At 73.1% G+C, this 56253-nt stretch carries 50 protein-coding genes and 1 pseudogene (1 of these 51 only partly in view); 35 read left to right on the top strand and 16 right to left on the bottom strand.

Going from position 1 to position 56253, the window contains the following annotated elements; translation table 11 throughout:
- From ACZ5GT_RS16400 to ACZ5GT_RS16370, 7 genes are all read left to right on the top strand, one after another.
- Positions 1-1198: the 3' portion of an MFS transporter gene (locus tag ACZ5GT_RS16400; RefSeq protein ID WP_469022849.1), read on the top strand. Its footprint begins 65 nt before the window's first position; 1198 of the gene's 1263 nt are visible here — the last part of the coding sequence; the start codon falls outside the window, past its left edge; it ends in the stop codon at positions 1196-1198.
- Positions 1199-1227: 29 nt separating this feature from the next.
- Positions 1228-1704 (top strand): hemerythrin domain-containing protein, encoded by a 477-nt coding sequence (locus ACZ5GT_RS16395; protein WP_469022845.1) that lies wholly within the window; start codon positions 1228-1230, stop codon positions 1702-1704.
- Between the two features lie 311 nt (positions 1705-2015).
- Positions 2016-5696 (top strand): nitrate reductase subunit alpha, encoded by a 3681-nt coding sequence (locus ACZ5GT_RS16390; protein WP_469022841.1) that lies wholly within the window; start codon positions 2016-2018, stop codon positions 5694-5696.
- Entirely contained in the window at positions 5696-7411 is a 1716-nt protein-coding gene (gene narH / locus ACZ5GT_RS16385) for a nitrate reductase subunit beta (protein ID WP_469022838.1), read from the top strand. The genes ACZ5GT_RS16390 and narH overlap by 1 nt, the downstream gene beginning before the upstream one ends.
- Positions 7408-8055 carry a nitrate reductase molybdenum cofactor assembly chaperone gene (gene narJ / locus ACZ5GT_RS16380; protein ID WP_469022835.1) on the top strand — a complete coding sequence of 216 codons (648 nt, stop codon included), beginning with the start codon at positions 7408-7410 and terminating at the stop codon, positions 8053-8055. Before narH ends, narJ begins: the two co-directional genes overlap by 4 nt.
- A gap of 8 nt (positions 8056-8063) precedes the next feature.
- Positions 8064-8831, top strand: a complete 768-nt coding sequence (gene narI / locus ACZ5GT_RS16375) for a respiratory nitrate reductase subunit gamma (RefSeq protein ID WP_469023204.1) — start codon at positions 8064-8066, stop codon at positions 8829-8831.
- 252 nt (positions 8832-9083) lie between these two features.
- Positions 9084-9434 carry a hypothetical protein gene (locus tag ACZ5GT_RS16370; RefSeq protein ID WP_469022829.1) on the top strand — a complete coding sequence of 117 codons (351 nt, stop codon included), beginning with the start codon at positions 9084-9086 and terminating at the stop codon, positions 9432-9434.
- 13 nt (positions 9435-9447) lie between these two features.
- Here ACZ5GT_RS16370 and ACZ5GT_RS16365 read toward each other — a convergent pair whose 3' ends face one another.
- Positions 9448-10608, bottom strand: coding sequence for a magnesium and cobalt transport protein CorA (locus ACZ5GT_RS16365; RefSeq protein WP_469022824.1), 1161 nt, complete (start codon positions 10606-10608; stop codon positions 9448-9450).
- 176 nt (positions 10609-10784) lie between these two features.
- Between ACZ5GT_RS16365 and ACZ5GT_RS16360 the strand changes: the two genes are divergently transcribed.
- On the top strand, positions 10785-11891 hold the full coding sequence (locus ACZ5GT_RS16360; protein ID WP_469022821.1) for a winged helix DNA-binding domain-containing protein: 1107 nt from the start codon (positions 10785-10787) through the stop codon (positions 11889-11891).
- A gap of 131 nt (positions 11892-12022) precedes the next feature.
- On the opposite strand, the pseudogene ACZ5GT_RS16355 reads toward ACZ5GT_RS16360, so the two are convergent.
- From ACZ5GT_RS16355 to ACZ5GT_RS16345, 3 genes and pseudogenes are all read right to left on the bottom strand, one after another.
- Positions 12023-12250, bottom strand: a pseudogene (locus ACZ5GT_RS16355) (trypsin-like serine protease); the annotation flags it as partial.
- A gap of 235 nt (positions 12251-12485) precedes the next feature.
- Positions 12486-15335 (bottom strand): helix-turn-helix transcriptional regulator, encoded by a 2850-nt coding sequence (locus tag ACZ5GT_RS16350; protein WP_469022818.1) that lies wholly within the window; start codon positions 15333-15335, stop codon positions 12486-12488.
- 1535 nt (positions 15336-16870) lie between these two features.
- Positions 16871-17695 carry a helix-turn-helix transcriptional regulator gene (locus tag ACZ5GT_RS16345; protein ID WP_469022816.1) on the bottom strand — a complete coding sequence of 275 codons (825 nt, stop codon included), beginning with the start codon at positions 17693-17695 and terminating at the stop codon, positions 16871-16873.
- A 116-nt stretch (positions 17696-17811) separates the two neighbouring features.
- Between ACZ5GT_RS16345 and ACZ5GT_RS16340 the strand changes: the two genes are divergently transcribed.
- Entirely contained in the window at positions 17812-19482 is a 1671-nt protein-coding gene (locus tag ACZ5GT_RS16340) for an AMP-binding protein (protein WP_469022810.1), read from the top strand.
- Positions 19479-21125: an AMP-binding protein gene (locus ACZ5GT_RS16335; RefSeq protein WP_469022803.1), complete on the top strand. Its 1647-nt coding sequence runs from the start codon at positions 19479-19481 to the stop codon at positions 21123-21125. Before ACZ5GT_RS16340 ends, ACZ5GT_RS16335 begins: the two co-directional genes overlap by 4 nt.
- Positions 21126-21207: 82 nt before the next feature.
- Here the strand turns inward: ACZ5GT_RS16335 and ACZ5GT_RS16330 are convergent, their stop codons facing one another.
- Together ACZ5GT_RS16330 and ACZ5GT_RS16325 are read right to left on the bottom strand one after the other, a co-directional pair.
- Entirely contained in the window at positions 21208-21900 is a 693-nt protein-coding gene (locus ACZ5GT_RS16330; RefSeq protein ID WP_469022799.1) for a hypothetical protein, read from the bottom strand.
- A 215-nt stretch (positions 21901-22115) separates the two neighbouring features.
- The gene (locus ACZ5GT_RS16325) at positions 22116-22355 is read right to left on the bottom strand and encodes a hypothetical protein (protein ID WP_469022796.1); all 240 of its coding nucleotides are present in this window, start codon (positions 22353-22355) and stop codon (positions 22116-22118) included.
- Positions 22356-22675: 320 nt separating this feature from the next.
- On the opposite strand from ACZ5GT_RS16325, the gene ACZ5GT_RS16320 reads away from it, so the two are divergent.
- The 6 genes from ACZ5GT_RS16320 (at position 22676) to ACZ5GT_RS16295 (ending at position 26703) form a co-directional block, all read left to right on the top strand.
- Positions 22676-22927, top strand: a complete 252-nt coding sequence (locus tag ACZ5GT_RS16320) for a YkoF family thiamine-binding protein (RefSeq protein ID WP_469022793.1) — start codon at positions 22676-22678, stop codon at positions 22925-22927.
- The gene (locus tag ACZ5GT_RS16315) at positions 22924-23292 is read left to right on the top strand and encodes a helix-turn-helix domain-containing protein (protein WP_469022790.1); all 369 of its coding nucleotides are present in this window, start codon (positions 22924-22926) and stop codon (positions 23290-23292) included. Before ACZ5GT_RS16320 ends, ACZ5GT_RS16315 begins: the two co-directional genes overlap by 4 nt.
- Positions 23293-23407: 115 nt before the next feature.
- Positions 23408-23920 (top strand): 2-oxo-4-hydroxy-4-carboxy-5-ureidoimidazoline decarboxylase, encoded by a 513-nt coding sequence (gene uraD / locus ACZ5GT_RS16310; protein WP_469022785.1) that lies wholly within the window; start codon positions 23408-23410, stop codon positions 23918-23920.
- 2 nt (positions 23921-23922) lie between these two features.
- Positions 23923-24393 (top strand): hydroxyisourate hydrolase, encoded by a 471-nt coding sequence (locus ACZ5GT_RS16305; RefSeq protein WP_469022783.1) that lies wholly within the window; start codon positions 23923-23925, stop codon positions 24391-24393.
- A 4-nt stretch (positions 24394-24397) separates the two neighbouring features.
- Entirely contained in the window at positions 24398-25291 is an 894-nt protein-coding gene (gene pucL, locus ACZ5GT_RS16300; RefSeq protein WP_469022779.1) for a factor-independent urate hydroxylase, read from the top strand.
- Between the two features lie 41 nt (positions 25292-25332).
- On the top strand, positions 25333-26703 hold the full coding sequence (locus ACZ5GT_RS16295) for an 8-oxoguanine deaminase (RefSeq protein ID WP_469022777.1): 1371 nt from the start codon (positions 25333-25335) through the stop codon (positions 26701-26703).
- A gap of 14 nt (positions 26704-26717) precedes the next feature.
- Here ACZ5GT_RS16295 and ACZ5GT_RS16290 read toward each other — a convergent pair whose 3' ends face one another.
- Positions 26718-27332, bottom strand: coding sequence for a 3'-5' exonuclease (locus ACZ5GT_RS16290; protein WP_469022775.1), 615 nt, complete (start codon positions 27330-27332; stop codon positions 26718-26720).
- A gap of 79 nt (positions 27333-27411) precedes the next feature.
- Entirely contained in the window at positions 27412-28842 is a 1431-nt protein-coding gene (locus tag ACZ5GT_RS16285; RefSeq protein WP_469022772.1) for an MFS transporter, read from the bottom strand.
- Between the two features lie 101 nt (positions 28843-28943).
- On the opposite strand from ACZ5GT_RS16285, the gene ACZ5GT_RS16280 reads away from it, so the two are divergent.
- On the top strand, positions 28944-29345 hold the full coding sequence (locus ACZ5GT_RS16280; protein ID WP_469022769.1) for a winged helix-turn-helix transcriptional regulator: 402 nt from the start codon (positions 28944-28946) through the stop codon (positions 29343-29345).
- 27 nt (positions 29346-29372) lie between these two features.
- Here the strand turns inward: ACZ5GT_RS16280 and ACZ5GT_RS16275 are convergent, their stop codons facing one another.
- From ACZ5GT_RS16275 to ACZ5GT_RS16260, 4 genes are all read right to left on the bottom strand, one after another.
- On the bottom strand, positions 29373-29795 hold the full coding sequence (locus ACZ5GT_RS16275; RefSeq protein WP_469022766.1) for an acyl-CoA thioesterase: 423 nt from the start codon (positions 29793-29795) through the stop codon (positions 29373-29375).
- A 149-nt stretch (positions 29796-29944) separates the two neighbouring features.
- Positions 29945-30304 carry a hypothetical protein gene (locus tag ACZ5GT_RS16270; RefSeq protein WP_469022761.1) on the bottom strand — a complete coding sequence of 120 codons (360 nt, stop codon included), beginning with the start codon at positions 30302-30304 and terminating at the stop codon, positions 29945-29947.
- A 180-nt stretch (positions 30305-30484) separates the two neighbouring features.
- Complete coding sequence (locus ACZ5GT_RS16265) at positions 30485-31114, bottom strand: hypothetical protein (protein ID WP_469022758.1); 630 nt, start codon at positions 31112-31114, stop codon at positions 30485-30487.
- Between the two features lie 127 nt (positions 31115-31241).
- Entirely contained in the window at positions 31242-32450 is a 1209-nt protein-coding gene (locus tag ACZ5GT_RS16260; RefSeq protein WP_469022755.1) for a pyridoxal phosphate-dependent aminotransferase, read from the bottom strand.
- An 87-nt stretch (positions 32451-32537) separates the two neighbouring features.
- Between ACZ5GT_RS16260 and ACZ5GT_RS16255 the strand changes: the two genes are divergently transcribed.
- Positions 32538-33164, top strand: a complete 627-nt coding sequence (locus ACZ5GT_RS16255) for a winged helix-turn-helix transcriptional regulator (RefSeq protein WP_469022751.1) — start codon at positions 32538-32540, stop codon at positions 33162-33164.
- Between the two features lie 411 nt (positions 33165-33575).
- On the opposite strand, the gene ACZ5GT_RS16250 is transcribed toward ACZ5GT_RS16255, so the two are convergent.
- From ACZ5GT_RS16250 to ACZ5GT_RS16240, 3 genes are read right to left on the bottom strand one after another with little or no spacing between them, the layout of a single operon-like run.
- Positions 33576-34379 (bottom strand): hypothetical protein, encoded by an 804-nt coding sequence (locus ACZ5GT_RS16250; protein WP_469022749.1) that lies wholly within the window; start codon positions 34377-34379, stop codon positions 33576-33578.
- Entirely contained in the window at positions 34379-35644 is a 1266-nt protein-coding gene (locus ACZ5GT_RS16245) for a VWA domain-containing protein (RefSeq protein ID WP_469022745.1), read from the bottom strand. The genes ACZ5GT_RS16250 and ACZ5GT_RS16245 overlap by 1 nt, the downstream gene beginning before the upstream one ends.
- Before the next feature lie 9 nt (positions 35645-35653).
- Positions 35654-37219: an IucA/IucC family protein gene (locus tag ACZ5GT_RS16240; protein WP_469022742.1), complete on the bottom strand. Its 1566-nt coding sequence runs from the start codon at positions 37217-37219 to the stop codon at positions 35654-35656.
- 94 nt (positions 37220-37313) lie between these two features.
- Here ACZ5GT_RS16240 and ACZ5GT_RS16235 point away from each other — a divergent pair, with 94 nt between their 5' ends.
- The 5 genes from ACZ5GT_RS16235 (at position 37314) to ACZ5GT_RS16215 (ending at position 42365) form a co-directional block, all read left to right on the top strand.
- Positions 37314-38834, top strand: coding sequence for an IucA/IucC family protein (locus tag ACZ5GT_RS16235; protein ID WP_469022739.1), 1521 nt, complete (start codon positions 37314-37316; stop codon positions 38832-38834).
- A 155-nt stretch (positions 38835-38989) separates the two neighbouring features.
- Positions 38990-39298: a FeoA family protein gene (locus tag ACZ5GT_RS16230; RefSeq protein ID WP_469022736.1), complete on the top strand. Its 309-nt coding sequence runs from the start codon at positions 38990-38992 to the stop codon at positions 39296-39298.
- Positions 39295-41244 (top strand): ferrous iron transporter B, encoded by a 1950-nt coding sequence (feoB, locus tag ACZ5GT_RS16225; RefSeq protein WP_469022733.1) that lies wholly within the window; start codon positions 39295-39297, stop codon positions 41242-41244. The genes ACZ5GT_RS16230 and feoB overlap by 4 nt, the downstream gene beginning before the upstream one ends.
- An 18-nt stretch (positions 41245-41262) precedes the next feature.
- On the top strand, positions 41263-41979 hold the full coding sequence (locus ACZ5GT_RS16220) for a NifU family protein (RefSeq protein ID WP_469023201.1): 717 nt from the start codon (positions 41263-41265) through the stop codon (positions 41977-41979).
- A 53-nt stretch (positions 41980-42032) separates the two neighbouring features.
- Positions 42033-42365: a cupin domain-containing protein gene (locus ACZ5GT_RS16215; RefSeq protein ID WP_469022728.1), complete on the top strand. Its 333-nt coding sequence runs from the start codon at positions 42033-42035 to the stop codon at positions 42363-42365.
- A gap of 84 nt (positions 42366-42449) precedes the next feature.
- Here ACZ5GT_RS16215 and ACZ5GT_RS16210 read toward each other — a convergent pair whose 3' ends face one another.
- On the bottom strand, positions 42450-44033 hold the full coding sequence (locus tag ACZ5GT_RS16210; protein WP_469022725.1) for an aldehyde dehydrogenase (NADP(+)): 1584 nt from the start codon (positions 44031-44033) through the stop codon (positions 42450-42452).
- A gap of 140 nt (positions 44034-44173) precedes the next feature.
- On the opposite strand from ACZ5GT_RS16210, the gene ACZ5GT_RS16205 reads away from it, so the two are divergent.
- The 12 genes from ACZ5GT_RS16205 to ACZ5GT_RS16150 all read left to right on the top strand — a co-directional run bounded on the left by ACZ5GT_RS16205 (position 44174) and on the right by ACZ5GT_RS16150 (position 56143).
- Complete coding sequence (locus ACZ5GT_RS16205) at positions 44174-45340, top strand: NAD(P)/FAD-dependent oxidoreductase (RefSeq protein ID WP_469023198.1); 1167 nt, start codon at positions 44174-44176, stop codon at positions 45338-45340.
- Entirely contained in the window at positions 45337-45591 is a 255-nt protein-coding gene (locus tag ACZ5GT_RS16200) for a (2Fe-2S)-binding protein (RefSeq protein WP_469022721.1), read from the top strand. Before ACZ5GT_RS16205 ends, ACZ5GT_RS16200 begins: the two co-directional genes overlap by 4 nt.
- Positions 45584-47035, top strand: a complete 1452-nt coding sequence (locus tag ACZ5GT_RS16195; protein ID WP_469022719.1) for an FAD/NAD(P)-dependent oxidoreductase — start codon at positions 45584-45586, stop codon at positions 47033-47035. The genes ACZ5GT_RS16200 and ACZ5GT_RS16195 overlap by 8 nt, the downstream gene beginning before the upstream one ends.
- Complete coding sequence (locus ACZ5GT_RS16190; protein ID WP_469022716.1) at positions 47032-47928, top strand: dihydrodipicolinate synthase family protein; 897 nt, start codon at positions 47032-47034, stop codon at positions 47926-47928. The genes ACZ5GT_RS16195 and ACZ5GT_RS16190 overlap by 4 nt, the downstream gene beginning before the upstream one ends.
- Before the next feature lie 3 nt (positions 47929-47931).
- Positions 47932-48933 carry a proline racemase family protein gene (locus ACZ5GT_RS16185; protein ID WP_469022714.1) on the top strand — a complete coding sequence of 334 codons (1002 nt, stop codon included), beginning with the start codon at positions 47932-47934 and terminating at the stop codon, positions 48931-48933.
- 448 nt (positions 48934-49381) lie between these two features.
- Positions 49382-50530, top strand: coding sequence for a branched-chain amino acid ABC transporter substrate-binding protein (locus ACZ5GT_RS16180; protein WP_469022711.1), 1149 nt, complete (start codon positions 49382-49384; stop codon positions 50528-50530).
- Between the two features lie 76 nt (positions 50531-50606).
- Positions 50607-51506, top strand: a complete 900-nt coding sequence (locus tag ACZ5GT_RS16175) for a branched-chain amino acid ABC transporter permease (RefSeq protein WP_469022706.1) — start codon at positions 50607-50609, stop codon at positions 51504-51506.
- Complete coding sequence (locus tag ACZ5GT_RS16170; RefSeq protein ID WP_469022701.1) at positions 51506-52606, top strand: branched-chain amino acid ABC transporter permease; 1101 nt, start codon at positions 51506-51508, stop codon at positions 52604-52606. Before ACZ5GT_RS16175 ends, ACZ5GT_RS16170 begins: the two co-directional genes overlap by 1 nt.
- On the top strand, positions 52603-53442 hold the full coding sequence (locus ACZ5GT_RS16165; protein WP_469022696.1) for an ABC transporter ATP-binding protein: 840 nt from the start codon (positions 52603-52605) through the stop codon (positions 53440-53442). Before ACZ5GT_RS16170 ends, ACZ5GT_RS16165 begins: the two co-directional genes overlap by 4 nt.
- On the top strand, positions 53439-54152 hold the full coding sequence (locus ACZ5GT_RS16160; RefSeq protein WP_469022693.1) for an ABC transporter ATP-binding protein: 714 nt from the start codon (positions 53439-53441) through the stop codon (positions 54150-54152). The genes ACZ5GT_RS16165 and ACZ5GT_RS16160 overlap by 4 nt, the downstream gene beginning before the upstream one ends.
- Before the next feature lie 3 nt (positions 54153-54155).
- The gene (locus tag ACZ5GT_RS16155; protein WP_469022690.1) at positions 54156-55199 is read left to right on the top strand and encodes a proline racemase family protein; all 1044 of its coding nucleotides are present in this window, start codon (positions 54156-54158) and stop codon (positions 55197-55199) included.
- A complete protein-coding gene (locus tag ACZ5GT_RS16150; RefSeq protein WP_469022687.1) occupies positions 55196-56143 on the top strand; it encodes an ornithine cyclodeaminase family protein in 948 nt (315 codons plus the stop codon). The genes ACZ5GT_RS16155 and ACZ5GT_RS16150 overlap by 4 nt, the downstream gene beginning before the upstream one ends.
- Positions 56144-56253 lie beyond the last annotated feature (110 nt).

The raw sequence follows: 56253 nt of genomic DNA, 5'->3' as shown, positions 1-56253 counted from the left end.
GTGGCTGATGCTGGCCCTGGCCACGGTCGGATTCGCCGTGAACTTCTGGGCGTGGGCGCTGCTCAGCCCGCTCGGCCCCCGGTTCAAGGACAGCCTCGACCTGTCCTCGTTCGAGCAGTCGCTGCTGGTGGCGGTGCCGGTGGTGGTCGGCTCGCTGGGCCGCATCCCGGTGGGCGCGCTGACCGACCGGTTCGGCGGGCGGGTGATGTTCCCGCTGGTGTCGGCCGCCACCGTCGTCCCGGTGCTGTACCTGGGCCTGGCCGGGCACTCCTCGCTCGCCGCCCTCCTGGCCGGCGGATTCTTCCTCGGCATCGGCGGCACCGCCTTCGCCGTCGGCGTGCCGTTCGTCAGCGCCTGGTTCCCGCCCGAGCGGCGCGGCCTGGCCATCGGCATCTTCGGCATGGGCATGGGCGGCACCGCGATCAGCGCGCTGACCACGGTCAAGCTGGTGGACGGGCCCGGCATGGCCGCCCCCTTCGTGATCACCGCGATCGTGCTCACGGCCTACGCGGCGCTGGCCGCGCTGGTGATGCGGGACGCCCCGGCGCGTACCGTGCCCACCGAGCCGCTGACCCGCCGCCTGGCCGCCACCCTGCGCCTCGGCATCACCTGGCAGGCGTCCGCCCTGTACGCGGTCGCCTTCGGCGGCTACGTCGCCTTCTCCGTCTACCTGCCCACCTACCTCAAGACCGGCTACGGGCTCACCCAGGCCGACGCGGCCGACCGGATGGCCGGCTTCGTCCTGCTGGCGGTGGCGATGCGGCCGGTCGGGGGCTGGCTCTCGGACCGCCTCGGCCCGGTCCGGGTCCTCGCCGGCAGCATGGCCGTGGTGCTCGCCGCGGCGTTCGTGCAGTCGCTGACGCCCTCGCTCGCGCCGGTCGGCACCATCGCCTTCCTGGCGATGGCCGCCGCGCTGGGCGCCGGCAGCGGCGCCGTCTTCGCCCTGGTGGCGCTGCTGGCCCCGGCGAACATGGTCGGCTCGGTCACCGGCGTGGTGGGCGCCGCCGGCGGGCTGGGCGGGTTCGTGCCGCCGCTGGTGATGGGCTCGCTCTACGGCGCCTACGGCTCCTACGCCGTCGGCCTGGTGCTGCTGGGTCTGGTCGCCGCCGCGGCCCTGGCCTTCACCGGCACCGGCGTCCGCCACGCGGTCACCGGCCGCACCCGCCGCACGTCGGCGAAGCCCGCCACCTCCCACTGACCGCCCCACCCCCCGTCCGGAGCCCTGCGATGTGCGAGTACTGCGGCTGCCAGTCCCTGGCCGCCATCGACGAACTGACCCGCGAGCACGACGAGGTGGTGCGCCTGATCAGCCACCTGCGCACCGCCCACCGAAGCGGTGACACGACCGCCCTGGCGGCCGTCGCCCGGGACATCGCCACCGTGCTCGGCCCGCACACCGAGGTGGAGGAGCACGGCCTGTTCCCCGCCCTGGCCGGCGAGTTCCCCGAGCAGATCGGCGTCCTGGAGGCGGAGCACCGCCAGGTCGAGGCGGTCCTCGCCGAGGCCGCCGACGGCGTGACGCCCGCCGACCCGACCTGGCCGGACCGGCTGATGGACGCGATGGCGCTGCTGCGCGCCCACATCCTCAAGGAGCAGGACGGCGTCTTCCCGGCCGCGCTGGCCAACCTCGGCACCGAGGAATGGGAGGCCGTCGACGCCGCCCGAGCCAAGGCCGGCGGCGCCCTGCCCCGGCAGACCGTCTGACCCCCGCCCCCGCGGTCTGACCCCCACCCCCGGCCACCTCATACGCTCGTACGCTCGTACGACCACGAGGTGGCCGGTTCGCGTCCCCGCGCGCATGTCCCGCCCGAGCATGGGTAGCCGCCTGCTCGCAGGAAACGCCCCACGTGGCGGACGCGCATTTCCGCGGTGCGCCTGTTGACCTTCGGGGGTACCACGGCCGTAAGGTCGAGCGCGGCCGTTCGAATCGCGACACGCACGGGCCGGGTGCCCGGGATGCGGGGTGCAGGGTGAGCACGGAGACCGGTCCGCAGCGGACACCGACACCGCCGGGCATGGACAGCGCCCTCGCCGAGGCGCTCGTCCGCAGCCGCCGCTTCTTCAGCCGGGCGGAGGTCTCCCCGGACCTGCGCACCCTGCACAAGGCAGGCGGCCGGCAGGCGGACGCCTTCTACCGGGACCGCTGGTCGCACGACAAGGTGGTGCGCTCCACCCACGGCGTGAACTGCACCGGCTCCTGCTCGTGGAAGGTGTACGTCAAGGACGGCATCATCACCTGGGAGGCCCAGCAGACCGACTACCCCTCGGTCGGCCCGGACCGGCCCGAGTACGAGCCGCGCGGCTGCCCGCGCGGGGCCGCGTTCTCCTGGTACACCTACTCGCCGACCCGGGTCCGCTACCCGTATGTGCGGGGCGTGCTGCTGGGGATGTACCGGGCGGCGAAGGCGCGCCTGGGCGACCCGGTCGCGGCCTGGGCCGACATCGTCTCCGACCCGGAGCGCGCCCGCCGCTACAAGTCCGTCCGCGGCAAGGGCGGCCTGGTGCGGGCGAGCTGGGACGAGGCGGTGGAGATGGTGGCCGCCGCCCACGTGCACACGATCAAGGCATACGGCCCGGACCGGCTGGCCGGCTTCTCGCCCATCCCGGCGATGTCGATGGTCTCGCACGCCGCGGGCGCCCGCTTCTACTCCCTGCTCGGCGGGGTGATGCTGTCCTTCTACGACTGGTACGCCGACCTGCCGGTCGCCTCGCCGCAGGTGTTCGGCGACCAGACCGACGTACCGGAGTCGGGGGACTGGTGGGACGCCGGCTACCTGATCATGTGGGGGTCGAACCTGCCGGTGACGCGGACGCCGGACGCGCACTGGATGGCCGAGGCCCGCTACCGCGGCCAGAAGGTGGTGGCGGTCTCCCCGGACTACGCGGACAACGTGAAGTTCGCCGACGAGTGGCTGCCCGCCCGGCCCGGCACCGACGGCGCCCTGGCGATGGCCATGGGGCACGTCGTCCTCAAGGAGTTCTTCGTCGAGCGGCGCACGCCGTACTTCGACGGCTACGTCAAGCGCTTCACCGACCTGCCGTTCCTGGTGACCCTCGACGAACGCGCGCCGGGCAGCCACGCACCCGGCAAGTTCCTGACCGCCGCCGATCTCGGCGGCGAGCACGCCGAGGCCGAGCACGCCGAGTTCCGCACCGTGCTGCTGGACGCCGCGACCGGGGCGCCGGTGGTCCCGCCCGGCACCCTCGGCGACCGGTACGGCGAGTCGGGCATCGGCAAGTGGAACCTGGACCTCGGCGACCTCGACCCGCTGCTGTCGGCCGAGGGCGGCGACGAGGCGCCGGTGACGGTGGAACTGCCGCGGTTCGACGCGCCCGACGGCAGCCCGGGAAAGCTGCTGCGCGGCGTGCCCGTACGCCGGGTCGGCGGCCGCCTGGTCACCACCGTGTACGACCTGCTGCTGGCCCAGTACGGGGTGGCCCGCGACGGGCTGCCCGGCCGGTGGCCGACCTCCTACGAGGACGCCGAGGAGCCCTGCACCCCCGCCTGGCAGGCGGCGATCACCGGCGTGGACGCCGCGCGGGCGGCCCGCATCGCGCGCGAGTTCGCGGCCAACGCCGAGGAGTCCGGCGGCCGTTCGATGATCATCATGGGGGCGGGCACCAACCACTGGTTCCATTCCGACACCATCTACCGCGCCTTCCTCACCCTGACCACGCTCACCGGCTGCCAGGGCGTCAACGGCGGCGGCTGGGCGCACTACGTCGGCCAGGAGAAGGTCCGCCCGATCACCGGCTACTCGGCGCTCGCGACGGCCGCGGACTGGAACCGCCCGGCCCGCCAGATGATCCAGACCGCCTACTGGTACCTGCACGGCGACCAGTTCCGCTACGACCCCTTCTCCGCCGACGCCCTTGCGGCGGACGGCGCGGGCGCCGGCCCGTTCGCCGGGAAGGCCACCGCGGACGTCATCGCGCAGTCGGCCCGGCTCGGCTGGATGCCGTCGTACCCCACCTTCGACCGCAACCCGCTCGACCTGGCCGACGAGGCCGACGGCGCGGGCCGCCCGGTCGCCGAGCACGTGGTGCAGGAGCTGAAGGCAGGGCGGCTGCGGTTCGCCGGCGAGGACCCGGACGCGCCGGAGAACTTCCCGCGCGTGCTGACCGTGTGGCGGGCCAACCTGCTGGGCTCCTCCGCCAAGGGCAACGAGTACTTCCTCAAGCACCTGCTCGGCACCGACTCCTCGGTGCGCGCCGCCGAGGCCCCGCCGGACGCCCGCCCGAAGGACGTCGTGTGGCGGGAGCGGGCCCCGGAGGGCAAGCTCGACCTGCTGCTCACCCTCGACTTCCGGATGACCAGCACCACCGTCTTCTCCGACGTCGTGCTGCCCGCCGCCACCTGGTACGAGAAGTACGACCTGTCCAGCACGGACATGCACCCCTTCGTGCACGCCTTCAACCCGGCCATCGCCCCGCCCTGGCAGACCCGCACCGACTGGGACGCCTTCCACACCATCGCCCGCGAGTTCAGCCGCCAGGCCCGCGAGCACCTCGGCGTGCGCACCGACCTGGTCGCCGCGCCGCTGCTGCACGACACTCCCGACGAACTGGCCACCCCGCACGGCCGGGTCCGGGACTGGAAGACCGGCGAGTGCGAGCCGGTCCCCGGCCGCACCCTGCCCAAGCTGGTGACCGTCGAGCGGGACTACGGCGCCGTCGCCGACAAGATGGGCGCCCTCGGCCCGCTGCTGGACAGCCTCGGCGCCACCACCAAGGGCGTCACCTTCCACCTCGACAAGGAGATGCAGTACCTGCGGCACAAGAACGGCGTGGTGCGCGGCGGCGCCGCCGACGGCCGGCCCTCCATCGCCCGCGACAGCGACGCCTGCGAGGCGATCCTCGCCCTGTCCGGCACCACCAACGGCCACCTCGCCACCCAGGGCTTCCACGCCCTGGAGGCCCGCACCGGCACCCGGCTCGCCGACCTGGCCGCCGAGCACGAGGGCAAGCGGATCACCTTCGCCGACACCCGGGCCGCGCCCGTGCCGGTGATCACCTCACCGGAGTGGTCCGGCTCCGAGACGGGCGGGCGCCGCTACTCCCCGTTCACCGTCAACGTCGAACGCCTCAAGCCCTGGCACACCCTCACCGGCCGCCAGCACTTCTACCTCGACCACGACTGGATGGCCGCCCTCGGCGAACAACTCCCGGTCTATCGCCCCCCGTTGAACATGCACGCGCTGTTCGGCGAGCCGCGTCTCGGCGACACCGGAGAGCTCGGCGTGACCGTGCGCTACCTGACCCCGCACAACAAGTGGTCCATCCACTCCGAGTACCAGGACAACCTGTTCATGCTGTCGCTGTCGCGCGGCGGCCCGACCATCTGGATGAGCACCCAGGACGCGGCCAAGGTCGGCGTGCGCGACAACGACTGGGTGGAGGCCGTCAACCGCAACGGCGTCGTCGCCGCCCGCGCGGTCGTCTCGCACCGCATGCCGGAGGGCACCGTCTACATGCACCACGCCCAGGACCGGCTGATCGACGTGCCCCGCACCGAGACCACCGGCCGGCGCGGCGGCATCCACAACTCGCTGACCCGCCTGCTGATCAAGCCGAGCCATCTCATCGGCGGCTACGCCCAGCTCACGTACGCCTTCAACTACCTCGGCCCGACCGGCAACCAGCGCGACGAGGTGACGGTCATCCGCCGCCGCACCGATCAGGAGGTCGAGTACTGATGCCCCGCGGCGAAGCCCCCATCGGACGGGTCATGGCCCAGATGGCGATGGTCATGAACCTCGACAAGTGCATCGGCTGCCACACCTGCTCGGTCACCTGCAAACAGGCGTGGACCAACCGCACCGGCGTCGAGTACGTGTGGTTCAACAACGTCGAGACCCGCCCCGGCCAGGGCTACCCCCGCCGCTACGAGGACCAGGACACCTGGAAGGGCGGCTGGGAGCTCAACAAGCGCGGCCGGCTGGCGCTGAAGGCGGGCGGCCGGTTCAAGAAGCTGATCCAGATCTTCTCCAACCCCAAGCTGCCCACGCTCGACGACTACTACGAGCCGTGGACGTACGACTACGAGACCCTCACCAACGCCCCGCTCCAGGAGCACACCCCGGTCGCCCGCCCCAAGTCCCTCATCACCGGCAAGGACCACAAGATCTCCTGGTCGGCCAACTGGGACGACGACCTGGGCGGCAGCGCCGAGCACGGCGAGAAGGACGTGCTGCTGGGCCAGGTGTCGGAGAAGATCAAGCTCGAGTTCGAGCAGACCTTCATGTTCTACCTGCCGCGCATCTGCGAGCACTGCCTCAACCCGTCCTGCGCCGCCTCCTGCCCCTCCGGCGCGATCTACAAGCGCACCGAGGACGGCATCGTCCTCGTCGACCAGGACCGCTGCCGCGGCTGGCGGATGTGCGTCACGGGCTGCCCGTACAAGAAGGTCTACTTCAACCACCGCACCGGCAAGGCGGAGAAGTGCACCTTCTGCTTCCCCCGCGTCGAGGTCGGCCTGCCCACCGTCTGCTCCGAGACCTGCGTGGGCCGGCTGCGCTACATCGGCCTCGTCCTCTACGACGCCGACCGCGTCCTCGAGGCCGCCTCAACCCCCGACGAGACCGACCTGTACGAGGCCCAGCGGCAGGTCTTCCTCGACCCGGACGACCCGCGGGTGGTCGCCGCGGCGGAGCGGTCGGGCATCCCGCGGGACTGGATCGAGGCCGCCCGGCGCTCCCCGGTGCACGCCCTGATCAACACCTACCGGGTGGCGCTGCCGCTGCACCCGGAGTACCGCACCCTGCCGATGGTCTGGTACATCCCGCCGCTCTCCCCGGTCGTCGACGCGGTCCGCGAGACCGGCCGCGACGCAGAGGACCACCGCAACCTGTTCGCCGCCGTGGACGCGCTGCGCATCCCCGTCGACTACCTCGCCCAGCTGTTCACCGCGGGCGACCCGGCCCCCGTCGACGCGGTGCTGCGGCGCCTGGCGGCCATGCGCTCCTACATGCGCGACATCAACCTCGGCCGCGAGCCGGACGCCACGATTCCGGAGCGGGTCGGCATGGGCGAGGAGCAGATGTACGACATGTACCGGCTGCTGGCCCTCGCCAAGTACGACGAGCGGTACGTCATCCCGCCCGCCCACGCCGAACAGGCCCACAAGCTGGAGGAACTGGCCACCGAGTGCAGCCTCGACTACGAAGGCGGCCCCGGCATGGGCGGCTGGGGCCCCTTCGGCGAGACCTCCGGCGGCGCCGCCCCGATAGCGGTGGAGAACTACCGCGCCCTGCACGACCGCCAGACCGCCGACACCCCGGCCGCCCCCACCGACAAGGCCACCCGCGTCAACCTCCTCAACTGGGACGGCAAGGGACGCCCGCCCGGCCTGTTCCCGCCCGACGGGAACGACGGGCACGACGCGCACGGCGAGAAAGGACCCGCGTCATGAGGCCGGACCCCGGCGACGCCCGCAACTCCCTCGCCTGGCAGGCCCAGTCGCTGCTGCTGGCCTACCCCGACGAGGAATTCCGCGACCGCCTCGCCCTGGCCCGGCAGGTCGCCGCCCGCCAGCCCCAGCCGGTCGGCCGTCCCCTGACCGTCTTCGCCGACCACGCCGAGCGCACCCCGCAGCCCGACCTGGCCGCCGACTACGTCGCCACCTTCGACCAGCGCAAACGCTGCTGCCCGTACCTGACCTACTACGCGCACGGCGACACCCGCAAGCGCGGCCTCGCGCTGCTGCGGCTCAAGCAGACCTACGCCCGCGCCGGCTGGCGGCTGAGCGACGACGAACTGCCCGACCACCTCGCCGTCGTCCTGGAGTTCGCCGCCGCCGAGCCCGCCGCCGGGGCACGCCTGCTCACCGGCCACCGCGCCGGCCTGGAACTGCTGCGCCTGGCGCTGCACGACACCGGCTCCCCGTGGGCGGCCGTCCTGGACTCCGTATCCGCCACGCTCCCCGCCCTCGGCGGCGACGTCCGCGAGGCGGTGGCCAGGCTCGCCGCCCAGGGTCCGCCCGAGGAACAGGTCGGCCTGGACCCCTACGCGCCCCCGCAGTTCCTGCCCGACCCGGTGAGCGGAGGCCCCCGATGACACCCCCGATGACCCCGCCCGCACAGCCCGTCGGCCTGGCGGCCGAGGCCGGCACCGGAGCCATCCTGCTCTGGGTCGTCCTGCCGTACGTCTCCCTCGCGGTGTTCGTCCTCGGCCACATCTGGCGCTACCGCTACGACAAGTTCGGCTGGACCACCCGCTCCTCCCAGCTCTACGAGAACCGGCTGCTGCGCATCGGCAGCCCGCTGTTCCACTTCGGCATCCTCGTCGTGCTGCTCGGCCACATCGGCGGCCTGCTCGTCCCCAAGAGCTGGACCGAGGCCGTCGGCATCGGCGAGGACGCTTACCACGTCACCGCCGTGGTGCTCGGCACCGTCGCCGGCGTGTGCACCCTGGGCGGGCTGGCCATCCTCGTCTACCGTCGCCGCACCGTCGGCCCCGTCTTCTCCGCCACCACCCGCAACGACAAGGCGATGTACGTCTCGCTCACCGCGACCATCGTGCTCGGCCTGTCCGCGACCGTCGTCGCGAACATCGTCGGCGGCGGCTACGACTACCGCGAGACCATCTCCCCCTGGTTCCGCTCGATCTTCTGGTTCCAACCCGACCCGGACCTGATGTCCGGCGCCCCGATCCTGTTCCAGCTCCACGCCATCAGCGCCCTGCTGCTCTTCGCCGCGTGGCCCTTCACCCGCCTGGTCCACATGCTCACAGCCCCGCTCGGCTACCTGACCCGCCCCTACATCGTCTACCGCAGCCGCGACGCCCGCCTCGGCAACCGCCCGCCCCGCCGCGGCTGGGAACGCGTGGGCTGACCCGCCGGCGTACGGCGGAGCCGGCGGCGAGGGAATTCCTCGAGCATTCGGTGACCGTGCGCAGGCAGTCGACTGCTGGGCGCTCGCTTTACAGCTGTGCCGCGAGACCGGAGCCAAAGAGGCGGATTCGGGTCTTGGGGTGCAGCGATTGCTGAGCGTGCTCACGAAGCGTAACGTGATTGACGGCGCATCAGTGTGATTCCGGCACTTGACGCCGACGAAAGACCCGTTCGAGATCAGCAGGAGCATCTCATGAGCTTTCCCCTCGGCAAGCTTCTGGAGCTCGACGTAGACAAGACTCAATCGCCTGACGGGCAGGACCGGATAGTCGTGGCAAGGGACGGTAACCACCAGTTCTTCCCTTCTGCCGGCCTGATCACCGTGCATCAAGGTGATGAGTTGGACCTGGAAAACGAGGATGTCTTCGTGCCGTTCGGCGAGGGCGACGTTGAACTTACGCTGAAGGCGGTGAATCAGCCGGGGCACCCGATTTCCCTGGGGTCGATATTCATCAGGCGCGACGAAGTCAATCGTGGAGAACTGTCGAAGAAATTCGAAGGCGGCGGGGCTCTGTATGAGTTGAAGTACAAAGTCCTGCCCTGACGTCGCCGCCCGGCTAGAGCCAGCCCCGCCGTTTGAAGACGACGTACAGGCTGACGCAGACCGCGGCCATCAGGGCGACCGAAAGGGGGTATCCGAACGCCCAGTGCAATTCCGGCATGTGGCGGAAGTTCATCCCGTACACCGTGCCGACCAGCGTCGGGGCGAACAGGATCGCCGCCCAGGCGGAGATCTTCTTGATCTCCTCGTTCTGCTCGAAGCCCGCCTCCGCCAGTGCCCGCATCTCCGCGTTCTGCTGCTGGGTGACCAGCGTCGCGTTGACCGTGAGGATGTCGGCGAGGGCCTGGCGGAACGAATCGACGCGCTCGCTGATGTGGGTGACGTGGTCGGCGACGTCCCGCAGGTAGCGCTGCAGCTCCTCGTCGGTGCCGTACTTGGAGAATCCGGCGATCAGGCCGTGCAGCATGCCGACCAGGGGGCGGGTGGCGCGCTGGAACTCGACCATCTCGCGGGAGAGCTCGTAGATGCGGCGGGACACCTCGGGGGCGCCGCCGAAGACTTCCGTCTCGATCTCGTCGATGTCGTTCTGGACGCCCTCCACGACCGGCGCGTAGCCGTCGACCACCGCGTCGAGGATCGCGTACAGCACCGCCTCGGGGCCCAGCCTGAGCAGCTCCGGCGTCTCCTCCATGCGACGCCGGACCGCCGACAGGCCCGGGGCCGCGCCGTGGCGGACGGTGATCAGGAAGTCCGGCCCGACGAACACGTGCAGCTCGCCGAAGTCGACCTCCTCGGGCGCGTCCAGGTAACGGGCGGCGCGCAGCACGACGAACAGGGTGTCGCCGTAACGCTCCAGCTTCGGGCGCTGGTGGGCCTCCATCGCGTCCTCGACCGCCAGCGGATGCAGGCCGAACTCGGCCGCCAGGGACAGCAGTTCGTCCTCGGTCGGGCGGGCCAGCCCGATCCAGGCCATGCCGGACGGCTGCTCGCGCAGCTCCCGGTAGGTGTCGGCCAGGGTGGCGGGGGAGGACACCCGCACCCCGTCGCGGTACACGGCCGCCCGCACCACGCCGGCCGGCGCGGACGGCTCGGGGGAGACCGGGGCCGGCGGTACGGCGGGAGGCCGCGCCGAGGACGGCGGCGCGGAGGTGGCGGTCCGGCGCCAGACGGACTTCCTGGGGCGCTTCGCGGACGGGCGGGCGCGTCGCTCGGACATGGCGGCTGCCTCCCGGTCGGCGGACACTGCTGCGGTCCTGAGCAGGATATACGGGGCATACGGCCGCACAGCCATGCGCGACCCCGCACCGCCCACGGTGACCGTGCGCGGCGATCGCGGACCGGCCGTGGCCTCGCGGACAGAAGGTGTCCGCAATCGCAACTACCGTACCGGTCATGACGAAGACGACGGCCCCGACGGCGCCCGTGCTCGGCACCCGCGCCCTCAACCGCGCGACCCTCGCCCGCCAGCTGCTGCTGCGCCGCTCGCCGATGTCCGCCGAGGCCGCCGTCGAGCACCTGGTCGGCCTGCAGGCCCAGAACGTCAAGCCCCCGTACTACGCCCTCGCCGCCCGCCTCGACGGCTTCGCTCCCGAGCGGCTGTCCGCGCCGATGGCCGACCGCCGGGTCGTCCGCATCGTCACCGTGCGCTCGACCATTCACACCCACACCGCCGACGACTGCCTCACCCTGCGCCCGCTCGTCCAGCCCGCCCGGGACCGGGAACTCGGTGCCTTCCGCAAGGGGCTGGCCGGGGTCGACCTGGACCGGCTCGCCGCGCTCGCCCGCGACCTCGTCGAGAACGGGCCGCGCACCATGGGGCAACTGCGCGAGGCCCTGGCCGCCGAGTGGCCTGAAGCCGATCCGCAGGCCCTCGCCGTCGCCGCCCGCTGCCGTCTGCCGCTGGTCCAGGTCACCCCGCGCGGCCTGTGGGGCAGGAGCGGCCAGGTCGCCCTCACCACCGCCGAGCACTGGCTCGGCCGCCCCGCCGAGCCGGCCCCGGACCCCGGCACGGTCGTGCTGCGTTACCTGACCGCCTTCGGCCCCGCCTCCGTCAAGGACATGCAGACCTGGGCCGGCCTGACCCGGCTGCGCCCGGCCTTCGAACGTCTCCGCCCGCGGCTGGTCACCTTCCGCGACGAGACCGGCGTCGAACTGTTCGACCTCCCGGACGCGCCCCGGCCCGATCCGGACACCCCGGCGCCGCCCCGCTTCCTGCCCGAGTTCGACAACCTGCTGCTCTCGCACGCCGACCGGACCCGCGTCGTCCCGCCCGCCCACCGCGGCCGCACCTGGCGGGGCAACACCGCCCACCGCGCTCTGCTCATCGACGGTTTCCTGGCCGGCGTGTGGAAACCGGAGGGGGACGCCGTCGTCGTGCAGCCCTTCGGCCGGCTCACCGGCGCCCGCCGGCAGGAGGTGGCCGAGGAGGGGGAGCGGATGCTCGCGGCCCTGCACCCCGGCAGCTCGTACGACATCCGCTTCGGGCGCGTGCTGCCGTAGACCCGGCGGGTGCCGCGGCAGAGGCGGCGGACCGTCCCGGAGCATTGGACAGGGGGCGTTGCGGGCTGCTCGTGGAAGCTCGCAACGCCCCCTGGTTCTTCACCTGAGGGGTACTCAGGAAGCCTTCCGGGTCAAGCGGCGACCTGCGCGGTCACCGGGCCGGAGCGGGCGGTCGGCCGGGTGTGGACACCCGGCCGACCGGCCTCCGCTCGGCCCGTGCCCCGAGAAGTGATCCCTGCCAGGACGCCCCTGACGAGCAGGGGACCGCCGCTGTCGTCCTGGCAGGTGTCGACGTCGCCGGAGGTGTGTCCGGCGTAAACCGTGTCGGACCGGACGCAGTCCGAATCGTGGGAGTCGGCGGGGGCGGTCCAGATCTTCCTGACTCGGGTGAGCCCGAACATCCGTCTCCTAGGTGGGGGGATTGCCGGTGGGGCGCGCGGGTGTGGGGCGGACCGACCTGGTGTGCCCGGGTGAGCGGCACGCCCTCACGCTAGGACCCGGCCCGCCGGGCACCCAATGAGGGAACCCCCTAGTGGGGCCGGGCAGGGAAAACCCTCGGTCGACCCCTGACTCACACGGGCTTCACCGCGGACCTCACTTCGTGCGATGCCCCGCCGCCAGCCGGACGATGTCCACCCGGGAGCGGATCCCCAGCTTGCGGTACACCCGTGTGAGGGTCGCCTCGACCGTCTTGACGCTGATGAACAGGCGCGCGGCGATCTCCCGGTTGGTCGCCCCCTCCATGACGAGCGCGGCGACCTGGCGTTCCATCGAGGCGAGGCCCTCCAGGCCCTCCGACGCGGCGACGGGGGCGGCCGGTTCCACCGGATTCGCCACCGCCGCCGCCTCCACCTGACGCACCCAGGGCAGCGCACGGCAGCGCCGGAACAGCCGGGCCGCCTCGTCGTACGACGTCGGGCCGGGCGTGGCGGTCACCGCCGCGCGCACCGCGCCGGGAGCCCGGGGCGAGGTGCGCAGCGAGGCCAGCGCGAACGCGGCCCGGGCCTCCTCCAGGCCGTAGCCCAGCTTGGCGAGCCGGTCCTGGGCGGACGTGAGCTGGACGAGGGCGGCCTCGTACTCCCCGCGCGCCGCCCGCACCAGCGCTTCGGCCCGGTCCAGGACGCCCAGCACGCTCTCCCGGCCGAGCCGCAGGGCGTGCGTGCGCGCCTCGTCGAGGAGCCCCTGCGCCTCGTCGAGCGCGCCGATGCGCACCAGGGCCTCGGCGAGGTCGCCGTGCCAGCGGCCGCGCGCCGGGTCGGTGATGCCGAGGCTGTGCTCCAGCTCCCGTACCCGGCGCAGCGACCGGGCCGCTCCCGCGGCGTCCCCGGCGACCAGCTGCGCGTGGCCGAGGGCGGCCAGGCCCCGCGACACGTACATCTGGTCGCCGACCTCCTCGGCCTGGTCCGCCGCTTCCCGGCCCAGGGCCAGCGCCCGCTCCACGTCCCCGCCCGAGGCCTCCGCGAGGGAGGTCAGTACGGCAGAGGGGATCTCGCCGATGCCGGAGTCCCGGGCCAGCCGCATGCTCTCCCGGGCCAGGTCCAGGGCGCGGCCGCAGTGCCCGGAGCGCAGTTCGGTGTCGGCCAGCAGGCGCACGAAGTGCACCTCGCTCTCGACCATGCCGCGCCGCCGCACCTCGCGCAGCAGCGCCGTGACGGTCGCGCGGGCCTCGGGCAGCTGGTCACTCATGATCAGCCAGCGGTAGCGGGTGGCGCCCGCGCCGTTGTGGTGGCACGCCACCTGCGGGTCCTGCGGCTCCTGCAGCGCCCGCTTGATGGTCGCCGGCGCGTCCGGGTGGCCCATCAGCGTCTCGGTCTGCGCCTGGAACGCCAGGGCGAGCAGTTCGGTGCGCCGGTCGCCGGCCCGGGCGGCGAGCTCCGCCGCGTGCGCGGCCTCCTCCCGGCCGGTGGCGAAGTCGCCCTCCACGACGAGGCCGCGCCAGGCCAGTTGGTAGTGGACCTGGGCGAGCAGGCGCGGGTCGTCGCCCGCGTCGGCCAGCACCTGCGGGTAGACGGTGTCGACCTCGCCGAGGGCCTGCCCGGCCGACTCGATCACCACCATCCAGGCCCGCACCCGGTCCGCGGGCGCGGTGGCCCGGGTCAGCACCTCGCGGGCGATGTCCCGGGCGAGGTCGACCTCGCCGGCGGTGATCGCGTCCTCCGCGGCCTGCAGCCGGCGCTGGTCCGGGCCCGGGTCGCCGTCGGGCGGGGTGTGCCGGGCGGCGAGCAGGCCGAGCGACGCGGCGACCGAGGGCGCCCCGCGGTCCCGGGCCAGGGCGGCGGCCTCGGCGAGGCGGGCGGCCGCCTCCGGATCGGTGCCGGTGGTCGCCAGGGCGAGGTGGCGGGCCCGCTCGATCGGGTCGGAGGCCGCGGTGGACAGGGCGGCGTGCGCGGCGCGCCGCTCGTGCGCGGGCGCCTCCGCGTACAGGGCGGCCGAGATCAGCGGATGCGCGAACCGTACTGCGGGGCCCTCCGGCTCGGTCGCCAGCAGTCCGAGCGCGGCGGCCTGCGCGGTCTCGGCCTCGGCGTTCTCCCGGCCGGCGGCGTGCAGCAGGGCCAGCGTGGGACGGGCGCCGGCGCTGGCCACCAGCAGGGTGCGGCGGGCCTCGCCGGAGAGCATCTCCAGCCGGTTCAGCACCAGCGCGCGCAGCGAGGTGGGCACCGGGAGCGGCTCGCCCGGCCTGACCGGGTCGGAGCTCTCGGCCAGGGCGCGGCCCAGTTCGAGGGCGAACAGGGGGTTGCCGCCGCTGGTGCGGTGGATGTCGCGGACCGTGGAGCGGGGCAGGCCCGGGTAGCCGCGGTGGTCGAGGAGCGCGGACACCTGGGCCCGGGACAGCGGGCCCAGCCGGACGGCGAGGGTGTCCGGCGGGCACGAGCGCAGATGACGGTCGTACTCCTGGCCCTCGGTGCGCACCGCGCACAGCAGTTGCACCGGCGTGTCGCCCAGGCGGCGGGCGGCGAAGCCGAGCAGCTCCGCGCTGGCGGAGTCCAGCCACTGCAGGTCGTCGGCGACGACGAGGACCGGCCCCCGGGCGGCGAGGGCGCGCAGCGCCGACAGCACGGCGAGACGCAGCGCGAGCCCGTCCCTCTGGAGGGCGGACTCCTCACCCCGGCCGGTGAGCGCCGACTCCAGGGCGGTGCGCTGGGCGGCGGGCAGCCGGTCCGACACCTCGTCCACGACCAGGCCGAGGAGGTCGGCGAGGGCGAGGAAGGGCAGATGGGATTCGGACTCGGTGGCCGAGCAGCGCAACACGGTGCGGGCCGAGGAGCCGTATTGCGCCGCCAATGCCCGCAGCACGGTCGACTTTCCAATTCCGGCGGGACCGTGCAGCAGCACGCTGCCGCCGGAGGCGAGCTGCTCACGCGCCGCGGCGAACAGCCCCTCCCGGCCGATGAGCAGGTCGGGGCGGCATCTGGCAGGCTCCTGGAAGTCCCGTCGCACGGTCACCGCTCCCTCCGTGTGTCGTGTCCGGGCCAAATTCTAGGCAACGTCTCATTGAAATCCGGACGCCCGACGAGGTGAGAGATACGACAATCGTCGGACGCAAGGAAAATGCAAAGTCTCGCCGAATGCACACCGGCCACCCGCGGAAGCCCTGCCGGGCCTGCGCGGAGCCCCTGTGGGACGCCTGTGGGGCCACGCCGGCCGGCCCGCACCGCGGACCGCGGACACCCGGCCGCGACGGGCCCGGGCGCCCGTCCGGCGCCGGGGACAGCCCGCCGCGACGGGCCCGGGCGCCGATCCGCCCGGGACCGCGGGGCCACGGAGGCCGCCGTGCGGCGGGGGGTTGGCGCGGACGGCGCGCTGTGGTCCGGGCTGCGGCGGGTTCGCGTTGCGGGCAGCGGGGCTGTGTGTGGGCGCGGTACGCGGCGCGCCGGTGGTGGCTTCCGGATCGCGCGCCGTGGCCGCCGGGCTGCGGCGGCGGGCTCGCGCGGCGGGTCGTGGAGGCCGGATGGCGGTGCGGTTCGTTCGCGGCGGTGTGCGCACACGGCACACCGCACACCGGTGTGCGGTGGCGGCTCGCGGTCGGCGTGTCGGGCATGGGCGTGGTGCCGGTCCGGAGGGTGACACACGTGCCCCACCCCGCCGATCCATGGCCGGAAGGCCCGCGTGGTGGGTCGTGGTGGTGGGGCGGCGCCCAGCGCCGCCGAGCCATGGCCGACGCCTTCGCGTGAGGTGGGGTGGCCGTGTGCGGGGGCGGGTTCGTCGTGCGGCGGGGCGGTTTCCGGGTGGCGCCATGTGTTCGCCGGGCTGCCGTGACGGGCTCCATGGTGGTTTGCGGTGGCCGTGTGCGCCGGGTCCGGTTCGTTGGGGCTGCAGCGTGGCGGGTCCGCGGTGTGGGGGCGGCGTTCGGTCGGGAGTGTCGTGGGGCCGAGCGGTGTCTCCGGGGGCGGCCTGCGTTGGCCTGCGGCGGTCTCCGGGGCGGGCTGTCTCGCTCGCGGCGCGGGGCGGTGGCGCCCCGCGCCGGTCGACCGGGAGGCAGACGTGGGGCCCGCGCGGAGCCGCGCCGCAGGCCCGCGCCACGCAGTGTCCGGGCGCGGCCCGGGGGCTGGGGTCCGGGGGCCACGGCGCAGTGTCGCGGAGGCTCCCGGGCGGCGACGCCCGGTGGCGCCGGGGTGAGATGCGCCGGGCGCCTCCCGAGCCGTGCCCCGGCGCGGGGCCACGCCGCAGGCCCGCGCCACGCAGTGTTCGGGCGCGGCCCGGGGTCCGGGTCCTGAGGCCCGGGGTGCAGTGCCGCGAGGCTCCCGGGCGGGGCGGTGCCCGGTGGTGCCGGGGTGCGAGACGGTGGGCGCCTTCCGAGCGGTGCCCCGTGGTGCGGGGCTGTGTGGCGGTGGGCGGTGCCCCGTGGTGCGGGGCTGTGCGGCGGCGGGCGGTGCTCCATGGCGCCGGGGTGCGGGGCGGCGGGGGGCGCATCCCGGCGCGGGAGCAGCTGCCGGAGCAGGCGCAGGGCGCAGGCGCGGGCGGCGGGACGTGGTGGCCGGCTATGGGAGCAGGCCCGCGCGGCGGGCCGCGGAGACCGCCTCGCCGCGAGTGTGGGCGCCGAGCTTGCGCATCGCCGAGCGCAGGTAGCTCTTGACCGTCTCCGGGCGCAGCCCCAGCCGGTCCGCCGCCACCGCGTTGGTCGCGCCGTCCGCCAGGCAGGCGAGGACGTCGAGCTCGCGGGGCGCCAGGCTCGCTCCCCGCGGCTGCGGACCCGGCGTCAGCAGGGCGCACGCCGCGAGCAGCTCCGCCCGAAGCGTCGGGTCGGCGATCCGCGGCGCCAGCGAGCGCAGCGCCGCGTGCGCCTCCCGCACCTGCTCCCAGGTGGAGCCCCGCGCGGGGTCGCGGGCCGCCGCCACGGTCACCAGGTCCCGCGCCTCGTCCCGCAGCACCAGCGCCTGCTCGACGTCCCGGGCCGCCTCCATGGCCGCGCCCAGCGCCCGGTCGCCGAGCGGCTGGGCCGTGCGCAGGGCGCCGTAGAGCACCCCGCGCACCCGGCGCCGTACCACCACCGGCACCGCCAGCACCGAGCGCAGGCCCTCCGCGGCGACCGGGATGTCGTATTCGTGGCTGATCTGCCGGGAGGAGGAGTAGTCGGTCACCGCGCACGGGCGGCCCAGCGCGACCGCCTTGCCGCCCAGGCCGTTGCCCGAGGTCACCGCGAGCGCGCTGAGCGCGGGCGTCGCGTTGCCGCTCAGCTCGCTGATGCGCACCTGCTGCCGCCCGCCGTCGACGAGGCCGCCGAAGGCGACCGGGAGGCCGGTCGTGCGCCGCAGCCGTACCAGCGCGTTGCGTATCTCCACGACCCCGGCCGTTTCTGCTGCCACCTGCTCGCCCTCTCCTCCGCGGCGCACACCCCCGTACGGGGGTAGTGAGACCCGCATCACGGATTACACGATGACAGAGAGCCGCCCGGCAATGGTCCGGTAACGAAGGAGCACAGATGACGACGCCGACGGAGGTGTTCCGCGGGGCGCGGGACTTCCTGCTGGAACACCGTGAGGACTACGAACGAGCGTACGAGGGCTTCGCCTGGCCTCGCCCCGAGCGTTTCAACTGGGCGCTCGACTGGTTCGACGTCATCGCCGACGGCAACGACCGGACCGCCCTGCACATCGTCGAGGAGGACGGCACGGAGGTCCGGCTGTCCTTCGCCGAGATGTCCGAGCGCTCCGACCGGGTGGCCAACTGGCTGCGGGAGCGGGGCGTGCGCGCCGAGGACCGGGTCCTGGTCATGCTCGGCAACCAGGCCGAGCTGTGGGAGACCGCCCTGGCCGCGATGAAGCTGCGCGCGGTCGTCATCCCGGCCACCCCGCTGCTCGGCCCCGCCGACCTGCGTGACCGTGTCGAGCGCGGACGGGTCGGGCACGTGCTCGTACGGTCCGGGGACACCGGCAAGTTCGACGAGGTGCCCGGCGGCTACACCCGTATCGCGGTCGGCGGCGCCCCCGAGGGCTGGCAGGCGTACGAGGACGCGTACGCCGCCCCCGCCGACTTCACGCCGGACGGGCCGACCCTGCCGGACGACCCGCTGATGCTGTACTTCACCTCGGGCACCACCGCCCGCCCCAAGCTGGTCGAGCACACCCACACCTCGTACCCGATCGGGCACCTGGCCACCATGTACTGGATCGGGCTCAAGCCCGGCGACGTGCACCTGAACATCTCCTCACCCGGCTGGGCCAAGCACGCCTGGTCGAACCTGTTCGCCCCGTGGAACGCCGAGGCGACCGTCTTCATCCACAACTACACGCGCTTCGACGCCTCCCGCCTGATGGCCGAGATGGACCGGGCCGGCGTCACCACCTTCTGCGCCCCGCCGACCGTCTGGCGCATGCTCATCCAGGCCGACCTCACCCAGCTGCGCACCAAGCCGCGCGAGGTCGTGGCCGCCGGTGAGCCGCTCAACCCCGAGGTCATCGAGCAGGTCCGCCGGGCCTGGGGCGTCACCATCCGGGACGGCTTCGGGCAGACCGAGACCGCCGTGCAGGTCGCCAACAGCCCCGGCCAGCCGCTGAAGACCGGCTCCATGGGCCGGCCCAGCCCGGGCTACCACGTCGTACTCCTCGACCCGGTCACCGGCGCGCCCGGCGCCACCGAGGGCGAGATCTCCCTCGACCTGTCCGCCCGCCCGGTCGGCCTGATGACCGGCTACCACGGCGACCCGGACCGCACGGCGGAGGCGATGGCCGGCGGCTACTACCGCACCGGCGACGTCGCCTCCCGGGACGCGGACGGCTATCTGACCTACATCGGGCGCTCCGACGACGTCTTCAAGGCCTCTGACTACAAGATCAGCCCCTTCGAGCTGGAGAGCGCGCTGCTGGAGCACGAGGCGGTCGCCGAGGCGGCCGTCGTGCCCGCGCCGGACGAGCTGCGCCTGGCGGTGCCCAAGGCGTACGTCGTCCTCGCCGACGGCTGGGAGCCCGGCCCCGACACGGCCAAGGTGCTCTTCGAGCACTCCCGTGAGGTGCTGGCCCCCTACAAGCGCATCCGCCGCCTGGAGTTCGCCGCCCTGCCCAAGACCGTGTCCGGCAAGATCCGCCGGATCGAGCTGCGCGAGGCGACGGCCGCGGGCTCGTCCGACGAGTACCGCGAGGAGGACTTCCGGTGACCGGACCGACGAACACGCAAGTCCCGGACAACGCCCGGCTCTCGTACGCGCACGGGACCGGCGAGGTCCCGCTGCTCGGCGACACCATCGGCGCCAACCTCGACCGGGCGCTCGCCGCGTTCCCCGACCGCGAGGCCCTGGTCGACGTTCCCTCCGGACGGCGCTGGACCTACGCCGAGTTCGGCGAAGCGGTCGACGACGTGGCGCGCGGCCTGCTCGCGCACGGCGTCGCCAAGGGCGACCGGGTCGGTATCTGGGCGATCAACTGCCCGGAGTGGGTGCTGGTCCAGTACGCCACCGCCCGCATCGGCGCCATCATGGTCAACATCAACCCGGCGTACCGCGCGCACGAGTTGGAGTACGTGCTGAACCAGGCGGGGATCTCGGTGCTGATCTCCTCGCTCGCGCACAAGAGCAGCGACTACCGGGCCCTGGTGGACCAAGTGCGCGGCAGATGCGCCGAGTTGCGCGAGACGGTGTACATCGGCGACCCGTCCTGGGACGCGCTGGTCGCCGCGGGCGCCTCCGTGCCGCGGGAGCGAGTGGCCGAGCTGGGCGCCGAGCTGAGCTGCGACGACCCGGTCAACATCCAGTACACCTCGGGCACGACCGGCTTCCCGAAGGGCGCCACCCTCTCCCACCACAACATCCTCAACAACGGCTTCTGGGTGGGCCGTACGATCGGCTACAGCGAGCAGGACCGGGTCTGCCTGCCCGTGCCGTTCTACCACTGCTTCGGCATGGTCATGGGAAACCTGGCGGCCACCTCGCACGGCGCCTGCATGGTCATCCCGGCCCCGTCCTTCGACCCGAAGGCCACCCTGGAGGCCGTCCAGCGGGAGCGCTGCACCTCGCTGTACGGCGTCCCCACCATGTTCATCGCCGAGCTGAACCTGCCCGACTTCGCCGCCTACGACCTCTCCTCGCTGCGCACCGGCATCATGGCCGGCTCGCCCTGCCCGGTGGAGGTCATGAAGCGGGTGGTCGCCGAGATGCACATGGAGGAGGTCTCCATCTGCTACGGAATGACCGAGACGTCCCCGGTCTCCCTGCAGACGCGGATGGACGACGACCTGGAGCACCGCACCGGCACCGTCGGCCGCGTCCTGCCGTACCTCGAGGTGAAGATCGTCGACCCGGTGACGGGAGTGACCCAGCCGCGCGGCACCGCGGGAGAGCTGTGCACCCGCGGCTACAGCGTGATGCTCGGCTACTGGAACGAGCCCGAGAAGACGGCCGAGGCCATCGACCCCGCCCGCTTCATGCACACCGGCGACCTCGCCGTGATGCGCGAGGACGGCTACGTCGAGATCGTCGGCCGCATCAAGGACATGATCATCAGGGGCGGTGAGAACGTCTACCCGCGCGAGATCGAGGAGTTCCTCTACGGCCACCCGAAGGTCGCGGACGTCCAGGTCGTCGGCGTTCCGCACGAGCGGTACGGCGAGGAGGTCCTGGCCTGCGTCATCCCGCGCGACGCGGGCGACCCGCCCACCCTGGAGGACGTCCGGGCGTTCTGTGACGGACAGCTCGCGCACTACAAGATCCCGAGCCGCCTGCGGATCCTGGACGCCTTCCCGATGACGGTGTCCGGCAAGGTCCGCAAGGTGGAACTGCGCGAGCAGGCGGCCCGCGAGGCGTGACGGCGGCAGCCCCGGGGCTACGCCGGGTCAGCCCCGGGGCTGCGCCGGGTCAGCCCCGGGGCTGCGCCGGGTCAGCCCCGGGCTACGCCAGGTCATCCCGCTCCGGCGGCTCGGCGGGCGGGGACGCGGCCCCGCCCGCCTCGGCGTCCAGGGCTTCGGCCAGGGCGTTGGCCGGTCGCGGGGCCCCGGTGGCGGTGAGGACGAACAGCGGAACGCGCAGGGCGACGGCGCCTTCGAGGGCCTCGGCGGAGTATCCGGCGAGGGAGAAGTGGAGGCAGTCCGCCGACTCCGTCATCGCCGCCAGCCACAGGCACTCCACGTCCCGCAGCGAGGCGGGGTGCACGGACGGGTCGACGTGGGCCAGCAGACCCCGTGCGGCGAGCCCGATGCCGGACGGGGGCCGCTGGTCGGCGCGCCGGACGTTCTCGTGGCCGAGCCGGCGCAGATACACCACGGCGGCGGTGACCGCGCCGCGGGCCGTGCGGACCGGGCCCGCCCGTCCGGCCGGCCGCGTCACCGGGATGCGGAGCGTCGTCCCGCACGGGCAGCCCAGCTCCGGCTGCGGCCACTGACCCCGGTGGCCGCAGGCGGCGCAGCGCACCCCGACCCACTGCTCGTCCCAGCTGCGGTGCGTGACGGCCGTCGGTTCACCGTGCGGGTCCAGTGGCGGCGCGACCGGGGCGCCGCACACGCAGGGATACGACGGCGCGGTGTAACGGTGCTCGCGCCGACAGGCAGGGCAGCGCACCGGCACGCTCTCGGACATGACCCCCATCGTGCCCCAACTCACCCCGCCTGTCCGTCCCTTGATGAGTTTCGACCATCTGCCCGCATTGCTTCCGGATCGCGGAAATCAGATTCCTTCAGACGGAATCCGTGGAACGCGCGCTCGGGGCGGCCCGTCCGTCGACGTGCCGCCCCCTTCGTCCCCCGTGGTGGTCGGCTTCGGCAGGGGCCCGTCGCCCCCGTGCCGGGACGCGGCCGCGCGGCTCACGCCTCGTGGTGCTCCGACAGGCCGGGCCAGTCCTCCGGGCCGCCGCCCTGCCACTCGATGAAGTCCGTCTCCTCCACGTCGGTGACGTACAGGTCGGCCTGCCGCAGGATCTCGCTGACGTCGTCGACGTGCGTGGCGATGCCCAGTGTCTCCGGGCCCGCGGTGACCCGCCGGGATCCGTCCAGGGCCGGAGCGTGGACCACGATGTGCGGATGCTCAGTCGGATGTGCTGTCATGCCTTCAGGCTCCTGCGTCCCACGGGAGAACGCACGCGGACGCCGTCGGCCCACAGGCCGAGGACCTGCCCGGCGGACCCGGCAGGACCCGGAGGCCGGCCCCTCCCGGTCGGCTAAGGTCGGGGTCCGGACACATGGCCGTACGGACGGACGCACGGGCGTGCCGACGCACGGCCGTACGGACCTGGACGCACGGAAAGCCGGAGGCCCCGCTGCCGCCGCACGCTGCATGTCGCCCGCGCCCGTCGCCCGCCGTGCCGTCCGGGTCGCCCTCCCCGCGAGGGCCGTCAGACGCGCAGGTCAGAGAGGTGTGGGGCGCGATGCGACTGAGGGTTGAGTTCACCACCGAGCCCTTCGATCTCGACGAGCCGCCCGGCCACGCGCTGGTCGCCCGCGAGGTCATCGAGGCCGCCGACCTGGACTCCGTGGACGTGGGACCGTTCGGCAACACCGCCGAAGGGGGCGCCGACGCGGTCCTGACGGCCCTGGACGCCGTACTGCGCAAGACCCTGGAGGCCGGCGCCGCCCGGATCTCGCTCCAGGTCAACGTGATCGGGGAGGCCGGGGAGTGACCGGCGCCGGGGGCGAGTCCTTCATCACCGCCGTGAAGCCGCTGGTCGACGCCATGGGCGGGGAGATGCTCCCACCCGACGAGGCCGGCCCCGACGACGTCGTGCTCTCTTGGGAGGGCGTCCACGTGGTCGCCGTACGCCTGCCCCAGCTCGCCGACTCGCTCGACCACATCCTGGCCGCCATGGAGCGCAAGCGGGGCAAGCCGCTGGCCGACCTCGACCGCAAGGCCAAGCAGGAGGTCGTCCGGAACCTGGAGGCGCGCGGTGCGTTCTCCGTGCGGCACGGCGTGGAGACGGTCGCGAGCGCCCTCGGGGTCAGCCGCTTCACCGTCTACAACTATCTCAACCGGCAGAAGGAGAGCTGACGGGGTTCGTAACCCGGAATTTTCAACAAAGTGTTGACGTGGTGTCGCCGGGCGGCGTTAGCTGACGGCAGTCCGTTCGGTACGACGGCCGTTCACCGCCACGGAGGCCACCCACGTGACGTCGACACCCCCGCCCCCGGGCCTGGCCCGGTTCAACGCCCTGGACGAGCAGGCGGCCCTCGCCGCGCTCCGCGAGGTGTGCGCCGCCACGGCCTGGGCGCGGCGGTTGCTCGCCGCCCGCCCCTGCGCCACCGCCGACGACCTGTACGCGGCCAACGACGCCGCCACGGCCGCCCTGACCGGCGCGGATCTCGCCGAGGCCATGGCCGGCCACCCGCCGATCGGCCGCCCGAAGCCGGGCGACGCGGCCTCCGCCCGCGAACAGCGCGGCATGGCCGGTGCCTCCGAGGAGCTGAGGGCGGAGATGCTGGAACTGAACCTGGCCTACCAGGAACGGTTCGGCCACGTCTTCCTGATCTGTGCCACCGGCCGCAGCGCCGAGCAGATGCGTGACGCGGCCAGGGAGCGGATCGGCAACCCGCCGGAGCGGGAACGGGAGATCGTCCGCGGCGAGCTGGGCAGGATCAACCGCATCCGACTGGCCCGACTCGTCGAAGGGGACGCCTGAGCATGAGCACACGTACCACCGCCTCCGTGTCCACCCACGTCCTGGACACCTCCGTCGGCCGCCCCGCCGCGGGCGTCACCGTCCGGCTCCTCGCCCGGGACGCCCAGGAGACCGCCCAGGACCCCCAGGACGTCCGGGATGTCAGGGACGCCGGCTGGCGGCCGGTCGGCGGGTCCGTGACCGACGCCGACGGCCGGTGCCGGGACCTCCCGGACCCGCCGGAGGGGACGACCCACGTACGGCTCGACTTCGCCGTGGAGGCGTATCTCGAGCGTTCGGAGAAGAACCAGGCCGCGATGAACCAGGCCGAGAAGAAACAAGCCGATGCGCAGCAGGACGCCCCCGCGAACCGGGACGGCGGCGCCGTGTTCTTCCCGGAGGTGTCCGTCACCTTCGCCGTCGCGCCGGGAGAGCACTACCACGTGCCGCTGCTGCTCAGCCCGTTCGGCTACTCCGTCTACCGAGGGAGCTAGCGATATGCCCATCCTGGGACAGAACCAGTACGGCAAGGCCGAGACCCGGGTCGTGAAGATCACGCGGGACGGCGCCACCCACCACGTCAAGGACCTCAACGTGTCGGTGTCGCTCAGCGGCGACATGGGCGAGGTCCACTACTCCGGCTCCAACGCCAACGTCCTGCCGACCGACACCACCAAGAACACGGTGTACGCGTTCGCCAAGGAGCACGGCATCGAGTCCGCCGAGCAGTTCGGCATCCACCTCGCCCGCCACTTCGTGACCTCGCAGGAGTCCATCCACCGGGCCCGCGTCCGGGTCGAGGAGTACGCCTGGGACCGCATCGAACACGCGGGCGAGGGCGCGCACTCCTTCGCGCGCCGGGGCCAGGAGGTCCGGCTGGCGCAGGTCACCTACGACGGCGAGGCGTGGGAGGTCGTCTCCGGCCTGAAGGACCTCGTCGTGCTGAACTCGACCGACTCCGAGTTCTGGGGCTACGTCAAGGACAAGTACACGACGCTGCCGGAGGCGTACGACCGCGTCCTGGCCACCGAGGTCTCCGCGCGCTGGCGGTTCCACTGGAGCGGCGACGGGCAGCAGGCGCCCGACTGGGACGAGTCGTACGCGCAGACCAGGCAGCACATCCTGCGGGCGTTCGCGGAGACCTACTCGCTCTCGCTGCAGCAGACGCTCTACCGGATGGGCGCGCGCGTCATCGACCACCGCGGCGAGATCGACGAGATCCGCTTCTCGCTGCCGAACAAGCACCACTTCCTCGTCGACCTGAAGCCGTTCGGGCTGAAGAACGACAACGAGGTGTACTTCGCCGCCGACCGCCCCTACGGCCTGATCGAGGCCACCGTCCTGCGGGACGGCTGCGAGGCACGGATCCCGGTGGACCTCACCAACCTCTGAGACCTCCGAGCGCGGACACGGATGACAGGAGAAGCCGCACGATGGCACAGCGCATCGTCATCGAGAACTGTTCGATCGCGACCGTGGACGCCGACGACACCGAGTACGCCTCCGGCCATCTCGTCATCGCCGGCGACCGTGTCGAGTCGCTCGGCGCGGGCCGGGCCCCCGAGGGCCTGCGGGACGTCGTGCGCCGCATCGACGCCTCCGGCCACCTCGTGACGCCGGGCCTGGTCAACACCCATCACCACTTCTACCAGTGGCTCACCCGCGGCCTGGCCACGGACCACAACCTCTTCGACTGGCTGGTCGCGCTGTACCCGACGTGGGCGCGCATCGACGAGCCGATGGTGTACGCGGCGGCGCAGGGCTCGCTGGCGGTGATGGCCCGCGGCGGCGTCACCACCGCCATGGACCACCACTACGTCTTCCCGAAGGGTTCCGGCGACCTGTCCGGCGCGATCGTCCGCGCCGCCCGCGAGACCGGCGTCCGCTTCACCCTCGCCCGCGGCTCCATGGACCGCGGCGAGAAGGACGGCGGCCTGCCCCCGGACTTCGCCGTCGAGACGCTGGAGGGCGCGCTCGCCGCGACCGAGGAGACGGTCCGCGCACACCACGACGCCTCCTTCGGCGCGCTCACCCAGGTCGCCGTCGCGCCCTGCTCGCCCTTCTCCGTCACCACCGAACTCCTCGCCCAAGGGGCGGAGTTGGCGCGCCGGCTCGGGGTGCGGCTGCATACCCACGGCTCGGAGACGGTGGAGGAGGAGAAGTTCTGCCACCAGCTGTTCGGCATGGGCCCGACCGACTACTTCGAGTCCACCGGCTGGCTGGGAGAGGACGTGTGGATGGCGCACTGCGTCCACATGAACGACTCCGACATCGCCGCCTTCGCCCGCACCCGGACCGGCGTCGCCCACTGCCCGTCGTCCAACGCCCGGCTGGCCGCCGGGATCGCCCGCGTCCCCGACATGCTGGCGGCCGGCGTCCCGGTCGGCCTCGGCGTCGACGGCACGGCGTCGAACGAGTCCGGCGAACTCCACACCGAACTGCGCAACGCCCTCCTGCTCAACCGCCTCGGCCCTCACCGCGAGGCCGCGCTCACCACCCGCCAGGCGCTGCGCCTGGGCACCTACGGCGGCGCCCGGGTCCTCGGCCGGGCGCACGAGATCGGCTCGCTGGAGCCCGGCAAGCTGGCCGACCTGGTGCTGTGGAAGCTGGACACCGTCGCCCACGCCTCCATCGCCGACCCGGTCGCCGCGCTGGTCCTCGGCGCGCCGGCACCGGTCACCGCCTCCTTCGTGAACGGCCGTCAGATCGTGGAGAACGGCCGCCTGCTGCACGTCGACGAGGACGCCGTGGCACGCGCCACCCGGAAGGAGGCCCGCCGCCTGGCCGACACCGCCGCGGGGTGACCCGACGGCCGCCGTCAGGCAGGCCCCTGCCCCGGCTCCGGACACCCTGGCCAGCGCAGGAGATTGGCCAGCAGCTCCGCCTGCTCGATGGCGTCGTCCAGGGCGTGGTGTGTGTGGCGTCGCCGGGACAGCAGCTCGCGCGGCATCGTCCCCTTCGCCACCGCCCGCAGCGGCAGGCCCGCCTTGGCCGCGTACAGCGTCTTCATGTCCAGGCAGCCGGAGTGCCCGAACGGGCTCTGCCCGGTGAAGCGGATCAGGTACCAGTACAGGAACGTCCAGTCGTACGAGGCCGGGTAGCCCGCCATCACCGGCTGCGCGCCCACCGCCACCTCGCGCACCCAGTCGCTGAACTCGGCCAGCGCGACGGCCGGTTCGGCGCCTTCGATGGCCAGCCGCTCCCGGTCGAGGCCGCTGACGGCCAGCGCCTCCGGCACGAACTCGTCGCTGATCGGACGCAGTTCGCGGTAGAAGGTCTGCCGCTCCGGGTCGGCGGCGGTGAAACCGTCGGCGTCCTGCGTCCCGGCGACCGCGGCGCCCAGGCTCAGCATGGAGTACGGCCCGGGGATCGGCCCGTCGGCCTCGATGTCGACGGAGATGTACAGGCTCGGCTTGATACGTCGTGCGGACATGAGCACGGAGCATCGCACCCCGCGGACCCGGCGCGCATCCGAAAATCCAGGACCGCCGCCCCGCTGTCCCGCCCGGGTGTCAGCTCCGCCGGGGCCGGAGCACGGTCGCCGCCAGCGCCAGGGCCGCCGCCGCGATCGCCGCGCCCGTGACGAAGGCCAGCCGGTAACCGGCCGCCGTCGCGGCGACCGTCCCGGCGCCGCGGGCGAGCAGGCCGTCGGTGCGGTGGGCGGCCAGCACCGACAGCACCGCGAGCCCCAGCGAACCGCCCACCACCTGCGTGGTGTTGAACAGCCCGGACGCCAGCCCCGCGTCCTCCTCCCGCGCCCCCGACATGGCGAGCCCGGTCAGCGCCGGCATGGCGGCGGCGAACCCGGCCGCGAGCAGCAGCAGCGGCGGCAGCACGTCGGCGACGTACGACCCGTCGACGGGCGCCCGGGCCAGCAGCGCCATACCGCCGACGATCAGCACCAGCCCGGCCAGCAGCACCCGGTGGGCTCCGAACCGGCCGACGGTGCGCGCCGACAGGCCCAGCATCAGCACGCCGATCGCCACCGGGGCGGGCAGGAACGCCGTACCGGTGAGCAACTCGTCGTAGCCCAGCACGCGTTGCAGGTACAGCGCGCCGATGAACTGGAAGCCGTACATCGTCGCGATCATCAGGATCTGCACGGCGTTCGCGCCGCTGAGCAGGCGGGAGCGCAGCAGACGCAGCCGCAGCAGGGGGCGTGCGGCCCGCGCCTGCCGGACGGTGAACGCGGCGAACAGCAGCAGCGCGACGACCGCGAGCAGCCCGGTCGCGGCCGGCCCGCGGTCGCCGGAGCCGACGATCGCGTACACCGTCAGCATCAGCGCCCCGGTGACGAGCACCGCCCCCGGGTAGTCGGCGCCTCCGCCGAGACCGGCCCCGCGCTCCGGGGCGAGGACACGGACGGCCGCGAGCAGCGCGAGTGCGCCGACGGGCAGGTTGATCAGGAAGATCCAGTGCCAGTTCAGCGCCTGCGTGAGCGCACCGCCGAGGAACGTGCCCAGCGCACCGCCCGCCGCGCCGACCGCGCTGAACGCGGCGATGGCACGCGCCTGTTCGCGCGGCTCGGGGAACAGTGCCACCAGCATGCCGAGCACCACCGCCGAGGTCATCGCCCCGCCGACGCCCTGCACGGCGCGTGCCGCGATCAGCGCGCCCCGGCCGGTCGCGAGGCCGCACGCCACGGACGCCGCGGTGAACACGGCGAGACCCGCGACGAACATCCGCTTGCGGCCCACCAGGTCGCCGAGCCGGCCCGCCAGCAACAGCAGCCCGCCGAAGGGGATCAGGTAGGCGTTGACGACCCAGGCGAGCCCCGGTGCGGAGAAGCCGAGGTCGCTCTGCACGGCCGGCATGGCGACCGTCACGACGTTCCCGTCCAGGACCGTCATCAGTATCCCCGCGCACAGCACGACCAGAGACGCCCGACGGGAGTAGGTGCGCGGCGGTGCCTCCGCCGAAGATTTCGTGACCGTGACCGACATGGGTTCCCGAGCCTCCCCGCTGGACGCACCTCGCTAGGTGCACGACTTGTAACGGGGTACATCATGAGTGACCATGGGGGACGCCGTAAGGAGGCAGTTCGATGTCCCAGAGGAACACCGGTGTTACCTCGCAGGTCGTGAACGCGGCCGCGTGCCCGGTCCGTGAGGTGATCGACAGGGTCGCGGGCAAATGGAGCGTGCAGATCCTGGTGGCCGCCGCGCACGGACCGATCCGCTTCACCGAGCTGGAGCGCAGCATCGAGGGCATCAGCCGCCGCATGCTGACGCTCACCCTGCGCAACCTGGAGCGCGACGGTCTCGTCACCCGCACCGTCCACCCGACGGTTCCGCCGAAGGTCGAGTACCAACTCACTCCTGTGGCGCGGGACTTGCACGAGACCCTGCAGCGCCTCACCGAGTGGGCCGAGCACAACCGTGTCTACATCGCCGAGTCCCGCGCCGCCTACGACGCCGAGCACCGGCCTGGGCCGCTCGACGCGTAGGCGGCCGGTGGACGGCCGGGGCAGCGGTCAGATGCCGAACAGGCTGGGGTCCGAAGCCAGTTCCTCGAAGATCTTCTGCGGTTCGGTGATCAGCCGACGCTCCTGGAGATCCAGCAGGCCGCCCACCGCGGTGATCTCGGCGGCCACCGTGCCGTCCTTCTTGCGGATGGTCTGCTCGATGCGGAACGTCTTGCCCCCGCTCCAGTCGAAGGCACACGTCACCTCGACCTCCTCGCCGGCCAGCAGCTCCCGCTGGTAGCGGATGGTGGTCTCCAGCGCCACCGGTCCCACGCCCCGGGAGATCAGGCCCGCCTGGCTGATCCCGGCCGACTGCAGCATCGACCAGCGGGCGTGCTCGGCGTAGTTGATGTAGACGGCCTGGTTGAGGTGGCCCTGCACGTCGGTCTCGTACCCGCGGACGGTCACCGGGACGGCAAACGGCTCGCTCATTGCGTTCCCCTCTCGCGTTCGCTTTCGCATGCGTTGACCTGCCCGCCGATCTTGGCATGTCCGTCACGTACGGCGGGGCGATGCCGGCAGACAGCGCTCACGCGTGCGGGGTTCGGTGTGCTCGCCGACCTCTCCTGGCTGCTTCGTGCCTACCACGCATGCCAGAGTTCGCCGTGACGGTGGCGGACCGGAGGGATGTCCGCGTCGGCAAGGTCGTGGCCGGCGTGGTGCAGTCCGCGGACCCGCTGGGCTTCGAGCCGACCTTGGAGCCGGGCGCGACGTTCAGCCGTGGCGATCTCGGCGGAGAACGAGCCCTTTCTGCAGTCGAGCACCATCGGCTGCCAGGAGGTGATCCGGCGCAGTGTCTTCGTCGGAGCGGGGCGACGGCCTTCGCGGGCGGCCTGGGCCGATTCGGCGTGTGTGTAGCGCAGGTCGTACAGGGACATGGACTCCGACGCGCCGTCTCGGACGCGGAGTCGCCGGGGAGTCGTGCGGACAGTCCTGGACATCGAGAGCCTCCGTAGGGCCCTCTGGGCTCTCCAGAGGTACCTACGGCGGGTGCGAAGCGGTCGGCACGACCTCAACCCCCTCGTCGGTGAACGAGCTGCCGGCAGCACAGTAGCCGCGCGGAGGAGCAGGGCCGAGCCGCAGCTCAGTCTGCGTCGTCCACGGCAGGGATGCCGAGTCCATCACGTACGGCGGGGCGATGCCAGCAGATAGCGCTCACGCGTGCGGGGTTCGGTGTGCTCGCCGACCTGCCAGCCCGCCCGCTCCAGGGTGGCCGCGCAGGCCCGCAGCGCCTCCGGGTCCGGCTCGTGCACGGCGACCGCCTCCGGCTGCGGCGTCCCGCGCACCCGGTAGCCGGCCGGGTCCGGTCCGGCCGGGCGGTGGCCGGCCGCCTCCAGGGCGAGCGCGGCGGCCCGCACCAGATGGGTGCGCTCCCAGCCGCACGGCCGGTCGGCGGCGCCGTCCGGATTGGTCATCCGGCGCAGCTCCAGCAGCCCCTGCCAGGCGCTTTGCACCTCGCGGACCCGGGCCGGTCCGGCGGGCGGCGGCTCCGCCTCCCCGCCGACCCGCGCCGCGAACACGCCGGTGTCCGCCGAGGCCGGGGCCGCCGTCGCAGCGTCCTCGGCAGGCGCCTCCCGCAGCCGGTGCCCGGCCGGCGTCAGGAAGTGGTCGTGCGGCGGCCGCGGGTGCCGGAACGCGAGCCCCCGCTTCACCAGCGCCGCGAGCTGCGCCTCGGTCCCCCGCAGCCGGCCGGTGACGGGATCGGCGCCCTCGATCACCCGCTGCTGAGCAGCGGTCGGCGGTCGTGTCACGGCGTCCTCCTTCCCGTGCGGCGGCCGCTACGGCCGCGGGCCTCGCTCGGCCTGCTCCGAAGGCTACGACGCGGGACCGACAACGCCCCCGTCAGTGTTGAGGCAGGTGAGGCCAGGCGAGGGGCCGCTACTGGCGATAGCCGCCGAGAAACCGTCCGATGCGGCCGATGGCGGCTTCCAGGGACTCGGCGTGCGGCAGGGTGAGGATGCGGAAGTGGTCCGGGGCCGGCCAGTTGAAGCCGGTGCCCTGCACGACCTGGATCTTCTCGCGCAGCAGGAGGTCCAGGACGAACTTCTCGTCGTCGTGGATCTTGTGGACCTTGGGGTCCAGGCGCGGGAACGCGTACAGCGCGCCCTTCGGCTTCACGCAGGACACGCCCGGGATCTCGTTGAGCTTCTCCCAGGCCACGTCGCGCTGTTCGTGCAGCCGCCCGCCCGGCGCGGTCAGCTCCCGGATGGACTGGCGGCCGCCCAACGCGGCCTGGATGGCGTACTGGGCGGGCGCGTTGGCGCACAGTCGCATGGAGGCCAGCATGGTCAGGCCCTCCAGGTAGTCCTTGGCGTGCTGCTTGGGGCCGGTGACGACCACCCACCCGGAGCGGAAGCCGGCCACCCGGTACGTCTTCGACAGACCGCAGAAGGTGAGGACCACCAGATCGGGGGCGAGCGCGGCGGCCGAGTGGTGCACGGCGTCGTCGTACAGGATCTGGTCGTAGATCTCGTCGGCGAACACCATCAGCCCGTGGCGGCGGGCGAGGTCGAGGATGCCCTCGACGATCTCCTTCGGGTAGACGGCGCCGGTGGGGTTGTTGGGGTTGATGATGACGACGGCCTTGGTGCGGCTGGTGATCTTCGCCGCCATGTCGTCCAGGTCCGGGTACCAGTCGGCCTGCTCGTCGCAGAGGTAGTGCACCGCCTTGCCGCCCGCGAGGGTCGTCACGGCCGTCCAGAGGGGGAAGTCCGGGGCGGGGATGAGGACTTCGTCGCCGTCCTCCAGCAGTGCCTGCACGGCCATCGACACCAGCTCGGAGACGCCGTTGCCGAGGAAGACGTCGTCGACGTCGACCTCCAGGCCGAGGGTCTGGTAGCGCTGGGCGACGGCCCGGCGGGCGGAGAGGACGCCGCGGGAGTCCGTGTAGCCGTGGGCCTGCGGCAGCATCCGGATCATGTCCTGGAGGATCTCCTCCGGGGCCTCGAAGCCGAACAGCGCCGGGTTGCCGGTGTTCAGGCGCAGCACGCTGTGCCCCGCCTCCTCCAGCGCGTTGGCGTGCTCTATCACCGGGCCGCGGATCTCGTAGCAGACCTCGCTGAGCTTGTTCGACTGCCGGAACTCCATGCGCCGCTTCCCCTCTGCTGACTGGTTCTGCTTGGTTTTACCAAGTGGACGCTTGGAAAGTCCAACAACATGTCTAGACTGCGTCGCATGTCACCTCGCCGAAGCTACGACCAGTACTGCTCCGCCGCCCGCGCCCTCGACCTCGTCGGCGACCGCTGGACCCTGCTGATCGTCCGCGAACTCCTGGCCGGACCCCGCCGGTACACGGACCTGCACGCGGACCTGCCGGGCGTGAGCACGGACGTACTCGCCTCGCGACTGAAGGACATGGAGCGCGACGGCCTGACCACGAGGCGCCGGCTGCCCCCGCCCGCCTCCGCCTACGTGTACGAACTCACCGACCGCGGAAGCGAGTTGCTGCCGGTGCTGCAGGCGCTGGGGGAGTGGGGGCAGGCGGAACTGGGCGAGCGGCGGCCCACCGACGCGGTGCGCGCGCACTGGTTCGCGCTGCCGCTGCTGCGGACGCTGGAGGGCGAGGGGATCGTCGAAGTCCGTCTGGAGGAGGGCCAGTTCCACCTGTACGTCGGCGGCGACGAAGGCCCCGCCTACCGTGAGGGACCGGCCCCGGTCGAACCCGACGCCCGGCTGGCCATGGACGTGGACACCTGCACGGCGGTCGGCCGGGCCGACCTGACGCTGACGGAGGCGGTGCGCGCCGGCCGGATACAGGTGACCGGCGACGGCACCCTGGCGAAGGCGCTGCGCGAGGCGTGAGCGGCGGGCTCCGGCGTGCTGCGGGACCGGCGGCTCCGGCGCGCGCCGCTGCCGCTGCCGCCGGGAGCCGTCCGCCGCGAGGGTGAGGGGACGGAAGGGCGGCGCTTTTCCGGTGACGCCACCCGGCCGCCGCGCGCCGGAGGTCTCGGCCGCGGCAAGGCCCGGGTGCGGTGGGGGAGGGCGGGGGTCATGCGGTCCCGGCTGCGCGGAGTCCGGCCCCGGCGGCGCGCGAGGTGTGCCGCGCGGGGAGCCGCCGGCGCGGCGGGAGCGGCCGACTTTGCCCTGACGACGTCCTCGGCCGGCGAGCCGTGGCCGCGAAGGCGACCCGCCCGTGGCCCCGCCCCTGGCGGGAGAAGAGCGAAGGCCCGCCGGGCAGGCGGGCCTTCGGGGTTCGGGACTTCGCGGAGACGGTCAGGCGCCCGGGGGCACCTGTGACGGGCGGCCCGAGCCGCGGGTGAGGGCGTAGCCGCCGATTCCGGCGAGCGCGGCCAGGATGCCGCCGATCCCGGTCCACACCCAGCGGTCGGACCACCAGCCGGACGCCCAGCCGTCCTCCGGCTCGATGGCGGAGAGCACCGCGGACGACTTCGTGTCCTCGTCGTCCTGGGCGGACGTGACGGCGATCCCCGGCACCAGCGGCTTGCCCAGCGAGCCGTCCACGGCCGCCGCACCGCCGATGTCCTTGGAGTCGGCCCGGACCGAGGTGGTCACCGGCAGGCCCAGGTCGGCCGTCGCGAGCTTCACCGCCGTCAGCCGGACGTAGTACGTACCCGGCAGCGGGTCGTTCGCCCACGGCTCGGACCAGGCGCGCACGGTCCGCAGTGTGCAGGCCAGTTCGACGGAGGACGCGCCCTGGGCGGCGGTGCGCGTCTGGGCGCCGTACTGGCAGGCCTGGCGGCGGCGCAGGCCGTCGTAGACGTCGATCTGCCAGGTCTGGTCCGCGTGCGAATCGGGCAGCTTCACCGTCGCCTCGACGGTGGGGCGCTGGCCCTCGTCGGCCGGGAACGACCAGTACAGGTAGTCGCCGGTGGAACCGCTCGCCGTGGCCTCCTGGCCCTGGTCGATCTCGGCCGCCGTGCGGAAGGAGGTGCCGGCCGAGGTGGGCGCGTCACCGTCCGCCGAAGACGACGGCGACGGCGAGGAGTCGGCGGCCGCGGGCGCGGCGGCCAGGCCCAGCGTCAGCAGGGCCGCGCTCAGCACACGTGTGATCCGCATCAGTTGGTCCTCCAGACCGCGACCCGCCAGCGCGACAGCCAGCCCCACAGCACGCCGGCCAGGAAGCCGGTCAGGATCAGCACACCGAGCAGCCACCAGCCCCGCCCGAGGCCGAACGCGGCCACGTCACGGGAGGTGCCCGGCCCGTCCACCACGTCCACGGTCAGCTCCAGCGGCATGCCGGGCGTGGCCTTCACCCCGGAGGCCGCCGAGAAGCTGTTGGTGACCTGGAGGCAGACGGTCTCCGCCGCGGCCTCGTCGTCGTCGCTCTCCGCCTTCGGGTAGCGCAGCCCCGTCGAGATCACGTCCGTACGGCCGTCGCCCGCGGCCTCCCCGCGCACGATCTCGCGCCCGTGCACGGTGACCGCCCGCAGCAGCACCCCGTAGTCGGGGTTGACGGCGCGGTCGGCGGCCACGCTCACCGAGGCGCGCAGCTCCTTGCCCGGCTCGACGTCCACCTTGTACCAGCGCTGCTGCCCGAACTCCTCGCGGTCGGTGTACAGGCCCGACTTCAGCGCCGGCGCCTGCGTGCAGGCGTCCGCACCCTCGGTGGCGACCGGGGTGACCACCGGATCGGCCGCCCGGTCCACCAACTGGTTGACCTTGTCGGTGAGTTCGTCGGTGTGCTCGACCGAGGTGTACGTGCCGCCGGTCGCCTCCGCGATGCAGCTCAACTGCTTGCGCAGCTTGGTGTTCGGGACCAGGCCGAGGGTGTCGATGGTCAGCCCGATGCCCTTGGCGGCTATCTCGCGGGCCACCTCGCACGGGTCCAGCGGGGCGCAGGTGTCCTCGCCGTCGCTGATCAGCACGATCCGCTTCGAACCGACGTCGGTGCCCAGGTCGTCGGCCGCCTTGAGCAGGGCGGGACCGATCGGCGTCCAGCCGGTGGGCGAGAGCGTCGCCACCGCCGTCTTCGCCTCGGTGCGGTCCAGCGGGCCGACCGGGTAGAGCTGCGCGGTGTCCTTGCAGCCCGTCTTCTGGTCGTTGCCCGCGTAGTTGGCGCCGAGCGTGCGGATGCCGAGCTGAACCTCCTCGGGCGTCGCGTCCAGCACCTCGTTGAACGCCTGCTTCGCGGCGGCCATCCGGGTGCCGCCGTCGATGTCCCGGGTCCGCATGGAACCGCTGACGTCGAGGACGAGGTCGACCTTCGGGGCGTTCTCGCCCGTGGGTTCGCCGGCGGCCGCCGCGGCCGGGAAGGCCAACCCGGCCGTGAGGGCGGCCAGCAGGGCGCAGACCCCTGCCGCCAGCCGTTGTGTTCTGATCATCGGCGGATCCTATTGATCCAGGGTGTCCGGCTCCAAAACGGGACCCTGCCGAAGGGGGTTGGGCAGCGCGGTCCACTGGTCACCGTCGGCCGACGGCGACAGCCGCATCAGCGTCAGGGCCTTCGCCGGCAGCGGCTCGTCGCGCAGCGCGGCCAGGTCGGGGGTGCGCGGCAGGTCCCCCACGACCGCCTGGAGCGCCCCGTGCAGGGCGGCCGCCGAGCCCGCCGTGCTCGCCAGCGCGCCCGCCACCAGCGAGCCGAACAGCTTGCGCCGCAGGGCCGTTTCGTCGTCGGTGACGTTCCGACCGGTCAGCTCCGGGAGCGGGATGCCGTGCCGGGCGAGCCGGGCCGGGCCGACGCGGATGTCGGCGAGGTCGCGGTAGACCAGCCGCAGCGGGGCGCCGGTGGCGGACAGCACGACCAGCAGGTTCTGGCCGTGCGCCTCCAGGGCGACGCCGAGGTCCAGCAGACGCAGCCCCACCGTGAGCGCGAGGCGCGCGAAGGCGGCGAGCCAGGCGGGGGAGTCCGTCAGCCCGGTGTCCGGCAGCGCGGCAACCGGCACCACCCGCTCACCGCTGCCCGCCGCGTACAGGTCCGGCGACTCCCGCAGCACCGCCGCGAGATCGGGCGAACCGGCCGCCGCGCCCAGTGTGCGGGTGACGTGCAGCAGGCCGTCGGTGCGCGCCGCCAGCGCCTCCGCGAACGCCGACAGGGTCGCCGACAGGGCGACCGAGCGGACGGAGATGTCCCGCACCGACGACGTGAGCCGGGCGCTCAGCGCGGTCTTGACGTGACGGCCGCCGGGCACCGCGAGGGTGCGCAGGGACATCAGCGGATGCCCGGCGGCCCACGCCTCGCCCGTCCGCCGCAACACATGCTCCGCCTGCCACGGGTGGACCGGCAGCAACAGCGCTGACCCGTCGCGGAGTTCGGCGGGCCACGCCCCGGTCACCAGGCACTCGTCCACCGGTGCCGGCAGCACCCCGAGCGTCACCAGCGGCCGGTGCTCGGGCCCGTAGGCCAACTGCTCGGCCACCGAGAAACCCGGCCTGGCACGGCAGTTGGGGTGGTAGGGATGCCCGTCCACCACCCGCTGCTCCCACTCCCAGCCCGTGACCGGCCACCCCTCCGGGCGGGGTTCACGGTCAGCGTGCGGTGGGGCGTCCGCCGACGACCGGGCGTCCGCCCGCGACAGCGCCGATGAGGCCACGCTGTGCGCCAGCTCGGCCGCGAAGCCGTCGCCGTGCTCCACCGCGAGCGCGGCCATCAGCAGGGCCGGATGCGCGTACGGCGTGCCGTCGAGGCGGACCTCGGTGACGTACCCGGCGGTGGCGTACGGGTCGGCGGCCGGCCCGTGCAGTCTGCGGCCGTCCCGGAGGCGCAGGGTCAGGCCCTCGCCGTCCGGCGCGCGGCCGGTGATCCACGGCAGCGGCTCGTGGCACAGCGCCCGCCACAGCCGGGTCAGCACGGCCGCCCGGGCGCCCGGCAGCTCGGCCTCGTAGCGCGGCAGCAGGCCGGGGCGCACGGCCGCGAGCTCGCCGGCGACCCGGGCCTCGACGGGGTGGGGACGGTGCACGGGCGGGCTCCTCGGGTACCTGTAGGGCGTCACGGTCCAGGGCTGACGCATACATACTGATCGTCCCGGCCCGGAACGGACCTCCAGGGAACGAATGGAACGCGTGGACCTCATGCCCCCGTCCGGCGGTGACGACGTCATGGAACGCGCCGACGCGTACGCGGCGGCACCGCTCCTCAACTGCCTGCTGCGCGAGGTGGCGCACCCCCTCCCGGAACCCGGCGTGTACCGGCTGCCCGGAGTGGACCGGCTGCTGCGCGTCCGCGGCACCCGGCGGCCCACCGAGCCCGAGCTGTACGCGGGAGGCCGCTGGCACCGCATCGGCCACGCCGAACTGGTCAAGCTCGTCGCGGAGGAACTGCGCCGGCACACCGGCCGGTCCAACCACGAACTGCCCGCCGAGATGATCGACAGCCGGGACGCGGTGGCCGCGCTGCTCGCCGCGCGCGCCCGGGCGACGTCGCCCGCGGACCCCTACCTGCGCTCCGAGCAGTCCCTCATCACCGGCCACCCCCACCACCCCGCCCCCAAGGCGCGCGGCGGCGGCCCGACCGGCGCCTGGCTCCCGTACGCCCCCGAGGCGCACGCCCGCTTCCCGCTGGTGCTGCTCGGGGTGCGCGCGGACACGGTCGTCGAGGAGGGCGACACCTCCGCGCTCGACGCCCTCGGCGACGCCCCGCCCGGCTACCGGCTGCTGCCCGCCCACCCCTGGCAGCTCGGCCTGGTGGACCTGGCCGACGCCTTCGCCGACGGCCGCCTGGTCCGGCTCGGCACGACCTCCTTCGACGCCTGGCCCACGGCCGCGATCCGCACTCTGTACGCCCCCGAAGCCGACCTCTTCCTGAAGTTCAGCCTCGACGTGCGCATCACCAACGACATCCGGCGGCTGTGGCGCCACGACCTGGTCAGGCTGCGCGGCACGGACAGCGCGGTGACGGCCGCCTTCGCGGCGCTCCCGGGACCGGCCGCCTGGATCGGCGACCGCGGCTACCGCACCGCCCGCTTCGCCTACGAGGAACTGGCCGTCCTGGTCCGCGACGGGCTGCGCGGCCACCTCCTGCCGGGCGCCACCCCGCTGCTCGCCGCCGGTCTCGTGGAGGGCTTCGCGGGCAGCCCGCTGCCGCACGCGGCCGACCCGGCCGCCTGGTGGGAGGCGTACCTGGCCGCCGTCGTCCCCCCGGCCCTGGCCGCCTTCGCCGACCACGGCGTCGTCCTGGAGGCGCACCTGCAGAACACGCTGGTCGCCGTCGACGCCTCCGGTACGCCGGTGCAGGCCCTGTTCCGGGACGCCGAGGGCGTGAAACTGCTGCCCGGGACGGACCGGGCGGCCGGCTGGGAACGGCTGGTGTACTGCCTGGTCGTCAACCACCTCACCGAGGTCGCCGCCGCCCTCGTGGAACACCACCCCGGCCTCGACCCCTGGCCCGCCGCCCGCCGCGCGCTCACCCGCCCCGGGCTCCCCGAGTCGGCCGCCCTGCTCACCTCGCCCACCCTTCCCGGCAAGACCAACCTGCTGCTGCGCTGGACCGGCGCGGACGGCGCCGATGCGCGCTACCTGCCGCTGCCCAACCCGCTGGCCGACGGCCGGCGGGTTCCGGAACGGATCTCCTCCTGACCCGCTGACGCCGCGAGCACGCGGCCGACAGGGCCGAAGGGCCCGAAGCCGCGGGCCGAGGGGCCTCGGCTGTCTCCATGTCGATAAGTTAGCCTTCCCTTACCGAGGCCCCTCATGAGGCGGGTCTCATGGGGCACGGGCTGCTGGAGAGGCGCATGACTGGTATCGGCGGGGTCCGCGAGGAGACAGACGGCCGGGAGGCCGCCGACGACGTGACGTCGCGCCCGCTGGCGGACCTGCCGCCCGGTGCCCGCGCGGTGGTGGCCGACGTCGGCGGCGCCGAGCCGCCGCACGTGATCCGCCGGCTGCACGACCTGGGGTTCGTCCCGGGCACCGAGGTGGAGGTGGTGCGGCGGGCGCCGTTGCGCGATCCGGTCGTCTACCGCGTCCGGGACTACGAGGTGTGCCTGCGCCGGGCGCAGGCGGGCTGCGTGCGGGTGCGCGTCGCCGAGGAAGCGCGGTGAGCGCCGGCTGCCACGACGCCGAGGGCGGGGGGACCACCCTCACCGAGGCGCCGCACATCGCCCTGGTCGGCGCCCCCAACTCCGGCAAGACCAGCGTCTTCAACGGCCTGACCGGGCTGCGCGCCAAGACCGGCAACTACCCCGGCGTGACCGTCTCCCGCTTCGTCGGCACCTGCCGGGCGGGCGGGCAGCGCTTCGTCGTCGAGGACCTGCCCGGCACCTACGGCCTGGAGCCGGTCAGCCCGGACGAGAAGATCGCCGTCGACGTGCTGGACGGCCGGATCGACGGCGTGGACCGTCCGGACGCGCTGCTGGCCGTCGTGGACGCCACCACCCTGCGGCGCTCGCTGGGGTTCCTCGCCCAGCTGCTGGCCCGCGGGCTGCCCACCTGCGTGGTGGTGACGTTCACCGACGAGCTGGCCCGCCGCCAGGGCCGGCTGGACGTCGAGGCGCTCCAGCAGGCGCTGGGCGTGCCGGTGCTGCCGGTGGTCGGCCACCGCGGACACGGCATCGCGCGGCTGCGCGAGCAGATCGCCGAATGGCGCTCCTGGACCGTCCCCGCGGTGGCGCCGCCCACCGAGCCGGACGAGCGGGACGCCTGGGGCCGGTCGGTGCTGGCCTTCGCCGGCTACCGGCCGCCGGAACGGCACCGGGTCACCCAGCGGGTCGACGCGGTCCTGCTGCACCCGGTGTGGGGCACGGCGGTGTTCTTCGCGGTGATGGCGGCGTTCTTCCAGACCGTCTTCACGGTGGCCGCCCCGCTGCAGGGCGCGGTCGAGTCGCTGTTCTCCTGGCTGGGCGGCCTGGTGTCCGACCACGTCGGCAACCGGTGGCTGGCCGGGCTGCTGGGCGACGCGCTGATCGGCGGCGTCGGCAGCGTCCTCGTCTTCGTCCCGCAGATCGCCCTGCTGTTCCTGCTGCTGGCCCTGCTGGAGGGGGTGGGCTACCTGGCGCGGGCGGCGTTCCTGATGGACCGGGTGATGGCCCGCTTCGGCCTGGAGGGCCGGGCCTTCGTGGCGCTGCTGTCGTCGTTCGCCTGCGCCATCCCCGGCATCATGGCCACCCGCACGCTGCCCTCCGCCAAGGACCGCCTGGCCACCATGATGGCCGCCCCGCTGATGACCTGCTCCGCGCGGCTGCCGGTCTACGTGCTGCTCATCGGCCTGCTGGTGGACCCGTCCGACCGGGTCGGCCCGTTCGGGGCGCAGGGCCTGGTCATGTTCGGCCTGTACCTGCTGGGCGCCGTCTCCGCGCTGCTGGCCGCCTGGGCGTTCAAGAAGCTCGGCGACCGCGACGGCGAGGCGATCCCCTTCTTCATGGAGATGCCGCCCTACCGGCTGCCCGCCCCGCGCGCGGTCCTGGTGGCGATGTGGTCCTCGGCGCGGTCGTTCCTGCGCAAGTGCTCGACCGTCATCGCCGCCACCAGCATCGTGCTGTGGCTGCTGCTCAACCTGCCGGTGCACTCGACGGCCCAGATGCGGGCCGACGGCGTCGACACCGCCGACCGGACGGCCGTGTCCGCCTACACCGTCGATCACAGCTACGCGGCCGGCCTGGGCCGCCTGGCCGCCCCCGTCTTCGACCCGCTCGGCTTCGACTGGCGCGTCAACGTCGGCGTGCTGTCGGCGCAGGCCGCGCGGGAGACGTTCGTCGCCACCATCGGCCAGGTCGCCGCCGCCGAGAACCCCGAGCACCCGACGCAAGCGCTGCGGGACATGACCTACTCCGACGGGCCGCACGCCGGGGAGCGGGTGTTCGTGCCCGCCACCATCGCCGCGCTGCTGGTCTGGTTCGTCTACGCGCTGCAGTGCATGGCCACCGTGGCGGTGCTGCGCCGGGAGACCGGCACCTGGCGATGGCCCGCGATCGCCTTCACCTACCTCACCACGCTGGCCTGGCTCATGGCCTACCTGGCCCGCACCCTCACCCTCCTGCTGAGCGGGTGAGGCACGGCCGTGATCCCCATGCACCCCCAGCCGGTCCCCGGCGAGCCCGGCCGGCTGCGCTGGATCGTCCCCGCCGACGCCCTGCCGTGCGCCGGCCCGATGGCCGCCGTCCCCGCTCCGCTGGCGGCGCTGCTCGCCGACGGCACCCTGAGCCGGATCACCGTCGAGCCGTCCGCCGTCGTCACCGACCTGACGGAGGGCCGCTCCTGGTCCCAGGAGGGCGCCCGGGTGCGCACCGCGCTGCACGCCGCCCTCGACGACCCCGCCGGATGGACCCCGGCCGCCGCCGACGACGGCTCGTACGCCGACACGGCGGCCTACGCGGCGGCGCGCGACGTGCTCGCCGGGCCGGTGGGCGACTTCGCCCGCTCCCACGGCGGCACCATCGACCTCGTCGACGTCCGCGACGGCGTGGTGACCGTCCGCCTCGGCGGCGCCTGCCACGGCTGCCCCGCCGCCTGGTTCACCCTGCACAACCGTCTGGAACGCGAACTGCTCCGCCGCCTGCCCGGCCCGCTGGAGATCCGCAGCGTGTCGACGCCGGGGTTCCCCGGCACCGGCCGGACGGCGCTGAACCCTCCGCGACGGCGGCGGCACCTCCCGGAGGCGGCGCCCCGACCACCGCAGCCGCCGGACGGCCGGGGCGAGCCGGACGGCCGTGCGGAGGCAGCAGGGCGTCCGGAGCCGGAAGGCCGTGCGGAGCCGGACGGTGCCGGGACCGGCGTGCGGCACTGACCGGCACGTAGGGTGAGAACCCGGCAGCCCCCGACTCCCCGGAGACCGCACCCATGCAGAAGCTCTCCCTCGACGCCGAGGCCCGCGAACACCTCGAACGTGCCGCGGCGGCCCCCGCCGGACGCAGCGCCGCGACCGTGTACGGCGGTCACGAGCACACGCTGCGCCAGACCCTGCTCGCCCTGACCGCCGGCACCGTGCTGGCCGAACACGACAGCCCCGGCGAGGCGACCCTGCAGGTGCTGCGCGGACGGGTACGACTCGTCAGCGGCGACACCTCCTGGGACGGACGCGCCGGCGACCTGATCGTCATCCCCCAGACCCGCCACAGCCTCGAGGCGCTGGAGGACGCGGCCGTCCTGCTGACCGTCGCCAAGACCGCCTGACCCGCGAGCCGCCCGGCACGGGTACGTCCGTGCCGGGCGCCGACGCGGTCTGGCGGTGTGAGCACGCCCGGGTCGGTGACGGTGTCACTCGGCTCGCGTCTCACGCGCCCCGTCGACGAGCCGGGCGACCCCCAGCGGATTGCCGGCACGCAGCTCCTGGGGGAGGAGTGCGTCGGGGAACGACTGGTAGCAGACCGGCCGGAGCCAGCGTTCGACGGCCAGGGTGCCGACACTCGTCGTTCCGGGTGCGGACGTCGCCGGCCACGGGCCACCGTGCACCATGGCGTGGGACACCTCGACGCCGGTGGGCCAGCCGCCCCACACGACGCGCCCGGCGCGGTCCTCCAGGACCGGCAGGAGGCGTTCGGCCGTCGCCAGGTCGGCGTCGGTCCCGTGCACGGTGGCTGTCAGCTGCCCTTCCATGCGCTCCATCAGCGTGACGAGTTCGTCGGCTCCCGACCACCGCACGATGAGCCCCGCGGCGCCGAAGACCTCACCGGTGAGGTCCTCGTGGGCCGCGTAGGTCGCCGCGTCGCACTCGAGGACGAGCGGACCGGGGGCGTACGGGCTTTCCCCGGGCGCCCCTTGGGCCACCACGCGGACACCGTCGACGGCGGCCCACTGCCGGACTCCCCGGGCGAAGCCGTCCGCGATGCCGGGGGTGAGCATGACCTGGCCGGTGGTGCCGGCCACGGAATCCGCCACGGCCTCGCGGAAGGCGTCGCCGGCGTCGCCCGCCGGCAGCAGGAGCAGGCCGGGGTTGGTGCAGAACTGTCCCGAGCCGTTGGTCAGCGACGTCACGTACGCGTCGGCGAGCGGTTCCGGATCGGCCAGCGCGCCGTCGAGGACGATCACGGGGTTGACCGACGACATCTCGGCGTAGACCGGGACGGGCACCGGGCGGGCGTTGGCGGCGGCGAGGAGCGCGAGGCCGCCGCTGCGGGAACCGGTGAATCCGACGGCCGCGATCCGTGGGTCGCGCACCAGCGCCTGGCCGACTTCGACGCCGCGGCCGACCAGCAGCGAGAAGACGCCGGCGGGCATCCCGGTGCGCCGGGCGGCGGCGGTGACGGCGCGTGCGACGAGTTCACAGGTGCCGGGGTGAGCCGGATGCGCCTTGGCGACGACCGGGCAGCCCGCGGCGAGGGCGGAGGCGGTGTCCCCGCCGGCGACGGAGAAGGCCAGCGGGAAGTTGCCGGCCCCGAAAACGGCAACGGGTCCCACGGGTATCTTGCGCAGCCGCAGGTCCGGTCGCGGCAGCGGCCGGCGCTCGGGAAGCGCGGAGTCGACCCGGACCCCGAGCGCGTCCCCGCCGCGGACCAGGTCGGCGAACATGCGCAACTGCGCGCAGGTGCGGGCTCGTTCGCCGGTCAGGCGGGCCGGCGGCAGTCCGGACTCGAGCGCCGCGAGCGTCAGGAGGCCGTCGCCGAGGGCCTCGATCTCCTCCGCGCAGGCGTCGAGGAAGGCGGCCCGCCGGTGCGCGGGCACGGCGCGGTACTCACGCGCGGCCGAGGCGGCCTGCCGCGCTGCCCGCGCGACCTGGTCCGGTGCGGCGTCCCGCAGTTCGGGGCCCGACGGTTCGCCGGTGGCGGCCACCACGGCCCGCCACGCTTCCCCCGTGCCAGGGACGTCTTGGCCGGCGACGATCGAGTTTCCGGTCGGGTTCACAGTGCTCCATCCCTTCGTCCGTCCAGGACGAACGTCTCGACAAAGTCACGCTGACGTTGTCGTTGTCTTCGGGGCGATCGGATGTATAGCCTAAGCAATAGCATGTGACATTGCACAGACATGTCGAGGAGGGCGGGCCGGTGAGCCTCAAGGTCGTTGTGGTGGGCGCGGGTGTCATCGGCGCCGCGTGTGCCTTCCACGCCGCCTCGGCGGGGATGGACGTCACGGTCGTGGACCGCGGGCCCGTCGGCGCCGGGACGACGAGCCGGGGAGAGGGCAACGTCCTTCTCTCCGACAAGAAACCCGGCCCCGAACTCGATCTGGCCCGCCTGAGCCGCACGCTGTGGGACGAGACCGGCGAGGAGCTCGGACGGGACTCCTTCGAGCTGGAACCCAAGGGCGGCCTGGTCGTCGCGAGCTCGGCCGAGGGCCTCGCGGCGCTGCGCGCGTTCGCCGCACGGCAGGCGGAAGCCGGCGTCCGCGTCGAACCGGTCGAGCACGTGCACGACCTGGAACCCCACCTCGCGCCGGGGATTCCCGGCGGCGTCCACTACCCCCAGGACGCCCAGGTGCAGCCCGTTCTCGCGGCCGCCGCACTACTGCGCGCCGCCATGGCACGCGGCGCCCGCTTCCGGACGGGTGAGGTCGTGGCGGCGACGACCGACCGCGACGGCCGGATCAACGGTGTCCGGACGGCGGCCGGTGACACCGTTTCCGCCGATGCCGTCGTCAACGCCGCCGGGACCTGGGGCGGTGAGCTCGGCCGCCGGCTCGGCGCGCCCCTGGAGGTGCTGCCCCGCCGGGGCTTCGTCCTGGTGACCGAACCGCTGCCGCCCATGGTCCGGCACAAGGTCTACTCCGCCGACTACGTCGCCAACGTCGCCTCGTCCGACGCGGGACTGGAGACCTCCGGTGTCGTCGAGGGCACGCCGGGCGGCACGATCCTGATCGGCGCCAGCCGCGAACGCGTCGGCTTCGACATGACCATGAACGCCGCTGTGGTCACCAGACTCGCCGCGCAGGCATGCCGGTTGTTCCCCTTCCTGAGGAAGGTCCACCTGATCCGCGCCTACCGCGGATTCCGGCCGTACTGTCCGGACCACCTGCCGGTCATCGGCCCCGACCCCCGGGTCCCGGGGATCATCCACGCGTGTGGCCACGAGGGCGCGGGGATCGGTCTCGCTCCCGCGACCGGCGCGCTCGTGACCGCCCACCTGCTCGGCCGCCCCTGGCGCGGCGCCGACCCGGCGGCACACACCGATTTCCTGCCCGACCGCTTCTTCGCCTCCCGAGGTGCGCCCCGATGAACGAATTCATCATGGATGGAAGACCACTGCCGTTCGTCGACGGCCAGACCGTCGCCGCGGCCCTGGTGGCCGCGGACCGGGTCGCCTGGCGCACCACCCGCGTCCGGCGGCGCCCGCGCGGCGTCTTCTGCGGGATCGGTGTCTGCTTCGACTGCCTGGTGACGATCGACGGAGCGGGCGGGCAACGCGCCTGCCTGGTCCTGGCACGTGCGGGCATGACCGTCACGACAGGGGAGAGCGACGATGAGTGAGACGGGCGACCTGATCATCGTGGGCGCGGGCCCGGCCGGCATGGCGGCGGCGGCCACGGCTGTGGCCGGTGGACTGCGCGTCGTGCTCGTCGACTCCGGCACCGCCGTCGGCGGGCAGTTCTGGCGGCATCCGCCCGAGAACGCGCGAGCGGCGATCGCGACCGAGGACCTCCACCACGGGCTGCGCGAGTACCGCGCTCTGGAGCGTGAGCTGTCGGCGGCCCGGGCAGCGGGACGGCTCGACCTGCGCCTGGCGCACCATGTGTGGTCCGCCGTCCGCGAGGAAGACGGGTTCGCGGTCCACGCCGTCGACCGGCGCGAGCCCCCGCAGGAGACCGCCGTGACCCTCCGCGCGCCCAGGCTCCTGGTGGCGACGGGCGCCTACGACCGGCAACTGCCCTTCCCCGGGTGGGACTTGCCGGGCGTGCTCACCGTCGGCGGGCTCCAGGCACTGCTCAAGGGCGGCGGAGTCGCGGCCGGCAGCCGCGTCGTGCTGGGCGGCACCGGCCCGTTCCTGCTCCCGGTGGCCGCGGGTCTCGCGGCACGCGGGGTCGAGGTGGTCACCGTCTGCGAGGCGGCCGGCCCGCTGGCCTGGCTCCGGCACCCGGGCGCCCTGCTGCGCAACCCGGGCAAGTGGGCGGAAGGAGCCGGGTACGCCGCCACGCTCGCGCGCCACCGTGTCCGCGTCCGTCCGCGTACGGCGATCATCGCCGCGGACGGCGGCGACCGGGTGTCGTCGGTCCGGATCGCCTCCCTCGCCCCCGACGGCAGCCCGCGACCGGGCACGGAACGACGGATCGAGGCCGACGCCATCGGCGTCGGCTGGGGTTTCACACCGCAACTCGACCTGCTGATCCCCCTGGGCTGCGAGCTCGCGGACCAGGAGGACGGCAACACGGCCGTCGCCGTCGACGACGGGCAGCGCACCACCGTCGCCGGACTCTACGCGGCGGGCGAGGCGTGCGGGGTGGGCGGCGCACCGCTCGCGGTGGCCGAGGGGCGCCTGGCCGCCGCATCCGTCCTCACCGACTCCTCGGCCGGCCCCGTACCGGGCAGCCGGACGCTCAAGGCGCTGCGTGCCACGGTGGCCCGACAGCGCGCCTTCGCCCGGGCGCTGGCCCTCGCCCATCCGATCCCGCCGGGATGGTCCTCGTGGCTGACCGACGAGACCGTCGTGTGCCGGTGCGAAGAGGTGACCGCGGGAACGGTCCGCGCCGCCTGCGCCGACGGCGGGGCACGTGACCACCGGCAGGTCAAGCAGTTGACCCGGGCCGGCATGGGCTGGTGCCAGGGGCGGATGTGCGGACCGGCGGTGCACTGCCTGGCCGCAGGGGACCAGCGGGCCTACACGCCCGCGGAACGACTGGTCGCGACGCCGGTAACTCTCGGTGCCCTCGCCGACCTCGATGAACACCAGCAAGAAACCGACAAGGAGTACAGATGACCGACAACCGCAAGCCCTGGCACGGCGTCATCGTGGCGACCAGCCTCCCCTTCCACGACGACCTCACCGTCGACTTCGGCGCCTACGGGGAAAGCGTCGCCTGGCTGGCCGAGCAGGGCCTGCACGGTGTCGCGCCGAGCGGGTCGCTGGGCGAGTACCAGACCCTCACCTGGGAGGAGCGCGACCGGGTCGTGGAGACGGCCGTGGCCAACGCGCCCGAGGGGTTCACCGTGATGCCGGGCGTCGGCGCCTACGGCGGCAGTGAGGCCAAGCGGCACGCCCAGTTCGCCAAGGACGCCGGCTGCCAGGCCGTCATGTGCCTGCCGCCCAACGCCTACCGCGCCGACGACCGCGCGGTCCTGGAGCACTACGAAATGGTGGCGTCGGTCGGCCTTCCCGTCACCGCGTACAACAACCCGATCGACACCAAGGTCGACCTGCGCCCGGAACTGCTGGCCAAGCTGCACGCCGAGGGCTTCATCGTCGGAGTCAAGGAGTTCTCCGGCGATGTCCGGCGCTGCTACGAGATCGCCGAGCTCGCCCCCGGCCTCGACCTCATGATCGGCACCGACGACACCGTGCTGGAAGTCGGCATCGCCGGCGCCAAGGGCTGGGTCGCCGGCTATCCGCAGGTCTTCCCCCGGGCCTGCCTCGCGCTGTACGAGGCCTCGGTCGCGGGTGACCTCGCCACCGCCCTGCCCCTGTACCGCCAACTGCACCCGGTGCTGCGGTGGGACAGCAAGACGGAGTTCGTCCAGGCCATCAAGCTCGGCCAGGACATGATCGGCCGCCGCGGTGGCCACTGCCGCCCGCCCCGGCAGCCGCTCGGCCCGGAGACGGAGGCGATCGTGCGCGCCGCGACCCAGACCCTCATCGACGCCGGAGTCAACTGAACGATGCGCTCGACCGTCTGCTACCACGCCGTCGACTCGCACACCGAGGGAATGCCGACCCGTGTGATCACGGGCGGTGTCGGCGTCCTCCCCGGGGCGACCATGTTCGAACGACGGCAGCGGTTCGTCGCGGAACGCGACCACCTGCGCACCCTGCTCATGTGCGAGCCGCGCGGGCACGCGTCGATGTCCGGGGCGATCCTGCAGCCGCCGACCCGGCCGGACGCCGACTTCGGTGTGCTCTACATCGAGGTCTCCGGCTGCCTGCCGATGTGCGGGCACGGCACCATCGGTGTGGCGACCGTCCTCGTCGAGACGGGCATGGTCGAGGTCACCGAGCCGTACACCCTGGTCCGGCTCGACACCCCGGCCGGCCTGGTCACCGCCCGGGTGCGGGTCCGCGACGGCCACGCCGAGTCGGTGACCCTGGAAAACGTCGCGTCGTACTGCCACGCGCTGGATCAGGTCGTCGACGTTCCGGGATACGGACCGGTGCGCTACGACATCGCCTACGGCGGCAACTTCTACGCCTTCGTCCGGCTCGACGAACTCGGCATCCCCTTCGACCGGGCGGAGAAGCAGCGGCTGCTCGACGCCGGGCTGGCCGTCATGGACGCGATCAACACACAGAACCCGGTGTCACACCCGGAGAACCCCGAGATCGACGTATGCCATCACGTCTATCTCGAGGCGCCCGGCTCGACCGCCGAACACTCCCGGCACGCCATGGCGATTCATCCGGGCTGGTTCGACCGGTCGCCGTGCGGCACGGGCACCAGCGCCCGGATGGCGCAGTTGCACGCAAGGGGTCAGTTGCCGGTCGGCCGGGACTTCGTCAACGAGTCGTTCATCGGCTCCCGGTTCACCGGGCGCATCCTCGGCGAGACCACGGTCGGGGACCGGCCGGGCATCCTGCCGTCCGTCACCGGACGCGCCTGGATCACCGGAACCGCGCAGTACCTGCTGGATCCGTCCGACCCCTACCCGGCCGGCTTCACGATCTGACCGGCTCGGTCGCCGTCCGCACGTCATCTGCGAGACAGGCGGAGTTGGCCAAAAAGTCACGTGTCCATCACGAGGGTGCACAGGGCTCCCGTGATGCGGCACGAACGGCTAGATTGTGCAATGTCACACACCACATCGTGTGTCGGTGAAACCTGAAGAAGAACCGTGGGCGGGGTCGCGTGTCCCACCACGAGTGCCGGCGAAACTCGGCCCACGTCGGCGCCCTGCTGTGCAATGTCACACATTACACAGCAGGGTGCAGCAGTACTCGGCGGAGGTGAACGCCCACCGCAAGCGCGGGCAGGGAACCTCCGTCCCCGACGCCAACAACAGCCCCTCTGTGCAATGTCACACATCATCTTGTCGTGTGTGGCACCGCGCAGCCGGGAGCGACTTTCGGTCACCGAACGGTCCCTCTGCACACGGACCGTGCGAGATGGAGTAAGGCATGACATTCATCCGTCGCGGCACCATGACGGCCGCCGCCATGGCACTCGGGCTCACCCTGACTGCATGCGGTGATCTCACCGGCGAAAGTTCCGGAAAGGACAGTTCCGGCCCCATCAAGCTCGGCATGCTCACGCCGCTGACCGGCAGTTCCGCCGCCATCGGCCCCTACATGAAGGACGGCGCCCAGCTCGCCGTCGACGAGATCAACGCCAAGGGCGGGATCGACGGCCGCAAACTCTCCCTCACCGTCGAGGACGAGGCCTGCGACCCGAAGACGGCCGCCGCCGGCGCCGCCAAGCTGGTCAGCGCCGGCATCGACATCTCCGTCGGCGGCTACTGCTCCTCGGCGACCCTGCCGACGCTGAGCATCTTCGACAAGGCGAACATCCCGATGCTCATCCCGGCGGCCAACTCCACGGACCTGCTGGCGCCGGAGCAGCGGAACGTCTTCATGATCAACGGCACGGGCATCCAGCAGGCCGAGGCGGCGTCGAAGTTCATCAAGAAGCAGGGCAGCAAGGGCGTCGCGCTGCTCGACGACAACACCTCGTACTCGACCGACATCGCCAACCGCACCGGGGACGAACTGGGCCTGCTCGGCGTCAAGATCGCCGACCACCAGTCGGTCACCGCGGGAGAGTCGGACTACTCCGGGGCCGTCAACGCCGTGCTGGACTCGAAGGCGGACTTCGTTTACTGGACCGGGTACTACCAGGAGGGCGGACTGCTCATCAAGCAGCTCAAGGCCGCCGGGTACAAGGGCCGGATCATGATTGCGGACGGCTCGGTCGACGCCAAGCTCGTCAAGATCGCGGGCCGGAAGAACGCGCAGGGCGTGTTCGCGACCATGACCCAGACACCCCAGACCATCCCCGACGGCCAGGCGTGGGTCGACAAGTACAAGAAGAAGTTCGGCTCCGAGCCCGGACCGTACTCGACACAGTCGTACGACGCGGTGCGCGTCGCCGCGGAGGCGGTCAGGAAGGCCGGCTCCACCGACGGCGACGACGTGATCCGGGCGCTCGAGCAGATCGACGGCTTCGAGATCTTCTCCGGCCCGCTGAAGTTCACCATCCAGCACACGCTGAGCGTGGGCGGCTTCGACATCCTCGTCGTCAAGGACGACAACTTCGTCCTCGACAAGTGACGCCGGCCGGTGGCCGGTTCACACCGGCCGGCCACCCGCCCGGCGCCGCTTCCCCTCACGCACCGGGAAACACCGCATGGACCACTTCATCCAACTCGTGCTCAGCGGCCTGTTCATCGGCTCCTTCTACGCCCTGGTCGCACTCGGCTACTCGATGGTCTACGGGATCATCAAACTGCTCAACTTCGCGCACGGCGACATCTACATGCTCGGCGCGTTCGTCGGCTTCACCGTCCTCAGCGCCGGCGCCGGCGCGCTCGGCGGCGGGCTCGTCGCGCTCATCGCCATCATGATCATCGCGATGATCGCCACCGGCACCTTCGGCATGGTCCTGGAGCGGGTGGCCTACCGCCCGCTGCGCAGCGCGCCCCGGCTGTCCGTGCTCATCACCGCCGTAGGAGCCAGCTTCGCGCTCGAGTACGGCATCGCGGTCGCCTTCGGGGCCGACCCGGAGGTGTACCAGATCAGCGTCGGCGCGGGCGCCCTGAACCTGGCGGGCGCGCACATCACCTACGCGCAGCTGGCGATGATGGTGATCGCGGTCGTGCTCATGGTCGCCCTCGACACCCTGGTGCGGAAGACCCGGTCGGGCCGCGCCATGCGGGCCATCTCGCAGGACCCGAAGGCATGCCTGCTCATGGGCGTCAACGTCGACCGGGTCATCTCCCGCACCTTCTTCCTCGGCTCGGCCCTGGCCGGCGCCGCAGGCGTCATGGCCGGCGTCTACTACGGGAAGATCGACTTCCTGATGGGCTTCGTCATCGGGCTGAAAGCGTTCACCGCGGCGGTCATCGGCGGCATCGGCAACCTGCGCGGAGCCGTTCTCGGCGCCGTCGTGCTCGGTCTGCTGGAATCCTTCGGCGTCGCCTACCTCGGCAGTGAATGGCGCGACGTCTTCGCGTTCGGCTTCCTCATCCTCTTCCTGACCGTGCGCCCCACCGGGCTGCTCGGCGAACGCGTCACGGAGCGTGTGTGATGAAAGACGAAACCACCCTCCGCCCGGCCGAAGAGCCCTCGGCCTACGTCAGCGCCGTCGACGAACGCGCACCCGCGAACGTCGCGCCCGCCGGCCAGGGCGTCGGAACGCCCCGGTCCCGCCGTGCGCCGGTCGCGGACGCCGTGTCGGGCGTCCTGGCCAGCAAGTGGCTCGGCCTGGTCGTGGCCGTGACCGCGCTGGCCCTGCCGTTCCTCGACTCCAGCACCTACGTCATCCAGATCGCGGTGGACGCCCTCATCTTCGTGATGCTCGCGGTCGGGCTGAACATCGTGGTCGGCTTCTGCGGGCTGCTCGACCTCGGGTACGCCGCCTTCTTCGCGATCGGGGCCTACACCGCGGGGCTGCTGTCGACGAGGTTCGGCTGGCCCCTGATCGCGACGATCCCCGTCGTGGTGGCCGCCGCGGTCGTCGGCGGGCTCGTCATCGGCGGGCCGACGCTCCGGCTGCGCAGCGACTACCTGGCCATCGTCACCCTCGGTTTCGGGGAGATCATCCGGATCACGGCGAACAACCTGGACTTCACCGGCGGACCGAACGGCCTGTACGGCATCCCCGGCTTCGGCGACTTCGGCCTGCGCTCCGACATCGCGCTGTACTGGGTCACCGCGGCCGTCGTCATCGTCGCCGTGCTCTTCTCCAGCCGGCTCGGGCGCGGCCGGATCGGCCGGGCCTGGCGGTTCGTCCGCGAGGACGAGGACGCCGCCGAGGCCATGGGCATCCACACCTACAAGGCGAAGTTCGCGGCGTACATCGCGGGCGCGGTCTTCGGCGGTGTCGCGGGCGTGCTGTTCGCCGCGCACCAGACGGCGATCTCCCCGCCGAGCTTCAACTTCCTCTGGTCCGCGCTCATCCTGATGGCCGTGGTGCTCGGCGGCATGGGGTCGACGCCGGGCGTCGTGGTCGGCGCCGTGGTCATCTCGCTGCTGCCCGAGCTGCTGCGCGGTGCGGAGAACTGGCGCTATCTCATCTTCGGTCTGCTGCTGATCGTCGTCATGATCTTCCGGCCGCAGGGACTGCTGCCGGCCCGTACCGGCGAACCCGGGCGGCGCGGCCGCCGAGCACAGGAAGGCACGTCGTGAAAAAGGTGCTCCTCGATGTGAGGAACATGGCGGTCTCCTTCGGCGGAGTGCGCGCCGTCGACGGCCTGACGTTCTCCGTCCACGCGGGCGAGGTGCTGTCGGTCATCGGCCCGAACGGCGCCGGCAAGACCAGCGCGTTCAACTGCATCACGGGCTTCTACAAGCCGTCCGCGGGCTCGGTGACGTTCGACGGCACCGACATCACCGGGAAGCGGCCGGCCGTGATCGCCGCGAGCGGCATCGCACGCACGTTCCAGAACCTCCGGCTCTTCGGCGACCTGACCGTGCTGGACAACGTGCGCGCGGGCATGCACGTCCGCATCCGGCAGAACTTCCTCGACGCGATGCTGCACACGCCGCGCTACCGGCGCAGTGAGGACGCGGCGACCGACGAGGCGCACAAGTGGCTCGACTTCGTCGGCATGGCAGCCGACCGGACCGCGCAGATCCGCAACCTCCCCTACGGCGAGCAGCGGCGCGTCGAGATCGCCCGTGCGCTGGCCCGTGAGCCGCGCATGCTGCTGCTCGACGAGCCGGCCGCCGGACTCAACCACGGGGAGAAGGAGCAACTGCTCGGCCTGATGAGGCGGATCGCCGCCCTCGGCATCGCGGTGGTCCTCATCGAGCACGACATGGGCCTGGTCATGGAGGTGTCCGAACGGATCGTCGTACTGAGCTACGGCAAGGAGATCGCCGACGGCACACCGGCGGCGATCCGGTCCGACCCGGCGGTCATCGAGGCCTACCTCGGCGCGGAGGACGACGAGGCGCACGCGGAGGCCGAACGTATCGCGGCCCAGGCGGGCCCGGCCGGCACGGCGGAGGTGCAGTGGTGAGAACGATCCTCGACATCAGCGGACTCCAGGTCGCCTACGGAAAGGTGGAGGCACTCAAGGGCCTCGACCTCACCGTCGGCGAGGGGGAGATCGTCGCCCTGCTGGGCAACAACGGCGCCGGCAAGTCCACGACCGTCTCGACGATCTCCGGCGTGGTCCGGTCCCGGGCGGGAACCGTCACGGCCTACGGCGAGGACATCACAGCGGCGACGCCCTGGTCGATCGTCGAACGCGGAATCGTCCACGTACCCGAGGGCCGGCGGATCTTCTCGCGGCTGACCGTGCACGAGAACCTCCAGCTCGGCGGCTACACCGTGCGCGACGGCGCGTCGATCGACAAGCGGATCGCACAGGTCTACGAGCTGTTCCCGCGCATGGCCGAGCGCCGCGATCAGCAGGGCGGTACCCTCTCCGGCGGTGAGCAGCAGATGCTCGCCATCGGCCGGGCACTGGTCGCCGGGCCCCGGCTGATCATGCTGGACGAGCCGTCGATGGGCCTGGCGCCGCTGATCGTGGCCCAGGTCATGGACGCCATCGTGTCCGTCAACCGGACGGGCACGTCGGTGCTGCTCATCGAGCAGAACGCGAGAGCCGCGCTGAAGATCGCGCACCGCGGGTATGTCATCGACTCGGGCCGGGTCACCCTGACCGGGCCGGCCGAGCGGTTGCGCGCCGACCCGCAGGTCGTCGAGGCATACCTGGGAGCGTGACGGATGACGACAAGCGCACCGATCGAGACGATCGACTGGCACACCGGCGGTGAGCCCTTCCGGATCGTGCCCGACGGCCCGGCCGCGCTGACCGGCGACGGGCTCACCGTCGCCGAGCGCCGGATCCTCGCCACCCGGAGCGACGAGGCGCAGTGGGTCCGCGCGCTCCTGTGCGGCGAGCCCCGTGGCCACGCGGACATGTACGGCGGCTTCCTGGTACCGCCCGACGACGACGGCGCCCATCTGGGAGTGCTGTTCTGGCACAAGGACGGGTTCTCGACGGCGTGCGGACACGGCACCATCGCCCTCGGCGCCTGGGCCGTCGCCTCGGGCCGGGTGGCGGCCCCCGCCGACGGGGTGACCGACGTCCTGATCGACGTCCCCTCGGGGCGCGTCACGGCGAGTGTCCGCACCCGAGGGGGCCTGGTCGAGGACGTCACCTTCACCAACGTCGCGAGCCATGTCCACGCCCGCGGCGTCGAGGTCGCGACGTCCCGCGGAACGGTCACCGTCGACATCGCCTTCGGCGGTGCGATGTACGCCGTGCTGCCGGCGGCGGCGGTCGGCCTGCGGGCCGGCCCGGAGCACCTTGCCGAGCTGATCGCGGTCGGCCGTGAGATCCGCGACGCCCTCAACGCCACGGGCGCCGCCGAACACCCCTCTGACGCCCGGCTCTCCGGCGTCTACGGGACGATCCTCACCGAGGAGGTCCGCCCGCCACTGCCGCGGACCGACGGCAGCCGGCTGCTGCACCAGCGCAACATCACGGTGTTCGCCGACGGCCAGGTGGACCGTTCCCCGTGCGGTTCGGGCACGTCGGCCAGGGTCGCGCTGCTGGCCGGCACCGGGGAAATGCGTCCCGGTGACGAACTGCGGCACGAGTCGGTGGTGGGCTCCGTCTTCCACGCCCGGGTCACTGAGTCCACCACGGCACACGGAGGGCCGGCCGTGATCACGGCGGTGACGGGCACCGCCCATGCGACCGGGACCTGCCGGTTCACCGTCGATTCCCGTGACGCCCTGCTGCCCGGGTTCGTGCTGCGATGAGCGTGTTCCTCGACGCCCAGGACGTCTTCGCGCTCGGGCCCGTCGCCGCGGTCGCCGCGATCCGTGACGTACTGGCCGGGGGACTCGACCCGGATGCCGACGTGCCGCGCGTCGTCCTCGACCTCGCGGGCGGCCAGGGGCTGCTCATGCCGTCGGAGAGCGGCGGCTGGTTCGGGGTGAAGGTCGCGACCGTCGCGCCCGGCAACGCCGCGCGCGGCCTGCCCCGGATCGACGCCACCTACCTCCTGTACGACAGCGAGACGCTGACCTGCGCCGCGATCCTCGACGGGGTCGCGCTGACGGCCCTGCGCACGCCCGCGGTCGCGGTCGCGGCCTGTCTGGACCGGCTGCGAGCCGTCGCGGCCCGCTCGCCGGACGGGCTGCGGCTGGTGGTCTTCGGCACGGGCCCGCAGGGCGAGGGGCACGTGCACACGATCCAGGCACACGTGCCGGTCGCCGACGTCACGGCCGTCACCCGCCGCGGCGGTGCCGTCCCGGCGTGGGCGGACCGCCACCTGACGGCGGACGACGCCGCGGTCACCGGTCGCGTCCGTGGCGCGGACGTGATCGTCGCGGCGACCTCGGCCCGCGAACCGGTCCTCGACGGGACTCTGGTGCGCGACTCGGCGGTCGTCCTCGCCGTCGGCTCCCACGAGCCGACGGTACGGGAGCTCGACGGTGCGCTGATGGGACGCGCCACGGTCGTCGTCGAGAGCCGCGAAGTCGCGCTCCGCGAGGCGGGAGACGTCGTCCTCGCGGTGCGGGAGGGCAGGCTCGACCCGGAGTCGCTGGAGACCATCGCCGATCGGCTCGGCCCGCGAGCGGCCGTCCGCGCCGACCGTCCCCCGGCGGACCGTCCCCTGGTCGTGAAGACGAGCGGAATGGCATGGGAGGACCTGGCGGTGGCGGTCGCGGTGTACCGGCAGGGAGGCAGGAGGACGTGACCTGCGTCGCGGCCGGTCCGCCGGACGTCTCGGCGCGGGTGGGGGGGGGGGGGGGGGGGGGGGGGGGGGACGAAAAAACACACCCACCCTCCCATCCGCCACAACCCCCA

It is taken from the genome of Streptomyces sp. NPDC031340, from assembly GCF_055569945.1.
This window is presented reverse-complemented; position numbering and strand designations above follow the sequence as displayed.

Bases quoted from the DNA above. Each gene is read 5' to 3' on its own strand.
- ACZ5GT_RS16270 (WP_469022761.1), bottom strand. From the start codon at position 30,304: ATGTCCAGGACTGTCCGCACGACTCCCCGGCGACTCCGCGTCCGAGAC.
- ACZ5GT_RS16390 (WP_469022841.1), top strand. From the start codon at position 2,016: ATGGACAGCGCCCTCGCCGAGGCGCTCGTCCGCAGCCGCCGCTTCTTC.
- ACZ5GT_RS16215 (WP_469022728.1), top strand. From the start codon at position 42,033: ATGCAGAAGCTCTCCCTCGACGCCGAGGCCCGCGAACACCTCGAACGT.
- ACZ5GT_RS16285 (WP_469022772.1), bottom strand. From the start codon at position 28,842: ATGTCGGTCACGGTCACGAAATCTTCGGCGGAGGCACCGCCGCGCACC.
- ACZ5GT_RS16175 (WP_469022706.1), top strand. From the start codon at position 50,607: ATGGACCACTTCATCCAACTCGTGCTCAGCGGCCTGTTCATCGGCTCC.
- ACZ5GT_RS16235 (WP_469022739.1), top strand. From the start codon at position 37,314: ATGGAACGCGTGGACCTCATGCCCCCGTCCGGCGGTGACGACGTCATG.
- ACZ5GT_RS16290 (WP_469022775.1), bottom strand. From the start codon at position 27,332: ATGTCCGCACGACGTATCAAGCCGAGCCTGTACATCTCCGTCGACATC.
- pucL (WP_469022779.1), top strand. From the start codon at position 24,398: ATGCCCATCCTGGGACAGAACCAGTACGGCAAGGCCGAGACCCGGGTC.
- narJ (WP_469022835.1), top strand. From the start codon at position 7,408: ATGAGGCCGGACCCCGGCGACGCCCGCAACTCCCTCGCCTGGCAGGCC.
- ACZ5GT_RS16250 (WP_469022749.1), bottom strand. From the start codon at position 34,379: ATGCGGATCACACGTGTGCTGAGCGCGGCCCTGCTGACGCTGGGCCTG.
- ACZ5GT_RS16195 (WP_469022719.1), top strand. From the start codon at position 45,584: ATGAGTGAGACGGGCGACCTGATCATCGTGGGCGCGGGCCCGGCCGGC.
- ACZ5GT_RS16245 (WP_469022745.1), bottom strand. From the start codon at position 35,644: ATGATCAGAACACAACGGCTGGCGGCAGGGGTCTGCGCCCTGCTGGCC.
- ACZ5GT_RS16320 (WP_469022793.1), top strand. From the start codon at position 22,676: ATGCGACTGAGGGTTGAGTTCACCACCGAGCCCTTCGATCTCGACGAG.
- ACZ5GT_RS16365 (WP_469022824.1), bottom strand. From the start codon at position 10,608: ATGTCCGAGCGACGCGCCCGCCCGTCCGCGAAGCGCCCCAGGAAGTCC.
- ACZ5GT_RS16295 (WP_469022777.1), top strand. From the start codon at position 25,333: ATGGCACAGCGCATCGTCATCGAGAACTGTTCGATCGCGACCGTGGAC.
- ACZ5GT_RS16325 (WP_469022796.1), bottom strand. From the start codon at position 22,355: ATGACAGCACATCCGACTGAGCATCCGCACATCGTGGTCCACGCTCCG.
- ACZ5GT_RS16230 (WP_469022736.1), top strand. From the start codon at position 38,990: ATGACTGGTATCGGCGGGGTCCGCGAGGAGACAGACGGCCGGGAGGCC.
- ACZ5GT_RS16330 (WP_469022799.1), bottom strand. From the start codon at position 21,900: ATGGGGGTCATGTCCGAGAGCGTGCCGGTGCGCTGCCCTGCCTGTCGG.
- ACZ5GT_RS16185 (WP_469022714.1), top strand. From the start codon at position 47,932: ATGCGCTCGACCGTCTGCTACCACGCCGTCGACTCGCACACCGAGGGA.
- ACZ5GT_RS16155 (WP_469022690.1), top strand. From the start codon at position 54,156: ATGACGACAAGCGCACCGATCGAGACGATCGACTGGCACACCGGCGGT.
- ACZ5GT_RS16275 (WP_469022766.1), bottom strand. From the start codon at position 29,795: ATGAGCGAGCCGTTTGCCGTCCCGGTGACCGTCCGCGGGTACGAGACC.
- ACZ5GT_RS16360 (WP_469022821.1), top strand. From the start codon at position 10,785: ATGACGAAGACGACGGCCCCGACGGCGCCCGTGCTCGGCACCCGCGCC.
- ACZ5GT_RS16170 (WP_469022701.1), top strand. From the start codon at position 51,506: ATGAAAGACGAAACCACCCTCCGCCCGGCCGAAGAGCCCTCGGCCTAC.
- ACZ5GT_RS16260 (WP_469022755.1), bottom strand. From the start codon at position 32,450: ATGGAGTTCCGGCAGTCGAACAAGCTCAGCGAGGTCTGCTACGAGATC.
- ACZ5GT_RS16280 (WP_469022769.1), top strand. From the start codon at position 28,944: ATGTCCCAGAGGAACACCGGTGTTACCTCGCAGGTCGTGAACGCGGCC.
- ACZ5GT_RS16190 (WP_469022716.1), top strand. From the start codon at position 47,032: ATGACCGACAACCGCAAGCCCTGGCACGGCGTCATCGTGGCGACCAGC.
- ACZ5GT_RS16150 (WP_469022687.1), top strand. From the start codon at position 55,196: ATGAGCGTGTTCCTCGACGCCCAGGACGTCTTCGCGCTCGGGCCCGTC.
- narH (WP_469022838.1), top strand. From the start codon at position 5,696: ATGCCCCGCGGCGAAGCCCCCATCGGACGGGTCATGGCCCAGATGGCG.
- ACZ5GT_RS16305 (WP_469022783.1), top strand. From the start codon at position 23,923: ATGAGCACACGTACCACCGCCTCCGTGTCCACCCACGTCCTGGACACC.
- ACZ5GT_RS16180 (WP_469022711.1), top strand. From the start codon at position 49,382: ATGACATTCATCCGTCGCGGCACCATGACGGCCGCCGCCATGGCACTC.
- ACZ5GT_RS16370 (WP_469022829.1), top strand. From the start codon at position 9,084: ATGAGCTTTCCCCTCGGCAAGCTTCTGGAGCTCGACGTAGACAAGACT.
- ACZ5GT_RS16395 (WP_469022845.1), top strand. From the start codon at position 1,228: ATGTGCGAGTACTGCGGCTGCCAGTCCCTGGCCGCCATCGACGAACTG.
- ACZ5GT_RS16255 (WP_469022751.1), top strand. From the start codon at position 32,538: ATGTCACCTCGCCGAAGCTACGACCAGTACTGCTCCGCCGCCCGCGCC.
- narI (WP_469023204.1), top strand. From the start codon at position 8,064: ATGACCCCGCCCGCACAGCCCGTCGGCCTGGCGGCCGAGGCCGGCACC.
- ACZ5GT_RS16220 (WP_469023201.1), top strand. From the start codon at position 41,263: ATGCACCCCCAGCCGGTCCCCGGCGAGCCCGGCCGGCTGCGCTGGATC.
- ACZ5GT_RS16340 (WP_469022810.1), top strand. From the start codon at position 17,812: ATGACGACGCCGACGGAGGTGTTCCGCGGGGCGCGGGACTTCCTGCTG.
- ACZ5GT_RS16200 (WP_469022721.1), top strand. From the start codon at position 45,337: ATGAACGAATTCATCATGGATGGAAGACCACTGCCGTTCGTCGACGGC.